A 56,309-nucleotide genomic window follows, 5' to 3' on the forward strand; every position below is an offset into this window, starting at 1 on the left:
ATCGTCCCGTCCGTCGACGCCATCCCGCACACCACCAGATCGAAACCGGTCTTCTCGACCGCCTTCGCCAGCACCAGCGACGTCCCCATCACATCCGAACCGTGCAGACCGTCGTCCTCGACATGAACCGCCCTGTCCGCACCCATCGACAACGCCTTGCGCAACGCGTCCCGCGCATCCTCCGGACCCACCGTCACCACGGTGACCTCCGCGTCGTCCGCCGACTCCGCGATCTGCAACGCCTGCTCGACCGCGTACTCGTCCAGCTCCGACAACAGCCCGTCGACATCCTCACGGTCCAACGTCAGGTCATCGGCGAAATGCCGGTCACCGGTCGCGTCGGGCACGTACTTCACACAGACAACGATCCTCAAGCTCACGCCGGCTCTCCTACTGCATCGTCTTTTCCGGGGCTGCCTTGTTGCACGCAGCATAGGCGCCTGATGGGGCGTTTTCCGGTCGGGGCGACCGACGCTCCGACCGTCATATTACTCGCCAGTACACCCATCCGCCGCGCAATGAGCAAGCGCTTTGCACTGTGATCTGGCCAACGCCGGGCGCCCAGTCGCCCCAAGGAAAAACTCAGTCGCGCAGCGCTGTGAAACCGCCCTGGTGGTAGACCAGCGGACGGCCGCCGCCGACCGGATCGCCGGTGATCGCCTGAGCGATCACGATCCGGTGGTCCCCTGCCGGAACCCGGGCCACGACCCGGCAGACCAGCCATGCGAGCACACCGTCGAGCAGGGGGACGCCTTCGGGCCCGCTGCGCCATTCGGTGGAGGGACCGAAGCGGTCGGCCCCGCTGCGCGCGAAGGTGGCGGCCAGGTCCCGCTGGTGCTCGCCAAGTATGTGGACGCCGATGTGCTCGGTCCGGGCGATCACGGGCCAGCTGGAGGAGGAGGTGCCCACGCCGAAGGAGATGAGCGGCGGATCGGCGGCGACGGAGTTGAGCGAGGTGGCGGTGAAGCCGGCCGGCCGCTCGCCGGCGGCGGTGATCACGGCGACGCCCGCCGCGTGCTGCCGGAAGACGGAGCGGAGGAGGTCGGGGGTGGCCGTGCGGGGATTGCCGATCTCGGGTGATGCCGTCATGGAGATGTCCTTCTGCGCGTCGGATGTGCGGGGCCGTGGATGCTCAGGCACCCGGACAGCGCGCACTCGCGTTGCGGGCGAGGTCGACGTGGACCCGGCCGTAGAGAAGGAGTTCTGGCGGCATAGCGTCAGACTGACGATGGGTGGTGGGTGCAGTCAAGACCGTCCCATCAGGTGGGAGAAGCATCACGGTCCGTCATATGGCGCGGCCCAGTGCGGCGACGACGTCCGCGGTACGGGGCTGTCCGGCCGCCCGGCGGACGATCCGGCCGGTGGCGTCGAGGACGAGGACGGTGGGGGTGCGGCTGATGTCCAGGACGCGGACGAGAGTGAGATGCGCCTCGGCGTCGATCTCGATGTGCGCGACGCCGTCGACCATGCCGGCCACCTCCGCGAGGGTGCGGCGGGTGGCCCTGCAGGGCTGGCAGAACGCGCTGGAGAACTGGACGAGGGTGGCCTTCTCCCCCAGCTCGGCGCCCAGTTGGGCCGCGGTGAGCCGTTCCGCCTGCTTCTGCCCGTCCACCTTCGGCCTCCTGTCGGATCTCTGCTCAAGGGGTCAGCACCCGCGGGCCGCCGGACATTCCCTGCTGCGCCACGTGACGAGAATCTCCCGCCCCGGGCCCTCCGAGACTGGCCAGCGCGTCGCGCATACGGCACGATCGGCCCAATGCCGCAAACCTACGGCTGCGTAACTTCCGCCGGGAGAACCTCCTCAGGCGCTGAAGAAGGGTCTTCTCCAGATGGCAGAACTCGTCTATCGACCGGTCATCGGCGTCGCTCGTACGTTTTTCAAGGCGCTCGACCTGAAGATCGACACTCAGGGTTCGGAGCACATCCCGAAGACCGGCGGCGCCGTACTGGTCAGCAACCACATCAGTTACCTGGACTTCATCTTCAACGGCTTCGCGGCCCTGCCGCAGAAGCGGCTGGTGCGCTTCATGGCCAAGGAGTCGGTGTTCCGGCACAAGGTCTCGGGGCCGCTGATGCGCGGAATGAAGCACATCCCCGTCGACCGCAAGCAGGGCGAGGACGCGTACGCGCACGCACTGGCCTCGCTACGCTCCGGGGAGATCGTCGGTGTGTTCCCCGAGGCGACGATCTCGGAGTCGTTCACCCTGAAGAGCTTCAAGTCGGGGGCGGCCCGGCTCGCGCAGGAGGCCGGTGTGCCGCTGGTGCCGATGGCGCTGTGGGGGACGCAGCGGCTGTGGACCAAGGGGCGGCCCCGCAACCTCAAGCGCGACCACATCCCGGTGACGATGCGGGTCGGTGAGCCCGTGGAGGCCCCCACCGACCAGTACGCGGGTGCCATCACCCGGCGGCTGCGGGAGCGGGTGCAGGAACTGCTCGAAGCGGCCCAGCGCGCCTATCCGGTGCGCCCCAGGGACGCGAACGACACCTGGTGGGTGCCCGCCCACCTCGGCGGTACGGCTCCGACGGCCGCCGAGGTGCGCGAGCGCGGCTGACGAGGCCGCGCCGGGGCCGGCGGAAACGTCACTCCGGGGTGCGGACCGTGATCCGCGCCCCGGGGCTCAGCTTCTCCAGCCCCTCGACGAGTTCGGTGGCCGCCGCGTCGAGTTCGGCCGCCGTCATCGGTGCCATGCCCTCCAGCAGGAACACCGCGTTCACGGACTGCTCGGTCAGCCGGGTCCGTACGCCCTGGCGCCAGTTCCACCGGCGGCAGGTCACGCCCTCGCCGTCGCACCAGACGACCTCGCCGGGCTCGGGGTGCTCGACGGCCTCGGCTCCGCCCGCGACGGTGGCGAACGGCTCCGCTCCGGTGGCGCGGACCAGGCGCATGGCCCCCGCGATACGGTCGGTGTCCTCCCCGCCGACCGGGATCAGATGGGCGACGCTGACCGCGTTGTAGAGGTCGACGAGCTGGTTGATCCTCGGCAGCCCCGCGTCGGTCAGGGCCCGCTTGGCGAGGGCCTCGGCGGAATTGCGGGTGCGCGAGGGCTTCGCGCCGAACGCCGTGTAGACGTCGCGCCAGGCGGCCAGGTGCGGGTCCTCGTGCGGCGGCCGGTCCCCCAGCCGCCCCTTCAGACGGCGCGCCGCGTCGTCGAGGAGCGCGGCGCTCGCGGCGTCGCTGGGTCCGTTGACCAGGCCCCGCGCCTCGACGGCCAGGGGTGTGAAGCCGGGGGCGAGGGTGCGTACCTCGTCGGAAACGGTGAGCGTCAGGGACATGTCGTACCTCGTCTGGAGACGGTGGTTCAGAGTGCCGTGGGGAGCAGGCGCCAGAGTTCCGCGCGGTCCGCGGCCGTCCGCATGGCGTGCAGCACCTCGGACTGCGGTTCCGAATAGAGTACCGGATAGTCCACTTCATTGGACTCCGCACGGACCGGCCAGGCCAGCCGCTCCCGGTCGAGCGAGAACTGCGCATCCACCCCCGGCGGCACATTGCCCCGCGCGTCCAGGCGGTCCCAGCGGTCCCGGCCGGGGAGCCGCACGGCGATCAGTCCGTGGAGCACGCCGAGCGTGCCGTCGTCGTCGGCGAGGGCCTGGTAGCAGAGGGCCGCGGGGATGCCTTCCGCGCGCAGCAGAGCGGCGAGGGCGTGGGACTTGCCGTGGCAGATGCCGTTGCGGGTGGCGAGGACGTCCGAGGCGCGCCAGGCGACGCGCATGTCTCCGGAGTCGACGGAGTGCGGAATGGTGTCGCGGACGAAGACGAACGCAGCCTCGGCGTATGAATATGCGCCACTCGCCTCGGAGCGCAGCCGGGCGGCGGTTTCACGGACCACCGGATGATCGTGGTCGATGGCCTCATCGACGGCCAGGTATGCACCGATGTCGGGGTTCTGCTGAATCAGCTCCATGCCGGGTGAGCATAGAGAAGCGATCGACCGTGATCAATAGTTTTACGGTCGATCGCAACTCTATGCAGGATGACTCAGGCGGCCATCTCTTCCTTCAGGGCGAGGACGAAGGCGTCCACGTCGTCCTCCGTGGTGTCGAAGGCGCACATCCAGCGCACGTCGCCGGCCTTCTCGTCCCAGAAGTAGAAGCGGAAGCGCTTCTGCAGGCGCTCGCTCACCTCGTGCGGGAGCCGGGCGAACACGGCGTTGGCCTGGACCGGGTGGATGATCTCCACCCCGTCCACGGCACGCACGCCCTCGGCGAGCCGCCGGGCCATGGCGTTGGCGTGCCGGGCGTTGCGCAGCCACAGGTCACCTGCGAGCAGCGCCTCCAGCTGCACGGACACGAAGCGCATCTTGGAGGCGAGCTGCATCGAGAGCTTGCGCAGGTGCTTCATGGCCCGCACGGCGTCCGGGTTCAGCACGACGACGGCCTCGCCGAACAGCGCCCCGTTCTTGGTGCCGCCGAAGGAGAGCACATCGACGCCGACGGTGTTGGTGAAGGTGCGCATCGGCACGTCGAGGGCGGCGGCGGCATTGGCTATGCGGGCGCCGTCGAGGTGGACCGCCATGCCGTGCCCGTGGGCGTGCTCGCAGATGGCGCGGATCTCGGCGGGGGTGTAGACGGTGCCCAGCTCGGTGTTCTGGGTGATCGAGACGACCTGCGGCATGGCGCGGTGCTCGTCGTCCCAGCCGTACGCCTCCCGGTCGATGAGCTCGGGGGTGAGTTTGCCGTCCTCGGTGGGCACCGTGAGCAGCTTGAGCCCGCCGACCCGCTCGGGGGCCCCGCCCTCGTCCACGTTGATATGGGCCGACTCGGCGCAGATGACGGCACCCCAGCGGTCGGTCATCGCCTGGAGCGACACGACGTTGGCGCCCGTTCCGTTGAAGACCGGGAAGGCCTCCGCGGTGGGGCCGAAGTGGCTGTGCATCACACGCTGGAGGTGTGCGGTGTACTCGTCCTCGCCGTAGGCGATCTGGTGACCGCCGTTGGCGAGGGCGAGCGCCGCCAGGATCTCCGGGTGCGTGCCCGCGTAGTTGTCGCTGGCGAAGCCGCGGACCAGCGGGTCGTGATGACGACGCGCGTCGGTCCTTACGGGTGCGGGGTCAGCCACAGGCGCTTTCCGTTCACTTCCGGGGCGGGCCGGTCCCAGACGCCGGCGATGGCATCGGCCAGCTCCCCGACGTCGGTGAAGCCCGCGAACTTCGCATTCGGGCGCTCGGCGCGCATGGCGTCGTGCACCAGTGCCTTGACGACCAGGATCGCAGCCGCGCTGTTCGGACCCTGCTCGCCCCCCTCCTTGCGGAAGGCGTCCGCGAGGGCGAGGGTCCAGGCCTCGGCCGCCGCCTTGGACGCGGCGTACGCGGCGTTTCCCGCGGTGGGGTTGCTCGCGCCGGCCGCGCTGATGAGCACGTACCGCCCGCGGTCGCTGCGTCGCAGACCGTCGTGGAAGGCCAGTGAGGTGCTCTGGACCGTACGGATCAGCAGCTTCTCCAGCAGCGTCCAGTCCGCGAGGTCGGTCTCGCCGAAGCTCGGGCTGCCGCGCCAGCCGCCCACCAGGTGGACCAGGCCGTCGATGCGGCCGAACTCCTTCTCGGTCTTCTCGGCCCATTCCCGGGCCGCGGCGAGGTCGGTCAGGTCGACGGTGTCCCCGGTGACGGTGGCGCCCCCGTGGGCGTACCGTGCCGCGTCCACGGCCTCCGCGAGCCTGGCCGCGTTGGCGTCCGACGCGACGACGACGGCGCCCGCCTCGGCCAGTCGCAGCAGGGCCGCCCGGCCCGCCGGTCCGGCCGCGCCCGCGACCGCCACGACCGCCCCTTCGAGCGCACCGCTCCCGCTGCCCGTGCCGTTTCCGTTCATGGCCACCGCCTCCTCACGACGTGCGCTCACGCGGCCGCCCGCCCGGCGTCCGCGGCGGTGATCCCCTTGGTGGAGGCGATCACGTTCTTCAGTTTCTTGGAGAGCGCCTCATAGAACATGCTCAGGGGAAACTCGTCCGGAAGCACGTCGTCGACGAGCTTGCGGGGAGGCTGGTTGAGGTCCAGGGCGTCGGGGCCCTTGGCCCAGCGGGATCCGGGGTGCGGCGCGAGGTAGGTCGCGACCAGGTCGTACGCGGCGAACCAGTGCACCAGCTTGGGGCGGTCGATACCGTCCCGGTACAGCTGCTCGATCTCGGCGCAGAGCTGGTTGGTGACCTGCGGGGCGCGTTCCCAGTCGATCCTGAGGGTGTTGTCCGTCCAGCGCACGACGTCGTGCTTGTGGAGGTACGCGAAGAGCAGCTGGCCGCCCAGACCGTCGTAGTTGCGCACCCGCTCACCGGTGACCGGGAAGCGGAACATCCGGTCGAAGAGCACGGCGTACTGCACGTCGCGCCCCTGACGGACTCCGTCGGCCTCCAGTTTCACGGCCTCCTTGAAGGCGGTGAGATCGCAGCGCAGCTCCTCCAGGCCGTACATCCAGAACGGCTGGCGCTGCTTGATCATGAAGGGGTCGAAGGGCAGGTCACCGTGGCTGTGGGTGCGGTCGTGGACCATGTCCCAGAGCACGAAGGCCTGCTCGCAGCGCTGCTGGTCGCCGACCATCTCGCGGATGTCCTCGGGCAGGTCCACCCCCAGCAGTTCCACGGCGGCCTCGGTGACACGGCGGAAGCGGGCCGCTTCCCGGTCGCAGAAGATGCCGCCCCAGCTGAAGCGCTCGGGGGCCTCGCGCACCGCGATGGTCTCCGGGAAGAGCACGGCGGAGTTGGTGTCGTAGCCGGAGGTGAAGTCCTCGAAGGTGATCCCGCAGAACAGCGGGTTGTCGTAACGGGTCGCCTCCAGGTCGGCGAGCCACTCGGGCCAGACCATGCGCAGCACGACCGCTTCGAGGTTGCGGTCGGGGTTGCCGTTCTGGGTGTACATCGCGAAGACGACCAGGTGCTGGAGTCCGTCGGCGCGGTCCCTGGCCGGCTGGAAGGCGAGCAGCGAGTCGAGGAAGTCAGGGACGCCGAAGCCCTCGGCACCCCAGCGGCGCAGGTCCCGGACCAGGGCGTGGTGGTAGGCGGCGTCGTGGGGAAGCAGCGGGGACAGCTCCTCGACCGCCGCGGTCACCCGGCGCAGCGCCTCCTCGGCGCGTGCCCGCTCCGGCGCGTCGTCGGCACCGAAGTCGATGGAACCGTCCTTCGACTGCCAGGGGCGGATCTCCTCCACGGCACTCTTGAGCGCGGACCAGGCCGGGTGATCCACCACCCGTTCCGCGGAAGCTATGCCCCCGCCGACACCGTCATGCACAAGAATTTCCGTCATTGCTCTTCCTCCACAGGAGAACCTCGCGTCAAACAACCGTATCCATGTGCGGTTCTCCGAGACAAGTGGGGTCCGGGAAATTATCCTGCGCTGCCCCATGGTCACCGTGATTCTTCCTGCCTTACGCGACCCGGACGGATTCTTCCGTCGGGTGGGAGGCGTCCTCACGGGGTGCCGGGCCGGGATCGCCTACGGTGTGCGGTCATGCCGGGCGCCCCGTGGGGTAGGAGCGGCACGGGCGCAAGCAACGACGGAAGCGAGAGTGTCTTGTCTTTTCTCACCATCGGTCATCGCGGTGTGATGGGGGTCGAGCCGGAGAACACCCTGCGGTCGTTCGTCCGCGCCGAACAGGCCGGGATGGACCTCATCGAGCTGGATCTCCATCTGAGCAAGGACGGCGCGCTCGCCGTCATGCACGACGCGGAGGTGGACCGCACGACCGACGGCACGGGGGCGATCGCCGACAAGACCCTGGCGGAGCTGCGCGAGCTGGACGCCGGGCGGGGCGAGCGGGTGCCGGTGTTCGAGGAGGTGCTCGACGCCGTCCGGTCCCCGATGCAGGCCGAGATCAAGGACGTGGCGGCGGCCCGCACCCTGGCCGAGGTGATGACGCGGCGCGCCCTGGTCGACCGGGTGGAGGTCATCTCGTTCCACGACGAGGCCGTCGCGGAGGTCGCGCGGCTGGTGCCGGGGGTCCGCACCGCGCTGGTGGCCAGCCGGTGGGGCGACGACGTGGTGGACCGGGCCACGGCGGTGGGCGCCACCCGTCTGGTGCTCAACATCCGGCGCATCACGCTGGAGCTGGTCGAGAAGGCGCACGCCCGGGGGCTGACCGTGGTCGGCTGGGTGGTCAACACCCAGGACCATCTGCGGCTGGCCCGCGGGCTCGGCCTGGACGGGGCGACCACCGACTTCCCGGAGATCCGCCGCGCGGGCCGCTTCACCGCGTGAGGACCGTCGCCGGCTCCCCGTGGCCAGGAACCGCCCCCGGCCGGAGCCGGGGGCGGTCGTCGCTCATCCTTCGGTGAGGTCCTTGACCAGCAGCTCGAAGGCGAGGTCGTCGCGCTGCGGGATGCCGAAGCGCTCGTCGCCGTACGGGAAGGGGGTCAGCTTCCCGGTACGGCGGTAGCCGCGGCGCTCGTACCAGGCGATCAGCTCCTCGCGCACCGAGATGACGGTCATCTGCATCGACCGGACGCCCCAGGTCTCCCGGGCGGCGCGCTCCGCCTCGGCGATGATCACCTTGCCGAGTCCCGCGCCCTGCTCGGCGGGGCGCACGGCGAACATGCCGAAGTAGGCGGTGTCCCGGCGGTGTTCGAGCTGGCAGCAGGCGACGAGCGCACCGTCACGCTCCACCATGAGGAGCCGGCTCCCCGGCGCCTCGATCACCCCGCGCACCTCCTCCGGGTCGGTGCGCTGCCCCTCCAGGATGGCCGCCTCGGTGGTCCAGCCGGCCCGGCTGGCGTCGCCCCGGTAGGCGGACTGGACCAGGTCTACGAGAGCCGGCACGTCCGCCTCGGCCGCGTCACGGAAGGTCAGCTGTCCCGGGTCCCTGGTCGGGGCGGTGTCCATGGCGGGTCTCCTCGTCTGTGCCGGGGCGGTGCGGCAGCAGCGTAACTCCCGGGTCCGTACCGGACGCCCCGCGTCCGGGGTGCGGACCGACCCGCCGGACGGCGCCGCCGACCGGTTCACCCCCCACGCGCGCTCCCCCTTCGCTCCTGTGCGCCGCGTACGGGCGTGCGGCCACGGGCAGCTTCTGAGCGGCGGCGACACGGGTCGCCGGGGGGAGGTCGCGCTGTGCACGGACCGGGCATGTCCGGCTGGCTGCTCACGGCGCTGTGCGCGCTGACGGGGGCGTACTGCCTGCTCCGCGCCCGCGGTACGTCCGGGGAGGCGCGCCGCGGGGCGCGGGCGGAGGCGGTGATGGGCTTCGGCATGGCGGCGATGGCCCTGCCCACCGCGGTCCTCGCCCCGCCCGCGTGGGGATGGTCGGTGTACGCCGCGCTCTTCGGCGTCGCCGCGCTGCGGGCCCTCTGGTACGCCCGGCGGGGCCGCCACCATCTGCACCATCTGGTCGGCTCGTCGGCGATGGTCTACATGTCCCTCGTGATGGCACGGTCGGGCGGGGCGGGCCACGGCGCCCACGCCTCGCACGCGATGGCGGCCGCCGGGGGTGTGCCGCTGCTGACCGGGCTGCTCCTCGTCTACTACGCGGGGTACGTGCTGCGCGCCGGGACCCGGCTCATACCCGTGGGTGTCGCCCCGGCACCGGGCGGCGCGGCGGCGTCGGGCTGGGGGGCCCGGCCGGAGCTGGCGCTGGCGTGCCGACTGACGATGGCGCTGGCGATGTTCGCCATGCTGCTCACCCTGTGAGACACCGGGCAGGGTGAAACCGTGGCGTACGTCACTTGGCGAGCACAGCCATACCCGTGCGGACCGCGGCGCTCATAGGCTGACGCCATGGTGGTCTCCGTCGTTCTGCTGCTGCTCGGTGTGCTCGCCGCCGTGGTGACACCCCGGTTGATGGCGCGGGCCGAATGGCCGGAACGCGAGCCCGTGGTGGCGCTGTGGGTGTGGCAGTGCGTGGTGGCGGGGGTGCTGCTGTCGTTCGCGCTGTCGATGACGTTCAGCGCGGCGGCCGCCTGGCAGGCCGTGCGCGGCCATGTGTTCGCCCCGGCCCCGCACGCGGTGGTGGAGGCCTACGCGCTGGGATCGTACGGACCGTGGTCCGCCGTGATGGCCGTGCTGCTGGGGCTCGGCGGGGTGTGGACGGCCGCGATGCTCACCCGCGAGATCCGGCGCGCCCGGCAGGAACGGCGCCGCCGCCGCGACGAACTGTTGGTGCGTTCCCCGCTGCTGCCCGGCGAGGAGCCCGGCAGCAGCCGGCTCGTCGTGCTGGAGGGCGAGCGCCCCGACGCCTGGTGGCTGCCGGGCGCCGCTCCGCAGCTGGTCGTCACGACCGCCGCGCTGGGGCGGTTGAAGGGCCGTCAGCTCGACGCGGTCCTCGCCCACGAGCAGGGGCACGCCAACGCGCGCCACGACTGGCTGCTCAACTGCTCGGGGGCACTGGCCTCCGGCTTCCCGCAGATCCCGGTCTTCGCGGCGTTCCGCGGCGAGATGCACCGGCTCGTCGAACTCGCCGCCGACGACACGGCGTCCCGGCGTTTCGGGCGGCTGACGACCGCCCTGGCCCTGGTCGAACTGAACGAGGACCGGGGGGTGTTCGGGCCCTGCCCGCCGCCCGGTACGCAGATGCCGGAGCGGGTCAGCCGGCTGCTGGCACCGGCCGGGCGGCTGACGGCGGGCCGGCGGCTGGGGCTGACCGCGGCGGCGACGCTGCTGCCCGCGATTCCGCTGCTGGTGGCGTTCGTGCCCGCGCTCGGGACCCTGAACTAGCGGAGCGCTCCGAAGGGGTTCCGTCCCGGCGCGGAACGGTGAAGTCGGCGCGCGGGGATGGCTTCGGCCGGTGACGGTCGGCGAAGATCCCCTCATGTCCTCCCTGCTCCGCTCCCCCGCACCCTCCGTCCGCACCCGTGCCGCCGCGCCGCTGCTGCGGGCCGGGGCGGTGTGCGCGTTCCTCGCCCTGGCCGTGCTGGTGCCGGTGGCCGCGCGCTGGTCCCCGTTGATGCGCCTGGACCGGGACATCGCGCAGGCCCTGCACCGGCGGGCGGTCGTGGAGCCGGGGTTCGTCCGGGTCAACCGGGTGCTGACGGACTGGGTGTGGGACCCGTGGACGATGCGGGCCCTGATCGCGGTGGTGGCCGTGGTCCTGTGGTGGCGCGGTGCCCGGCTGCTCGCGGTCTGGGTCGCGGTGACGGCGGTGGTGGCCAATGTGCTCCAGCAGGCCCTGAAGGCCGCGGTCGGCCGGCCTCGTCCGCACTGGCCCGACCCGGTGGACTCGGCGCACTACGCGGCGTTCCCGTCCGGACACGCGATGACGGCGACGGTGAGCTGCGGACTCCTGGTGTGGCTGGTGCACCGCTCGGGCGCCGGGCGCGGGGTCCGGTGGACGGTTCTGGGTCTGGCGGTCCTCTCGGTGCTCGGGGTCGGTCTCACCCGGCTCTATCTGGGAGTGCACTGGCCCTCCGACGTGCTGGGCGGCTGGCTGCTCGGCGCCGCCCTGGCGGCCCTGGCAGCGGGCGCGTACGAACGGCGGGAATCGCGCCACCCCACGGGTTCCGGCTGAACGGGCGCCCTTGCCCGGTTTCACGGCCTCCGCGAGGATCGGGGCCATGGCGATCAAGGGTGTGCTCTTCGACTTCTCCGGGACGCTGTTCCGGATCGAGTCCGTCCGGGCGTGGCTCACCGGGGCCCTGGCGGAGCGGGAGGTGGAGCTGGGGGCGGCGGAGTTCGAGCGGTGTGCCCGGGAGCTGGAGGCCGCGGGCGCGCTGCCGGGCGGCCCGTCCCCCCGGCGGGTGCCCGAGCGGCTGGCGGAGGCATGGGCGCTGCGCGACGAGAGTGCGGCGCGGCACCGGGAGGCGTACATCGGACTGGCCCGCCAGGTGGAGCTGCCCGATCCGGGGCTGTACGACACGCTCTACGAACGGCACCGGCTGCCGGGCGCCTGGCTGCCCTACCCGGACGCGGCGGAGGTGCTGGCCGCCCTGAGCGACGAGGGGGTCGCCGTGGGTGTCGTGAGCAATATCGGCTGGGACCTGAGGCCGGTGTTCCGGGCCCACGGGCTCGACCGCTGGGTCGACGCGTATGTGCTGTCCTTCGAGTACGGCATCCAGAAGCCGGACGCACGGCTTTTCCGCACGGCCTGCACACTTCTGGGACAGGATCCGGCCGATGTGGTGATGGTGGGGGACGACCGTGTGGCGGACGGCGGGGCGGCCGCACTGGGGTGCGAGGTGCGGTTCGTGGACCATCTGCCGGTGGACGAGCGGCCGGACGGGCTGCGGGAGCTCGAACTGACCCGCCGGGTTGCCTGAGACACATGTGAGAGATGTCCCTGACGCCCAATGGGTCCGATAGTCACATCAGGGCCTTAGCCTGGGAGGTATGTCCCCGACTCCGTGCCCGTCCTCCTCCGTGCGCTCCGCAGCCGACGTGAATGACGACATTCGCGAGCTGTGGCAGCGCTCGGGCGGGCAGCTGTCGCCGGAGGACGAGGAGGAGTACCAGCGGCTGCTGGTCGAATGGGCCGCCGCCACCGGCGGCAGCGCCCGGTCGGCCGCCTGAGCACCCTCTCCCCTCGGGAACCCTCCCCCGACACCCCCGTGTCCGCGCGGTCACGACGCGCGGTCCCGCCCGGTGACACACCGGACGGGACCCTTTGCTGCGAGGACGCCGCGGCCGGGACGGCCGGCCGCGGGGTCAGCGGTCGAAGTAGTCCGGCTGGGTCTGGACGTTCAGCTCGTCCGTCCGCACCCGCTTGGCCGGGTCGGTCCGCCGGTCGTCGATCCTCAGGACGTCGAGCCCCTTCTCGATGTCGTTGGAGTAGATGTAGCCGTTGTAGTAGTACGCCGACCAGGGGCCGGCCGTGGAAACCTCGTCCAGGGTGACGGGGCCGCGCTCGAAGTATCCGATCTCCCTGGGCTTCGAGGAGTCGGTGAAGTCCCACACGGAGACCCCGCCCTGGTACCAGGCCTGGACCATCAGGTCGCGGCCCTTGACCGGAATGATCGAGCCGTTGTGCGCGACACAGACCTCGGTGTCGGCCTGCGGGCGGTCGATCTTGAAGTAGCTGCGGAAGACCAGTTTGCGGTGGTCGCCGCGGCCGACGATGTCGTAGATGCCGTCGGCACCGCGCTTCGGGCCGATCTCCTCGTTGCAGGTGGCCGCTCCGCCGCCGCCGAGTTCGTCGGTGAAGACGACCTTGTCCGCGCGCTGGTTGAAGGTGGCGGAGTGCCAGAACGCGAAGTTCACGTTGTCCTGGACCCGGTCGATGATCTTCGGGTGCTCCGGGTCCTTGATGGAGAACAGCAGCCCGTCACCCATGCACGCCCCCGCGGCCAGGTCCTTGGACGGCAGCACGGTGATGTCGTGGCAGCCCGTCGTCTTGGACACACCCGGGTTCTCGGGGGCGCCCGGGTTCCCGCCGTCCGGGAAGAGGACCGGGAAGTTGACGACGCGCGCCTGTTCGGGCGCCTTGCGCGGCACCTTGATGACGGAGATCCCGTCGTGCGGCGGCTGGCAGTCGGGGAACGTCGCGCTCGGCGAGTACGAGGACACGTACACGTACACGTCGTTCCGCTCGGGCACGAGCGTGTGGGTGTGCGAACCGCACGCGGTCTCGACGGCGGCGACGTACTTCGGGTTGCGCTTGTCGCTGATGTCGAAGACCTTCATGCCCTCCCAGGAGGACTTCTCCGTGGCGGGCTGGGTGGTGCTGCTGCACGAGTCGTCGCTGCGCGAGGAGTCCGTGGAGAGGAAGAGCAGGTTGCCGGAGACGGAGATGTCGTTCTGCGATCCGGGGCACAGCACCTGGGCCACGGTGCGGGGCGCCTTCGGGTTGCTGATGTCGAAGATCCGGAAGCCGTCGTAGTTCCCGGCGAAGGCGTACTTCCCCTGGAAGGCGAGGTCGGTGTTGAGGCTGCGGAGCGCGTCCTTGGGCACGTTGGCGACGTGGGTGACGTTGGCGCTGTGGACGATCTCGTCCACCCCCGGCACCTCACCGCTGCTGATCGCGGCGGCCGCCTCGGCCCGGCCGCTCGTGGAGAGTTCGGTTCTCTGCGCGGGCACGTCCCCGGGGTCGGGTGTCGCGGCCGCGGGTCCGGCCATCAGCACGGTGGCGAGCAGTCCGGCGGCGGCAGCCGCCACGCCCAGACGTCTGCGCCGCACCGGGGTGGTGTGCAACGAGGTCACTGCGTCCTCCCATGGTTCGGTAGGTAGTTGACCGGTTCACGGACTCCGGCAGTATGGTCCTTGCCATGCCCATACCAACAGATGGCAACAAGAACGTCACGAAAGTTTTTGATCGACGCTGTGCGTAGACGTGCTAGGACAGAGCGCAACCGCCCAACCCTCAATGGAGGTCGCTTTGTTGCTACGTCGCCGCACCCTCCGTCCGCGCGGACGCGTCCTCGCCGCGGCCGTCGCCGCCCTGCTCCTCTCGGCCGGCTGCGACGCGAACGGCGGTGACGAAGGGCCCGACACCCGTACCCACGAGGCCGGTTCGGTCGTGGCGCCGGGCAGGCCGGGCGAGCCCGCGCGAACCCTCTCGCCCTCCCAGGCCGCGAAGGAGGCCTCGGTCGACTCCCCCAACGCGGCCGACGTCACCTACGTGCGGCGCATGATCCAGCACCACACCCAGGCCCTGGAGCTGACCGCGCTCGTCCCCTCCCGCGCCCGCTCGTCCTCCGTCAAACGCCTCGCCGAACGCATCACCGCCGCCCAGCGACCGGAGATCGGCGCCATGCAGGGCTGGCTCTCCCGCCACGGCAAGGACGAGAAGGCCGCCGGCCACCAGGACCACACGGCGATGCCCGGCATGGCCACCCCCGCCCAGCTGAAAGACCTCCGCGCGGCAAAGGGAACGGCCTTCGACCGGCTCTTCCTCGACCTGATGATCACGCACCACCGGGGCGCCGTCACCATGGCCACCGAAGTGCTCTCCCAGGGCAACAACGTGCAGGTCGAGGAAATGGCCGACGACGTGATCGCCCAGCAGACCAGCGAGATCGAACGGATGCGCGCTCTGTCCCCGTGAGGGGCCCTGCCGACGGCCGGTCGGCCCGCCGGGCCGCGCGCGGGCACCTGCCGTGCCGGCTCGGCGCCGATCGCGCAGCCGTCGCAGCCGATCGGCGGAGCGGAGCGGCGCAGGTGCCGAAACCGGATGGCCTACAGCCTCATGCCCGGTCATCCTGGGCTGATGGGAGACAGAGCCAACGTCATCGTGGTTCGCGAGAACGGGAAATATGAGTTGTACCGGACCGGCTGGGCGGTCGGGATCGACCTCGACCTGCTGGAAGGGCCGACGCCGGTTCTCGCCGTGCTTCCCGGACTCCGCCGAGACGGCTGGTGGTTGGACGACAGCATGGCTCAGGGCGGGATACTGCTCGACCTCGGCCGGAAGGTGCTCCTGTTCTTCGCCTGGGAAGGGCCCAGCACTGAGCTCCGCCACCGTGCGGCCGTGTTCGAGCTGATCCGAGCAGCGTGGCCCGGTTGGGAGGTCCGCTGGCTGTACGACGGATCGCCCGAACTGCGTGAGTACGTCGGACTGGACCCGGAGTACGTCCGCTGCCGCGATTCGGCACCCTCTGTGGCCCCGCTCCTGGCCCCCGACGACGAGGACTTGGCCGGGCCCGACCCGGGCGGTGTGGTGATCACGGTCAGCACCGGTCGCTGCCACGTCGCTTCGGACGCCTTCGACCACCCTGTCCGCGAGGGCGCCGCCCTTGTCGACCGCCTGGCAGACGCCCCTGGGCACGGAGTCTGCCGCCTGCACGTCAACGCCGGCATCCACCTCGACCCGGAACGCCGCCGCCTGGGCTGGTGGTCCCTCTACTCCTCGCCACAGGCTTATCAGGTACCAGAGTTGTGGCGGGACTGGACGGTGGAGTTCTGGCAGGACGACTGGGAACGGCACGCCAGAGCCAGCGACTGCTTCACTCCGGCGGCGTTCGATGCCGGAGAGGAAGCCCGAACTGCGGTGCTCGTCGAGGCCGGGGAGCGCCGGGCCGTTCGGGCCCGCAACCGCGCGCAGGTCGCCCTGCTACGGACCACACCGCCTCGACACCAGGTGGGACGACCGGAACCGGTTTGATCATGGACGACTGGCCCACATCACACGTTCAAGCCCACGTGGTGACACTGAATGCGTGATGTCGGTCCACCGTGTGAGATCAGGGGTGGTCTGGTTCCGGCTCCGACTCGGTCCATGAACACGCTGCTACGTCGAACCCGAGGTCTGCGATCGCCACACCTGACGGGTCAGCGTCCTCGGTCGTAGATCGCCCGCAGCCACGGTTCCCCGACGGCGGGCATCCGCGCCAGCGTGTACCGGAACGCCTGTCTGGACGGCTGGAACGGGTACCAAGGGTGCGGCGGCAGCGGGTCGTCCCGCTCCACGCCTGCCGGCAGCCCGCCGACCACCGGCAGCCGGGTCCGTTGCGGCGGGAAGGCGAGCTCGGCCCAGAGCGCGGCATCCATCGGTACCGGCACCGCCCCGGCACGCGGCTGCCACATGCCTCCGGTCTGCGGATGGACCGGCACCAGCACCAGGTCGGTGGCCGGCTCGCCCAACCCCGGTCCCGCCAGGTCCAACCGCTTCGCACCTTCCCCGGCGGGCAGCAGCGCGCCGAGTGCCGGGCCGAGGAGGTCGGCTGCCGGCCCGGGCACCACCTCGACCGGCGCACCACCGGATGCCACCACCACATGGGCGAGAGCCACGCCCGCCGGGATGTCCCGGTACACGCTGAGTCGGTGCCACAACGCGCCGGTGGTCAACAGCTCCGCCCAGTCCATGACCGGCCGCTCCGGCGGGCCGGGCAGCAGCACTACCGCCTGCGGGAGGAGCCGGACGACCTGCCAGCATCCGCAGTCGTCCATCCTCGTTCCAACCGGCAGATCACAGCCCAGGCAGGCAAGGTTTGGCCCGTCCCTCCCGTCGATGCCCCTGCAGTAGCCCCCTGCCCGCTCAAGGATCAGCCTCGACCCTCGCATGTCGCCGGGCGCGAGGAGAACGGTGTCCGACGGACCGTCGGACAGCGCGCCGAACGGCGCGAAGTGCCCCCGATCCGCCGCCTCGCCTGCCTCGACCTCGTCCCACTGCTGCCACGGCGGCCCGTACGGTGCGGGGTCGACGGCGTAGGATCCGGCCTCCAGCAGGGGAGGGTGCAGCGTCTCCCAGTGAGCGTCGGCCAGGTGGATCGGCAACGCCACCTCCGACACCGCCGCCGTCAGGACCGCACCGCAGCCCGCACACCCGAACACCGCCAAACTGTCCCCTCCCGCCGTCGAAGCACCAGCATCCCACCAGGCAGTCGGACCGGGGAGCAAAGGCTTTTCGGGCGACGCCAACACCCCCGGCAGAGTCTCCCGCGCTGGGTGGAGGTGGCGCTGGAAGCAAGGGCCGATCTGATGCAGTCCCGAACGGTCGCCACACGCAACGACAAGCGCGGCTACGTCTCCTGGCTACCGCGGCCGCCGTCGCCATCCGGCTTCGTACATGAGCTCCTACGCGACCCAGCAGTAGACGCTCCGGTCCTGGCACCGCGCCTGGAGCAGCACTCTGCCCAGAGCGCCGCCCAGGTGCGAGGCTGGAGGAACCCTCGGGAGTGAGGTGTGTCGTGCTTCGTGTCGCCGTTGTCGGCTCCGGCCCCAGTGGGATCTATGCCGCGCAGGCCCTGGTGGCCCAGGATCTGGTTCCGGGGGTGCGGGTCGACGTGCTGGACCGGCTGCCGTGTCCGTACGGGCTCGTGCGGTACGGCGTGGCGCCCGATCACGAGAGGATCAAGTCGCTTCAGCGGGGTCTGCGGTCGGTGCTGGAGCACGAGCGGGTGACCTTCGTCGGGAACGTGCCGGTGGGCGCGGGCGGGGTGGAGCCGGGGCGGCTGGCCGGGTTGTATCACGCGGTGGTGTACTGCGTGGGGGCCGCGGCGGACCGGTCGCTGGGGATTCCCGGCGAGGAGCTGCCGGGCAGCCGTTCGGCCACGGAGTTCGTCTCCTGGTACAGCGCCCATCCGGATACGGCGACGGGGCGTTTCGGGCTGCGGGCCCGTACGGTCGTGGTGATCGGGATGGGCAATGTGGCGGTGGACGTGGCCCGGATCCTGGCCCGGGGTGCGGAGGAGCTGCGGCCCACGGACGTGCCGCAGTCCGCGCTGGGTGTGCTGGCGGGCAGCCGGGTGCGGCAGGTGGTCATGGTCGGGCGGCGCGGGCCCTCGCAGGCCCGGTTCACCACGAAGGAGCTGCGGGAGCTGGGGGCGCTGCCCGGAGCGCGTGTGGTCGTCGAGCCGGCGGAGCTGGCCCGGGATCCCTGGTACGCCGGTCCGGCACCGGATGCTCCGTCGCCGCCCGCGGTGGTGCGGCGGAATCTGGACGTTCTGCGCGGCTGGGCCGCGGCGGGTCCGGTCGACGGGGACGTCTCGGGGCGCCGGATCGCGTTGCGGTTCTTCCTGCGCCCGGTCGAGTTGCTGGAGCGCGGTGGCCGGGTGGCCGGGGTGCGGTTCGCCCGGACCGGGCCCGACGGCGAGGGCGGAATCCGGGACACGGGGGCGTACGAGGACATCGCCGCGGAGCTGGTCCTGCGGGCGGTCGGCTACCGGGGCGTGCCGCTTCCCGGGTTGCCCTTCGATCCGGTGCACGGGACCGTGCCGCACCGGGCCGGGCGGGTGCTCAGGGACGGCGTGCCGTCACCCGGGGAGTACGTCGCGGGGTGGATCAAGCGGGGGCCGACCGGGGTCATCGGGTCGAACCGGTCCTGCGCGAAGGAAACCGTCGCCTCGCTGATCGAGGACGCGCCGCTGCTCGCGCACCGCCCGGCCGCCCCCGACCCCCTGGCGGTGCTGCGGTCCTGGGGGCTGCGTCCCGTGGAGTGGGACGGCTGGCAGTCCATCGAGCGCGCGGAGGCGGCCCTCGGGCGTTCGCTCGGCAGGGGGCCGGTGAAGATCCCGGACTGGCCGGGGCTGATGGGCGCCGCCCGGGGCGACGGGGGGTAACCCGCGCCGGACAGCCCGCGCCCGGCGACGCCTCGGGAGGCCGGGCGGACCGGCCCGCCCGGCGCCCGGCCGCAGGTGGCGGTTCAGCCCTCGGCGAGGCGGGCCGCCTGGCGGTCGGCGGCTTCGAGGATGCGGTCCAGCAGGCCCGGGAAGAGGGCGTCCAGGTCATCGCGCCGCAGGCCGTTCATCTTGGCCGTGCCGCGGTAGATCTGCTGGACGATGCCGCTCTCGCGGAGCACCCGGAAGTGGTGCGTGGTGGTGGACTTGGTCACCGGCAGGTCGAACCGGGAGCAGGTCAGTTCGCTCTCGGCGGCGGCCAGTTCACGGACGATGCGCAGGCGCACCGGGTCCGCGAGGGCGTGCAGGACCGGTTCCAGCCTGATCTCGTGCCGTGCGGGGTGGGCCAGCGCGCGGGCGCCGGCCACCGGGTCGGTGGCGCTGGCAGGGGTCACGTCTCGCTCCGCATCGTCGCTCGGTCCGGCCCTCCATAGTACGAGGTGCGTCGTAGGAGAACGAAGGGGCGCCGTATAGGACAGGAACTGTCCTGAAGCCTGCCTACTGTGGTTCTGCGGCCGGGCACCCGCCCCGGTCCCCAGGAGGCGCGGACCCATGACCGACACGGTGGAGCAGGCACTTCCCTTCGCGCGGCCGACCGCGCTGGAGGCCTGGTTGGAGGAGCACCACGAGAGCCGGGACGGGCTCTGGCTGAAGATCGCCAAGCGGGGGTCCGGGGTGGCGTCCGTGACCGCGTCGGAGGTGATCGACACGGCGCTCTGCTTCGGCTGGATCGACGGGCAGCGCAAGTCCCTGGACGCCGTCTACTACCTCCAGCGGATCTCTCCCCGGCGGCGCCGCAGCCCGTGGTCGCTGATCAACGTGGAGAAGGTCGCGACGCTGACGGAGGAGGGCCGGATGCGTGCCGCGGGGCTCGCCGAGGTGGAGGCGGCCCGTGCGGACGGGCGGTGGGCCGCCGCGTACCCCTCGCAGAGCCGGGCCACCGTGCCGGACGACCTCACGGCCGCGCTCGCGGCGAACGAGGCGGCGCGCACCTTCTTCGAGGGGCTGAGCAGGTCGGACCGCTATCTGGTGCTGCTGCGACTGATGACGGCGACGACGCCCGAGGTCCGGGCGGCGCGTCTGACGAAGGCCGTGGCCACGCTGGCGGCGGGCCGGAAGGTCCGCTGAGGTCCGGTCAGCCGCGCACCGGGCCGGAAGGTCCGCTGAGTCCCGGTCAGCCGCGCAGCAGTTCGGGGTCCTTGGCGAGCGAGGCCAGCCGGTCCGCCGGGTCGGCGATCAGCCGCCGGGTCGTCAGATCGAGGATGCCCGCCACGCCGGTGATCTCGGCGGCGACCGTGCCGTCCTCCTTGAGGATCTGCTGCGCGACCGTGAAGGTCTTGCCCTGCCCGTAGTCGAAGCGGCAGGACACCCGGACCCGTTCGCCGCCGCGCAGTTCGCGGCGGAACTTCACGGTGACTTCGAGCGCGACGGGTCCCACGCCGTCGGCCAGCAGCTTCTCCTGGGGGAGCCCGGCCGCCCGTAGCAGTTCCCAGCGTGCGTGCTCGGCGTACTGGAGGTAGACGGCCTGGTTGAGGTGGCCCTGCGTATCGAGTTCGTAGCCCCGTACGGTCACATCCACGAAGAAGGTCATGAACGGCGCAACAGCGCCCCCGCTTCCGGCATTCCCGCAGGCCGGGTCGCGCGGATCACCTCTCGGCGGGGTGCGCGAGCAGTCGGTCGACCAAGGCGTCGGTGTAGTCCGGCGCCAGGGGGACGACACCGAACAGCACCCGGAGATAGAGCGGTGCGAGCACGCCGTCCAGCACGTCCAGGACGTCGGGGGCGTCCTCCCCCCGGGCGCGGGCCCGCTCCAGCATGCCGTCGACCTGGGCCGAGCGGACGGCCAGGAACCGGTCACGGGCGGACACGCCGTCGGGGCCCGCGGCAAGGGCGGTGACCACGGTGCGCAGCAGGGCCAGTCCGTCCGGTCCGGTGACGTCCTGGGCGGCCTTGGCGGCGAAGGCGCGCAGATCACCGCTGAGGCTTCCGGTGTCGGGCACGGGCGAGTGCGCGGTGAGCCGGCTGACGACCACGTCCATGAGCAGCGCCTCCAGTGTGCCCCACCGGCGGTAGACGCTGCTGTCGGCGACCTCGGCGCGCGCCGCGACATCGGCGACCGAGAAGGCGCCGTGGCCGCGTTCGGCGATCAGCTCCGTGGCGGCACGGTGGACCGCTTCGCGGACCCGGGCGCTGCGGCCACCGGGGCGGCGGGCGGGCGGCGGGGGCGGCGGGGCGACGGTGGCGGGGTCCTGGTTCACACCGTGAAGACTAACGCAGTAATTTCTTGCGTTAGCGGGGAGGGTGCGTCTACGGTCCTGCTCCCAGCCGTACATGAACCGGTCCGCCCTTGCGTGAGGAGCACCCGATGCCGCCGATCCCCTCCGTCGACCGCCCCGCGCCGCCGGATCCGGGGCGCGGTACCCGCCCCGAGGTGACGGAACGCATCGAGAGGGCGCTGGCCATGACGGGCGCGGTGGTCGCGGTGGTCGACGAAGCCGCCTGGTCGTCGCCGACGCCCTGCGCGGGCTGGGACGCGCGCACGACGCTGAACCATCTCGTCGGCGGCATGCGGATCTTCGCCGCCGAGCTGACCGGCACCGACCCCGGCGGCGCCCACCACGACGACTGGCTGGGCACCGATCCGGCGGGCGCCTACGCCCGTGCGGCGGAGGCCGACCGCGCGGCCTGGCGGCGGGCCGCCGGGAGCGAGGAGGCGCTGGCCTCCACCACGGTGCGCCTCGGGTTCGGCACGGTTCCGGGCCCCCTGGCGGCGTTGATCCACCTCACCGAGGTCCTGGTGCACGGCCTCGATCTGGCGTGGGCCGTCGGCCGTACCGACCGGGTCGACGAGGAACTGTGCGAGGACCTGCTGTCCCGGGCGCGACGGACGGGCATGGACCCGTTCCGCCGGCCCGGCATGTTCGGTCCCGAGCGCCCGGCCCCGGCGGACGCCCCGGCCCGGGTGCGGCTGGCCGCGTATCTGGGCCGGCCGGTCGCGGCCGGGGGCTGACCCCGGTCCGCCCGACGGGGACGGCCGGGACGGCAGGCACGGCAGGCACGGCAGGCACGGCAGGCACGGGGTTGGGTCCGCGCGGGGTGCGGTCCGCACCGGACCGCACGTCCGCACCCGGACCGCACGTCCGGACCCGGGCCGCCGGACGTGCGGCAGGGACCGGGCGCCCGGCCGGCCGGAACCGTGCGGGGACGTCGTGGCCTGTCAGTCCCCCGGCGCGTCCCCGCCCCGTCCCAGGTGCGGGAAGCGCAGTTCCGTACGGCTGGTGAAGATCTCGTCCGGGCGCAGCACCGTGGTGGGCTGGTCCGGCCGGTTGGGCGAGTCGGGCAGGTGCTGGGTCTCCAGGCAGACGGCACCGTGCCGGGTGTGGCTGCCGCCGCCGGGCGCGGTCAGGGTGCCGTCGAGCTGGTTGGCGGTGTAGACCTGGATGCCCGGTTCGGTGGTCCACACCTCCATGGTGCGGGCGGCGTCCGGGGCGGTGAGCCGGGCCGCCCGGCGCAGCGCGCCCGGGGTGGCGGGGGCGTCGAGGACCCAGCAGTGGTCGAACCCACCGGCCCGGCGGACCTGGGCGTGGGGGTCGGCGACGCGTTCGGCGAGGAGCTGCGGGGCCGTGAGGTCGAAGGGGGTGCCGGCGACCGGGACGGCGGGTCCCTCCGGGATGCCCTCCCCGTCGACCGGGAGGTAGTGCCCGGCGTCGACCTGGAGCGTGTGCCCGAGGATGTCGCCCCGGTCGGTGAGGTCGAAGTACGCGTGGTTGGTGAGGTTGACGACCGTGGCGCGGTCCGTGGTCGCGGTGTAGTCGAGGGCGAGGGTGCCCGCCGTGTCGAGGGTGTACGTCACCGTCACGTCGAGCGCGCCGGGGAAGCCCATGTCGTCGGCGGGGCTGTGCAGGGTGAGCCGGAGGACGGCGGACTTGTCGTCGGCCTCGCCCTCGGCATGCCAGACGCGGGTGTGGAAGCCCTCGGGGCCGCCGTGGAGGGCGTGGCCCCGGTCGGTGGGCGGCACCTGGTGGGCCGTTCCGTCGAGGGTGAAGCGGCCGTGGGCGATGCGGTTGGCGAAACGGCCGATGAGGGCGCCGAAGAAGGGGTTCTCGCCGGTGTAGGCGTCGAGCGACTCCAGGGACCGGACGACCGAGGCGGGTCTGCCCTGGGTGTCCGGCACAGTGAGACGGTGCAGGATGCCGCCGTAGGTGAGGATCTCGGCCCGGACTCCGGTGCCGGAGTCGAGCGTCCAGACGTCGACGTCCACGCGCCCGTGGGCGCCGAACGGTGTGCGTGTCGCGGTGGGGCGAGGCATCAGTTTCCTTGGGACGGGCGGGGCAGCCGGGCGGGGCCGGGCCGGGCCCCGCCGCAGAACGGCGGGGCGCTCCCCGGTGACGCGCGCCCGGCCCCCGCGTGGGGGCGGATCCGGCGTCGCGCGCCAGGGCGTGTCCGGAAGGTGGCACCGTCCGCCCGTGGCACAGGCGGGGCTTTCCGGACATGCCCTAGGCGCCGGCGGGTGGCCGGGGAACGGTGGACTCGCGGACCACCAGGCGGTATCCGGGGCGGGGCCGCCGTGGTTCGGGCACGGGCTCGCCGGAGAGGCGTTCGACGAGGCTGTCGACGGCGAGCCGGGCGATGGCCTCCTTGTCGGGGGCGACCGTGGTGAGAGTGGTGACGCCGTAGAGGCTCTCCTCGATGTCGTCGAACCCGACGACGGCCACGTCATCGGGGACGCGCAGCCCTCGTTCGGACAGGGTCCGCATGGCGCCGATGGCGATGAGGTCGTTGTACGCGAACACGGCGTCGGGCCGCTCGCCTCGGTCCAGGAGCGCGGCCATGGCCACGGCACCGTCCTCGCGGCCGTAGCCGTCGGTGACGACGACGAGCGACTCGTCGGCCCCGATGCCCGAGGCGGCGAGCTCCTCGCGCCAGCCGCGCAGCCGCAGATGGGCCGGCTGGCGTTCGCGGCCGGTGCGGGAGCCGAGGAAGGCGATCCTGCGGTGGCCGAGGCCGATGAGGTGGGCGACGGCGTCGCGGGCGGCGGCCACGTTGTCGATGGCGATGTGGTCGTACGGGGCCTCGTACTCGCGCTCGCCGAGCAGGACCAGGGGCGCGGTCTCGGTGCGCGCCATCAGGTCCTCGGTCTCCAGGTGGATCGGGCTCATGATGAGCCCGTCGATGACGTGGGACCGGAACCCCTGGCTGACGAGGAGTTCCTTCTCGCGCAGTCCGCCGGTGTGGTCGACCAGCACGGTGTAGTCGTGGCGGGCGGCGGCGTCGACGACGGCGCCGGCCAGTTCGGCGAAGTAGGGGTTGCCGAACTCGGGGACGGCCAGGGCGATGATGCCCGTGCGGCCCTTGCGCAGATGGCGTGCGGTGAGGTTCGGCCGGTAGCCCAGCTCGTCGATGGCCTGCTGGACCCTCGCCCGCATCTTCGGTGTGACGTGCTGGTAGTTGTTCACCACGTTCGACACGGTCTTGATGGACACGCCCGCCCGTTGCGCAACGTCCTTGAGGCTGACGCCCACGGCACTCCCTGGATCGATTCGTCGCGCGGTGAGGCGCGGGGGGACCGGCTCCGCCGGTTCTGCTCCGGAGGTGCCGGGGCGCGTGGGCCCCGGCACCGGGTTCAGGTGGTTCTGCGGCTGCGCGACAGATAGCGCTGGGCCACGACGACAACGATAAGGAACCCGCCGCTGACGACCGACTGGTACGAGGAGTTCAGCGAGCCGATCTGGTTGATCAGGTTCTGGATGACCTGGAGGAGCAGGACGCCCCAGAGTGTGCCGCTGATGGAGCCGGCACCGCCGATGAGGAGGGTGCCGCCGATGACGACGGCGGAGATCGCGTCGAGTTCCATGCCCACGCCGACGATGGTGACGCCGGAGGAGAGCCGGGCCGCGTTGAGGGCGCCGGCGAGTCCGGCCAGCAGTCCGCTGAACGTGTAGACGAGCATCTTCGTACGGGCGACGGGCAGGCCCATCAGGGTCGCGGCGTCACTGCTGCCGCCGACGGCGAAGATCGACTGCCCGAACGAGGTGCGCTGGAGGAGGAGTCCGCCGAGGCCGAACAGCGCGAGGGCGATGAAGATCGGGTAGCCGAAGCCCCGGATGGCGCCCTGGCCGAGTTCCGCGAAGGCCGAGTCCTTGGGCACCAGGTAGGTGGTGGCGCCCTCGTCCGTGATCGCGAGGAGCAGCCCGCGCGCCCCGAGGAGGGTGGCGAGCGTGACGATGAACGGGGCCATTCCGGCGCGGGCCACGAGGAAGCCGTTGAGCAGGCCGATCGCGCCGCACACCACGAGTGGGACCAACAGGGCGGGCAGGATGCCCCATTGGGAGGCCCAGGCGGCGAGCACCCCGCCCAGGGCGAAGACGGACCCCACGGACAGGTCGATGCCGCCGGTGATGATGACCATGGTCATCCCGAGTGCGACAACGGCCAGGAACGATGCCTGGACGGTCACCCCGCGGGCGTTGTCCAGGGTGGAGAACGTCGTCGGGTAGATGCAGGACGCGACGATCACGACGGTCAGGAGGACGACCAGGACGCCCTGCCGTTGCAGGAGTTCGGCGATCAGCCGGCCGGTCGTGCGCGACGGTCCTGCACCGGGCACCGGTGCGGAGGCGGCGGGCGTCTTGCGCGGGGCCGGGGCGGGGGCCACCGGGGCGGGTGAGGTTTCGTTCATCGGGACCGACGCTCCCGGGCGACGTAGACGGCGGCGATGATGATGGCCGCCTGGGCGATCTGTGCGGTGGAGTCGGGCAGGTCGTGCTTGATGAGGGTGGCCCGCAGCAGCTGCATCAGCAGGGCGCCGGCGACGGTGCCGAGGACCCGGATGGAGCCGCCGTTGAGCGGAGTGCCGCCCACCACGACCGCCGTGATGGCGGAGAGTTCCATGAGGGTGCCGAGCGAGGACGGGTCGCTGGCGGTGAGCCGGGCCGTGGCCAGGACTCCGGCGAGGGCGGCGAGCACCCCGCAGAGCACGTACACCCCGATGAGCACCCGCCGCACGGGCAGTCCGGCCAGGGCGGCCGCGGGGCGGTTGCCGCCGATGGCGACGACCTGGCGGCCGAAGGTGGTCCGGGTGACGAGGAAGGCGACGGCGACGGCGAGGATTCCGGCGATCAGGACGACCAGCGGGATGCCGAGGAAGGAGCCGGTGCCCAGGGACAGCAGGTCCGGGTTGACGATCTGCTTGAGCTGGCTGTCCGCCATGACCAGGGCGAGGCCCCGGCCGCCGACGAACAGGGCGAGTGTGGCGACGATCGGCTGGAGCCCGACGAGGGAGACCAGGGTGCCGTTGACCGCTCCGACGAGGGCGCCGGCGAGCAGCGCCATGACGAGTGCGGGGACCAGCCCGTAGCCGAGGTAGAGCGGCAGCAGCGCGGCGGCCACGGCCATGGTCGAGCCCACGGAGAGGTCGACGCCCTCGGTGCCGATGACGAGCGCCATGCCGAGGGCGACGATGACGATCGGGGCGACCTGGACGAGCTGGGTGCGCATGTTGTCCACCGTCATGAAGTGCTCGGTGAACAGGGCGTTGAAGACGAGGACGACCGCGACGGCGAGGTAGACGCCGTACTCCTGGTACCAGGCGGGGTCGCGCAGCCGGGCGAACGGCCGGGCTGCCGGGGTGGTGACTGCGGCCTGGGTCATCGGGGGTCCTCCTTGGCGGCCGGCGCCTTGTCCGCGGCAGCCGGTGAGTGGTCGGCGAGCACTTCGAGCAGATGGCTCTCCGCCACCTCGTCGCCCGCCAGTTCGCCCGCGACCGCTCCGCCGCGCAGGACGACGATCCGGTCGGCGCCCTCGATCAGTTCCTCGATGTCGGAGGAGATGAGCAGGACGGCCAGGCCCTCGCGGGCGAGGTCGTCGATGAGGCTCTGGACCTCGGCCTTGGCTCCGACGTCGATGCCCCGGGTGGGTTCGTCCAGGAGCAGGACCTTCGGTTCCAGGCAGAGCCAGCGCGCCAGCAGCACCTTCTGCTGGTTGCCGCCGGAGAGCTCGCCGACCTTCTGCTCGGGGCTCGCCGCCTTGATCCGCAGTCGCTTCATGAAGATGTCGACGACGCGGTCCTGTTTGGCCCGGGAGACGATGCCGGCGCGGGAGAGCCGTGGCATCGCGGCCAGCACGATGTTCTCGCGGACCGAGAGGCCGGGCACGATGCCCTCGGCCTTGCGGTCCTCGGGCAGCAGGCTGATGCCGGCCCGGATGGCACCGGCCGAGGTGAGGCGGCGCAGGGTGCGGCCGGCGATGCTCACCTCGCCGGAGTCCAGGGAGAGTGCTCCGGCGATGGCCTTCGCGGTCTCGCTGCGCCCGGAGCCGAGGAGTCCGCCGAGGCCCATGACCTCGCCCGCGTACAGGTCGAGGGAGATGTCGTGCAACTGGTGGTCGCGGGAGAGGCCGGTGGCGGTGAGGACGGGGGTGCGCGCGGCCTCGTGGCCCTCGGAGCCGAAGCTGGTGAGTCCTTCGCGGCGCACCTCGGCCATGTCGCGGCCGAGCATCATCGAGACCAGCTGCATCCGGTCGAGGTCGGCGAGGTCGCCGGTGTGGATGTGCTTGCCGTCGCGCAGGACGGTGACCCGGTCGCAGATCCGGTAGAGCTCGTCCATGCGGTGGCTGACGTAGAGGACGGCGATGCCGCGTCCGCGCAGGTCCTCGATGACCCGGAAGAGGGTCTCGACCTCGCGCGGTTCCAGCGAGGACGTGGGCTCGTCCATGATGACGACCTGGGCGTTCACGGAGACCGCGCGGGCCATGGCGACCATCTGCTGGGTGCCGATGCCCAGGGTGTGCAGCGGGCGCTTCGGGTCGACGCGGACGCCGAAGCCGTCGAGCAGTTCGCCCGCCTCGCGGTACATCCGCGGGAAGTCGATCAGGCCGAAGCGGTTCTTGGGTTCACGGCCGAGGAAGATGTTGCGCGCCACGCTCATCAGCGGGACGAGGTTCACCTCCTGGTAGATCGTGGAGATCCCGGCCTCCTGCGCCTCGAACGGCCGGGCGAAGACGACCTGTCGGCCGGCCAGCCGCAGCTCGCCCTCGTCGGGGCGGTAGACGCCGGTCAGCACCTTGATGAGGGTGGACTTCCCGGCTCCGTTCTCGCCCACCAGGGCGTGGGTCTCGCCGGCGCGCAGGGAGAAGGAGACTCCGTCGAGGGCGACGACGCCCGGGAACCGCTTGCTGACCGAGCGGGCCTCCAGGACGGCGGGTGCCGCGCCGGGCCCGTCCGCGAGGGCCGTTCCGGTGGCGCTGCTCTCCTTCACGTCGGCGGCCGGCTCCGGCGGCTGCGGTACTGCTTCGGGTGGTGCCATGGCTGGTCTTGGCCTTCCGCTCTTCCAAGGATGGGGGCCCGGTGGCCGCCGTGACGGGGAGCGCCACGGCGGCGGTGAACCGACGGAGCCGGTACGGGCAGATGGGGCCGGCCGGGATCAGAAAGCGTTGCCGACCGTGGACTTGGCGTTGGACTCGTCGTACGAGCGGTCGCTGATGATGACGTTCTCGGGGATCTCGTCGCCGCCGTAGAACTTCTGGGCGGTCGCGAAGGCCAGCGGGCCGAAGCGCGGGTTGGACTCGATGACGGCGTTGTACTCGCCGTTGACGATGGCCTGGACGGCGTTGCGGGTGCCGTCGACGGAGACGATCTTGATGTCCTTGCCGGGCTTCTTGCCGGCGGCCTTCACCGCGGTGACGGCGCCGAGGCCCATCTCGTCGTTCTCCGCGTAGATGGCGGTGATGCCGGGCTTGGACTGGATCAGCTGCTCGGTGACCTGCTGGCCCTTGTCGCGGGCGAACTCACCGGTCTGCTGGGCGACGATCTCCATGTCTGGGGCCTTGGCCTTGAGCTGGTCCACGAAGCCCTTGGTGCGGTCGGTGGTGACGTTGTTGCCCGACGAACCGAGCAGGATGGCGACCTTGCCCTTGCCGCCGGTCGCCTTGATCATCGCGTCGGCGGCGCGCTTGCCCTGCTCCACGAAGTCGGAGCCCAGGAAGGCCACGTAGTCCTTGCAGGCGGTGGCGTTGAGCTTGCGGTCGACGGTGAGGACCGGGACCTTCTTGGCGGCGGCGGCCTTGAGGGCCGGCTCCAGGCCGTCCGAGTTCAGCGGGGCGACGATGAGGAACTGGGCGCCCTGGGCGAGCATGTCCTGGATGTCGCTGATCTGCTTGGACAGCTGCGACTGGGCGTTGGTGGTGAGCAGCTTCTTGACGCCGATCTTCTTCGCCTCGTCCTTGATGGACTGGGTCTCGGCGATACGGAAGGGGTTGGCCTCCTTCTCCGACTGGGAGAAGCCGACCACCGCGTTCTTCAGGTCGAGCTTCGGCGCGCCGTAGCTCTGCAGCGAGCAGCCCGAACCGGACGAGGACTCGGGGGTCTCGGCCGCCTGTGCTGCCTGGCTGCTGTCACTGCTCGCGTTGTTGTCCGAGCCCTCCGACTTGGAGCAGCCGGAGGCGGCCAGCGTGGCGGTGGCGGCGAGGAGGCAGGCCACGGCGAGGGTACGGGTTCGGCGCTGGATCATCATGCGCGGGAGCTCCTTGGCGGGATGACGGCACGCCGATGTGCGTGCGGTCGGGCATGGCTGGACGGTGCGTCGACTGCCGCGGGGGTGCGGAGTCGAGCGACGGCATTCCTCACGGCCCCTGTACGACCACAGAGCCCCCACCTGGGAGAACTGTGGCCCTGAGAGCCTTCGCGGCCTCTCGGCGGCTCGGTTTACAACGTTATATATGCGCCGCGGCGCGGGCGGCAAGACTGGCGTCGCCCCGTTTCCAAAATGAGTCGGAGTCCTCCGGGGCGACCTCCGGACAACTGCCGCCGCACCCCTGGACAGCCGCCCGGAGCCGTGCTGTCATACCGCAGGCACCCATCTTTCCAACGTTGAAAGACAACGCTGTCACGCGCCGCCCCTTAGGCGACGGCGCGCCTCACCGTGCGCGCGTCCGGACCTCACCGGATGGACACCGCGTCGGCCGCACTCCGCCCGTGCCGCACCCCGTACCGGCCGGCCCCGCACCTCCGGCCGAGAGCAGGAGCCCCTCCATGCCCCTGAACCGCAGACAGCTCATGGCCGGCGCGATGGCCACGGCCGCCGCCACGGCCGTGTCCTCCGGCCGCTGGGCCGCCACCGCGACCGCGGCCGAGCACCGGGCGCGCCCCGCGCACGGCGGCCACTACTCCCCCAACGCCGCGCCCCTGCATCCCACCGCCTTCCTGAAGCTGCCGCCCGGCCGGGTCACCGCGCGCGGCTGGCTCGCCGGACAGCTGAAGCTCCAGCTCGACGGCTTGTGCGGCCGGTACGAGGAGTTCTCGCACTTCCTGGACTTCTCGGCCACCGGCTGGGTCCGCCCCGATCTCGGCGGCTGGGAGGAGGTCCCGTACTGGCTGCGCGGCTACACCGATCTGGCGATCGTCACGGGCGACGCGAAGGCGCTGGCGTCGGTGCGCCGGTGGTTCGACGCGATCCTGGCCACCCAGCAGTCCGACGGCTTCTTCGGCCCGAAGGCGCTGCGCACCTCGCTGAACGGCGGCCCCGACTTCTGGCCCTTCCTGCCCCTGGTGCAGGCCCTGCGCTCCTGGCAGGAGTACTCCGGCGACACCCGGATCATCCCCTTCCTGAGCAGGTTCTTCCGCTACATGAACGCCCAGGGCCCCGGGGCCTTCAACACCAGCTGGATCGCCCTGCGCTGGGGCGACGGCCTGGACAGCGTCTTCTGGCTGTACAACCGCACCGGGGACGCCTTCCTCCTCGACCTCGCCGACACGATCCACACGTACGGGGCCGACTGGGGCGACAACCTGGTCAACCCGCACAACGTGAACATCGCCCAGGGCTTCCGCGAGCCCGCCCAGTACGCGCTGCGCAGCGGCTCGGCCCAGGACACCCGGAACACGTACGGAACGTACGGGAGGGCCATGGACCAGTACGGCCAGTTCCCCGGCGGCGGCTTCGCCGGCGACGAGAACGCCCGCCCGGGGCACGGCGATCCCCGACAGGGCTTCGAGACCTGCGGGATCGTCGAGTTCATGGCCAGCCACCAGCTGCTGACCCGGATCACGGGAGACCCGCTGTGGGCCGACCGCTGCGAGGAGCTGGCGTTCAACTCGCTGCCCGCCTCCCTCGACCCCTCGGGGAAGGCGGTCCACTACATCACCAGCGCCAACAGCGTCGATCTGGACAACGTGCCCAAGCGGGACCGGCAGTTCCAGAACGGCTTCGCCATGCAGGCGTTCCTGCCGGGTGTCGACCAGTACCGCTGCTGCCCGCACAACTACGGCATGGGCTGGCCCTACTTCACCGAGGAGCTGTGGCTCGCCACCCCGGACGGGGGTCTGGCCGCCGCGATGTACGCCGCCTGCGAGGTGACCGCGAAGGTCGCGGACGGCACCGAGGTCACCTTCACGGAGCAGACGGACTACCCGTTCACGGACACGGTCACGCTGACCCTGAGGACCCCGAAGCGGCTGGCCTTCCCGCTGGTGCTGCGCGTTCCGGCCTGGTGCGAGGCCCCGGAGATCACAGTGAACGGGCGGCGTGTGGACGCCCCGGCCGGACCCGCCTTCACCCGGATCGACCGCACGTGGGCGGACGGGGACCGGGTCGTCCTGCGCTTCCCGCAGCGCACCACCGTCCGCACCTGGGACCGCAACCGCGGCTCCGTCAGCGTGGACCGCGGCCCGCTCACGTACGCGCTGCGCATCGGCGAGTCGTACGAGCGCATCGGCGGCACCGAGCAGTTCCCCGAGTACGCGGTCCACGCGACCGGGCCGTGGAACTACGGGCTCGTGCTGGACGCGGACAAGCCCGCCGCATCCCTGCGCCACCACAGGAGCCGGCCGGTGCGGGACGCCAACCCGTTCACGCTCGACGGCACCCCGCTGACCCTCACCGTCAAGGCCCGCCGCATCCCGGAGTGGACGGCCGACGACGAGCACGTCGTCGCCCCGCTCCAGGACTCCCCGGCCCGCAGCACCGAGCCGGTGGAGGAGGTGACGCTCGTCCCGATGGGGGCGGCCCGGCTGCGCATCACCTCGTTCCCGACCACGGACCCGGACGCGGAGCCGTGGCTCGCGGACCGCTGGTACCGCATCCGAAACCGCCACTCCGGCAAGGTCCTGGGCGTCGACGTCATGTCCACCGCCAACAGCGCGCACGTGGTGCAGTTCGGGGACACGGGCACCGACGACCACGACTGGAGGTTCGTGGCGGAGGGCGACGGCTGGTACCGCATCCGCAACCATCACTCCGGCAAGGTGCTCGGCGTTGACAACATGTCCCTGGACAACAGCGCGCACGTCGTCCAGTTCGACGACAACGGCACCGACGACCACCTCTGGCAACTCGTCCCGGACGGCGGCGGCTGGTACCGCATCCGGAACCGGCACTCCGGCAAGGTCCTCGGCGTCGACTCCATGTCCACGGCGGACAGCGCCCATGTCGTCCAGTTCGACGACAACGGCACCGGCGACCACCTCTGGCAGCTCGTCTGATTCCCGGCGCTTCGCGCCCACCCCCCAGGCCGCCCCCGCTCCCGGGGGCCGAATCGAATCAAGGAGACGAACCCGTGAGCCGCTTACGTATGCCCGGCCGCAGGCCGTGGTGGAGACGGACGATCGCGACGGCCGGCCTGCTGGCGCTGGTGTCCTCGGCGCTGGTGGGCGTGGGCACGACGCCCGCCACCGCCGCGTCCTGGTCGCCGAAGGCCCCGCCGATGACGACACCCTGGACCGGTCAGGTCCCGGTCGATCAGCCGCTGCCCGAGTACCCGCGCCCGCAGCTGACCCGGCCCGACTGGGCCAACCTCAACGGCATCTGGGACTTCGCGGTGACCGGCCGGGACGCCGGGCAGCCGTCGTCGTGGCCGGAGCAGATCCGGGTGCCGTTCGTCGCCGAGTCCGCGCTCTCGGGCATCCAGCGCAGGATCACCGAGAACGACAAGCTCTGGTACAAGCGCACGTTCACCGTGCCGTCGAACTGGAACGGCCGCCGGACCGTGCTCCACTTCGGCGCGTCCGACTGGCAGACCACGGTCTGGGTGAACGGCACCCAGGTGGGCGCGCACAAGGGCGGCTACGACGCGTTCTCGTACGACATCACGCCGCAGCTCAACGGCGGTACGAACACGATCATGGTGTCCGTCTACGACCCGACGCAGACCGGTGGCCAGGCCGTCGGCAAGCAGCGGATCAACGACGTGCAGCCGCACAGCGGGGGCGGGATCTTCTACACCGCCGCCTCCGGCATCTGGCAGACGGTCTGGCTGGAACCGGTCGCCGCCGCGCACATCACCCGGCTGGACATGACGCCGAACCTGGGCGACAGCACCCTGCGGGTGAAGGTGCAGGCCGACTCGGCGTCCGGGCGTACGGCCCGGGTCACCGTGTCCAGCGGCGGCACCGTGGTCGGCTCGGCCACCGGTACGGTCGGCTCCACGGTCTCCGTACCGGTGCCGAACACACATCTGTGGACTCCGGACGACCCGTTCCTCTACGACGTCAGGGCGGAACTCCTCGACGGTTCGGCGGTGACGGACTCGGTCGGCAGCTACACCGGGATGCGCTCGATCGCGATCGCGAAGGTCGACAACGTCCTGCGGCCGGTCCTGAACGGCAAGTTCGTCTTCCAGACAGGCACCCTGGACCAGGGCTACTGGCCGGACGGCATCTACACCGCGCCGACCGACGCCGCGCTGAAGTCGGACCTCCAGGCCCACAAGGACCTCGGGTTCAACATGGTCCGCAAGCACATCAAGGTGGAGCCGCAGCGCTGGTTCTACTGGGCGGACAAGCTGGGTCTCCTGGTCTGGCAGGACATGCCGGCCATGGACACCGGAAAGTCCCCGGACTCGGCGGCCCGCACCCAGTGGGAGGCCGAGTTCCACGCGATCATCGACCAACACCGCAGCTCGCCGTCGCTGGTGATGTGGGTCGACCAGAACGAGGGCTGGGGGCAGTACGACCAGGCCAGGATCGCCAACGAGGTCAAGGCGTACGACCCGACCCGGCTGGTCGACAACATGAGCGGGGTCAACTGCTGCGGCTCGGTGGACGGCGGCAACGGAGACGTGGTCGACAACCACATCTACGTCGGCCCCGGCAACACCGCCCCCACCGCGACCCGGGCGGCCGTCCTCGGCGAGTTCGGCGGCCTCGGCTACAAGGTCCCGGGGCACGAGTGGTTCCCCGGTGGCGGCTTCAGTTACGAGGACCAGCCGAGCACGTCCGCGCTGAACGACCGGTTCACCGGGCTGATCGACGGCATCCGGGTCGGCGGGCTTCCTGCGGGCCTGTCCGCCTCGGTCTACACCGAGATCACCGATGTGGAGAACGAGGCGAACGGGCTGCTCACCTACGACCGCCAGGTCGTCAAGGTGGACACGGCGCGGGTACGGGCGGCGAACCAGGCCCTGATCAACGCCTCCAAGAACCCGGCCCCGCCGGTGACCCTGCCCACCGGGGGCTACAAGTCCCTGCGGGTCACCACGCCCGGCTACACCAACAAGTATCTGCGTCACCAGGACTCGCTGGCCTTCACGGAGGTGGTCGACGGCACCAGCAGCGCGCTGCTGAAGAACGACGCCACCTGGAAGATCGTGCCGGGCCTGGCGAACGGCACCTGCTACTCGTTCGAGTCGCGCAACTACCCGGGCGAGTATCTGCGCCACCGGGACTTCCGGGTCCGCCGCGACGCGAACGACGGCTCCGCGCTCTACAAGGCCGACGCCACCTGGTGCGCGGTCGCCGGCTCCGGCGGTGTGCGGCTGACGAGCGCGAACCTGCCGGGCAGCTATCTGCGGCACATCAGGTCGGAGGTGTGGCTGGCCACCCCGGGCGGCGGACACGACTGGGACAACCCGGCCACGTTCACCGAGGACACCACCTGGGCGGTGGAGGCGCCCTGGGCGCCCTGAGGTGAGACGAGTACCGGGGCCGGCGGCCCGGCCGCCGGCCCCGGTTCCGTCATGCGTCGCCCATGACCAGGCCCTCGATGGTGTGCTTCTGCACGATCGGCGCGAGACGGTCGACCACCGGGCAGCTCAGGTGCGCCCGGACCCGCTCGGGCAGCGACTCCCAGAAGCCACGGGTGACCGCCATGTCGTGGTGGCCGTCGTTCCCCGCGCCCGGGGCGTCCACCCCGAGCACCAGGACCGGGCGCGGGTCCTGCGACCGGTTGGCCGTACCCCGGTGGATGGTCAGGGCCGAGCGGGCCGAGATGTCGCCCCGCTGCGGGTACTTGCGCTCGGCCAGGGCCTCGTAGCGCGGGTAGTCCTCGCGGCGCGGGAACATCGCGTGCCCGAAGCGGGCGTCGTCGTCCCACTGGGTGCCGGGCGCGATCTCGAAGGGCCCCATGTCCTCGCGCGTGTCGACGGCGGTGAGGTTGAAGGCGAGCGAGGTGAGCCGGCGGTCGAGGCGGGTCTCCTCCGGCATCGGGAAGTCCCGGTGCCAGGGCTGGTTCACCGCACCGGCCAACGGCACGTCGAAGCCCAGCTCCACGATCCGGTAACCGGGGCCGAGGACCGCCTCGCTCACCGCGCGCACCCAGGGGTGGTCGACCAGGTCCACGAAGCCCCGCAGCTGCTCGGGGTGGATCTCCACGTAGTACCGGTGCGGACCGCGGCCGACCGCGCCGCCCTCCCGGCCGCGCGCCTCGGCGAAGGCGGCGTCGATGTCCTCGCGCATCCGGTCCGCCCACTCCGGGGCGAAGGCCCCGCGGCACGCGGTGATCCCCGGGCCGTACAGATCGCGCACCGCCTCGTCGGCGGACGGGAACGGGGCGGTGGTGGTGACGGCCTCATGCATGGTGGGGGTCCTCTCTCCGATCGGTGCCCCCTCATATTGCAACGTTGCAAGCAACGTGGCAAGAGAGTGCGCGGACGAACCTCGCGCCACCTGTTACGGTCATGCGCACGGGGCGCGGGCCCTCCGCCCCCGGCAGAGAGCGGGAGCACCGGACGTGGCAGCGAGACTCAAGGACGTCGCCGCGCGCGCGGGCGTGTCCGTCAGGACCGTCTCCAATGTGGTGAGCAACGCGGCCGCCGTCGCCCCGGCGACCCGGGCCCGGGTCCTCGCCGCGGTGGAGGAGCTGGGCTACCGCCCCAATCTCGCCGCCCGCAACCTCCGTCAGGGCCGCACGGGCCTCATCGGCGTGGCCGTCCCCGAGATCCACTCCCCCTATTTCGGGGCGCTCACGGGTCTTCTCATCGACGCGGCCCAGGAACGCGGCTGGACGGTGCTCCTGGAGCGCACAGCAGGCCGGGCGGACCTGGAGCGACGACTGCTGGAGGGCTCCGAGGGCCATCAGGTGGACGGGATGATCATCAGTCCTTGGTCGACTCCCCCGGCCGAACTCGCCTCGCTGGCGGGCGGGCTGCCGCTCGTGGTCCTCGGCGAGCTGGATCCGCACGGGACCATCGACCACGTGGCGGTGGACAACGTGGCCGCGGCCCGGGACGCGGCCCGCCATCTGGTGGCGGCCGGACGCCGGCGGGTGGCCGTGATCGGGCTCCAGTCCGCACTGGGGCACGGCACGGCCGAGCTGCGGGCCGAGGGCTTCCGGCAGGGGCTCGCGGAGGCGGGGCTGAGTCCGGTCGCCGAGGTGGAGGTGGCGGACCTGCACCGCGCGGAGGGGGCACGGGCGCTGCGCGAGCTGCTGCTCCTGCCGGGGCGTCCGGACGCGGTGTTCTGCTTCAGCGACGAACTGGCCCTGGGGGCGCTGCGGGCCTGCGGCGAACGGGGGGTGCGGGTGCCGGAGGACCTGGCGCTGGCGGGCTTCGACGACATCGAGGACGGACGGTTCTCGACCCCCGCGCTGACCACGGTCTCCCCCGACCTGACGCAGATCGCCGAGCGGGCGGTGCAGTGCTTGAGCGAGCGCGTCCTGGGGCGGCTCTCCGGGCTGGCGGCGCGCCGGATCGTGGTCCCGCACCGGCTGCTGGTCCGGGAGAGCAGCGGGGTGTAGGCGCGCCGGGCAGCCGGAAGCTCCCGGCGGTGCGGGCCTGTGCCACGCACCGCCGGGAGCGGTCCTGGGGGGGCGGGGTGCCGCACGTGGAGTGCGGCACCCCGGGTGTTATGCCTTGCCGCCGTCGTACAGGGCGGTCACCTCCTGGTCGGTGAGCGCCTTGTCGAACACCTGGACCTGGTCCACGGAGCCGTTCCAGAAGTCGGTGTTGTTCCCCGACCACTTGGCGCGTCCCACGGACAGGGGGCCGCTGCTGACGTCGGCCGATCCGGCCGGGGCGGTGGAGACGAGCGCGCCGTCCACGTACAGCTTGATCTCGTCGCCGCTGCGGACGCCGACCAGGTGGTACCACCGGCCGGGCTCGGGCGTCATCTCCGCGCGGGCCCGGTGGGCGCCGGGGGTGGAGAAGGCGAACGCGCCCTGGCCGTACTGGAGGTAGAAGGGGTTCTCCTGGCGCCGGCCGTCCTGGCTGACGACGGTGGCGTAGTTGCCGGGAAGCGCGTCCAGCGAGGCCCAAGCGGAGACGGTGTAGTCGCCGGTGGTGTCGACGACCGGGCCGTCGGTCTCGGCGTACTGGCCCTCGCCGTTGAACTTCAGGGCCGAGCCGTGGACGCCGGTGGTCCAGGAGGTGCCCTCGGAGAGGGTGAGGTCCTTGTGGTTCGGTCCGGCGTCGGCGGCCCGGGTGCCCTTGTTCTCGTCGAGCGACCAGGAGCCGCCGCCCTTGACCGGGGTGCGGGAGCCGGCGGCGGCGCCGGCGGCGATGACCTCGCGGTTGATCTTCCGGACCTGGGCGGCGTCGACCTTGATCTCGCGGCGGTCGTACGTCCAGAGGCCGTTGAGCTCGTTCTCCAGGTCGGTCACCTGGGTGTAGATGGAGCCGGAGAGTTCGGCGCCGGCCGCCTCCAGGTAGTACTTACGGGTGTTCTCGACGTACTTGGCGGTGAGCGCGGCCTTGTCGGCGACGCCGCTGTAGATCACGGTCGGGGCACCGGGCCACATGTGGCCGGGCATCCGCAGGGTGAAGCCGCCGTGCTCGCCGTCCATCGCGGCCCGGTTCGCGTCCGGGAAGGCCGGGTCGGTGTTGTTGTAGTCGTGGTGGTCGATGATGTCGCCCTTGCCCGAGTCACCCTTGGAGTTGCAGCAGTTGACACCGCTGTGGGCGTTGACGATGCGGGAGGGGTCGGCGGCCTGGACCTTCTCGGTGATCCTGCCGGTCTCGGTGCGGTCCCATTCGCCCCAGCCTTCGTTGAAGACGATCCAGGAGCCGATCGAGGGGTAGTTGTGCAGCTGCTCCATCATCTCGGCGCCCTGGTCGACGAAGGCCTGGTGGCCCTTGTCGTCGGTGAGGTTGCCGGAGACGAAGTCCTGCCAGACGAACAGACCGAGCCGGTCGGCGTGGTAGTACCAGCGGGCGGGCTCGACCTTGATGTGCTTGCGCACGGAGTTGAAGCCGAGGTCCTTCTGCGCCTTCAGGTCGAAGACGAGCGCGTCGTCGCTGGGCGCGGTGTTCAGGCCGTCCGGGTAGAAGCCCTGGTCGAGCTGGGCGAGCGAGAAGAACGGCTTCCCATTGAGGACGATCTTCCGGTAGCCGCCGACGTCGGCGATGCCGACGGAGCGCATACCGAAGTAGCTGCCGACGGTGTCCTTGGACCGGCCGTCCTTGAGGGTGACCTCCAGGTCGTACAGGTACGGGTCGTCCGGGGTCCACAGGTGCTGCTTGGCGACGGGCAGGCTCAGATCGCTGTTGGCCGGGCCGGTGACCGTGCCGACGACCTTGCCCTTCTTGTCGCGGGCGACGGCGGTGATCCGGGCGGACGCGGAGGCGTCCTCGGAGTTCACCTTCAGGGCGAGGCGGCCCGTGCCGATGTCCGGGGTCGTGGTCAGGGAGTCGATGGCCGCCGGGGCGACGGGCTCCATCCAGACGGTCTGCCAGATGCCGGAGGACGCGGTGTAGAAGATGCCGCCGGGGTTGGCGGACTGCTTGCCGGTGGGCTGGTCGGGTCCGGTGGTGTCGGTGACCGCGACAACGATTTCCTGCGGGCCGCTGCCCTTGACCGCGTCGGTGATGTCGGCGCTGAAGGCGGTGTAGCCGCCGGTGTGCTGGGCGACCCGCGTGCCGTTGACCCAGACCGTCGCCTCGTAGTCGACGGCGCCGAAGTTGAGCTTCAGCCGGTTGCCCTTGTCGGCCTTGACGGCCCAGTTCTTCGGGACGGTGACGAGCTTGCGGTAGAACATGTGGTCTTCGTGGCGTTCGAGACCGGAGAGCTGCGATTCGACGGGGTACGGCACGGTGATGCGCTCGTCGAGCTTCTTGCCGAAGACCGGCTTCTCGCCCGCCTCGGCACCGGCGAACTCCCACGGGCCGTTGAGGTTCTTCCACTTGTCGCGCACCTGCTGCGGCCGGGGGTACTCGGGCAGCGGGTGGTTGCGGTCGACCTTGTCGCCCCACTTGGTGGTGAGACGGTGCGTCGACTTGTTGGTGGCCGTGCGGTTGATCGCGGGGACGGTCTCGCCGCCCGCCTTCAGGCCGGCCTCGCCGTCGTACGCGATCTTGACGCGCTGGTCCTTGAGGACCGCCGCGCCCAGCTTGACGACGAGCTCCCTGCCGCCGCGGGCCCGGGTGACGGACGTGACCGGCATCGGGGTGGTGTCGGCCTCGACGGTGAGGTGGTCCTTCAGGGACCCGTAGTCGCTGACCTCGTCGTCGAAGACGGCGTGCAGTTCCGTGCCGTTGTCCGCGACGCTCAGCCCGACGGGGTAGACCTCGAAGTCGGCGGGCGGGGTGAAGGCGGACTCCGGGACGAACTGCTTGGCCAGCTTCGGGCTGGACCAGCGCAGGAACATGTTCGCGCCGCCGGTGTCCTGGAACATCTCCAGCTTGAACGCGTGCGGCTCGCCGGCCTTGAGCGCTATCGGCTCGCTGGTCTGCTCGTTGTCCCAGTCCGGCTGCCAGTGGTCGATGACGGCCTTGCCGTCGATGAACAGGCGGAAGCCGTTGTCGCCGCTGGCGGAGAAGGTGTAGTCGCCGTCCTCGGGGGCGGTGAGGAAGCCGGTCCAGCGGGCAGTGGTGTTCTCGGTCCGGCCGGTGGTCGACTGGAACGTTCCCGTGAGGCCGGGGAAGTTGATGTTCGGTTCGAGGGCGACCCCGCCGAGCTGCGCGAAGTCCCGCGCGCCCGGCGCGGACATGCTGTAGTACTCGCCCTTCAGACCATGGACGGTGGTGGCCGGGTCGGACGCGGCGAACGCGGCCGGGACAGCACCGACCGGGGTGGCCGCGGCGGCGGGAACCAGGGTCGCACCGACGGGTATGAGGAGGGCGGCGGCACACGCCACGGTCCTCAGAACCGCACGGGAACAGGGCATTTGTCGTCTCAAGGCGTCGTCCTGTCGAGAGAGCCGTAGTGCCTCGATCCTGTGAGGCACAGCACATGATCGAACATTGAGTCACAGCACCAAACGCAAAACAACAGTCGTGCACGAAGAATTTTCAACGATAGAAAAATTTGCTCGAAGGAAAACGCCCCGGGAACGCACGGACCCCCGCCGCCCTCCCCTCGGGGGAGGCGCGACGGGGGCCGGCGCCGGACGGTGCGCTCAGATCGCGTAGTCGTACTGCTCGGGGGCGCGGCCCCGGACGTTCAGCCCGGCTGCCGCGTGCCAGGCCCAGGACGGGTTGCGCAGCAGTTCGCGGCCGAGGAGGACGGCGTCGGCGCGGCCCTCGGCGAGGATCTTCTCGGCCTGCTGGGGGTCGGTGATGAGACCGACGGCGGCGACCGGGAGCGAGGTCTCGCGCTTCACGCGCTCGGCGAAGGGCACCTGGTACCCGGGGCCGGTCGCGATGCGGGCGCGGGGGGCGTTGCCGCCGGTGGAGACGTCGAGCAGGTCGACGCCGTGGGCGCGCAGCTCCTCCGCGAAGCGCACCGTCTCGTCGGCGGTCCAGCCCTCCCGCGCGTCGTCGGCGTTCTCGCTGAGCCAGTCCGTGGCGGAGATGCGGAAGAAGACCGGCAGGTCGTCCGGCCACACCTCGCGCACGGCGTCCACGACCTGGAGTGCGAAGCGGGTGCGGTTCTCGTAGCTGCCGCCGTAGGCGTCGGTGCGGTGGTTGCTGTGCGGCGAGAGGAACTGGCCGACGAGGTAGCCGTGGGCGCCGTGCACCTCGACGACCTGGAAGCCCGCGGCGAGCGCGCGGCGCGCGGCCTCGCGGAAGTCGTCCACGACCCGCTGGATCTCCTCGACGGTCAGCTCGTGCGGGACGTGGTGACCCTCGTCGAAGGGCAGCGGACTCGGGGCGACCGGCGTCCAGCCGTGGGCCTCGGGGCCGACCGGGCTGCCGCCCGCCCAGGGCACGTCCACGGACGCCTTGCGGCCGGCGTGCCCGAGCTGGATGCCGACGACGGCGCCCTGGGCCCTGACGAAGTCGGTGATCCGGCGGAACGCGGCGGCCTGGGTGTCGTTCCAGAGGCCGAGGTCGTTCGGGCTGATCCGCCCCTCGGGGCTGACCGCCGTCGCCTCGGCGAGGATCAGACCGGTGCCGCCGGTGGCGCGGGCGGCGAGGTGGGTGAAGTGCCAGTCGGTCGGGACGCCCGCGTCGGGGCCCTGGGGCGCGGCGCTGTACTGGCACATGGGTGCCATCCACACCCGGTTGGGCACGACGAGCGACCGCAGGGTGAACGGCTCGAACAGGGCACTCACGACAGACTCCGCATCGACGGGCCGGAAAGGATCGCTAGTACGATACATCCCGTACTACGACGCCCGTCAAATTACGAAGTCTCTCGTACTAAGCGGCAGGCGCGGCAGCCCGCCGCGGCCCTGCCCCCGTTCCGCGGCTTTCCTCAGGTCAGCGGGTACGAGGTCCGCCCCGAGGCCTCGTCGATCTCGTCATGCGCCTTGGTCAGCAGCTTCATCGCCAGCTCGTTGAGGGCGCGGGCGCCCGCGATCTCCTCGCCCACCCGGGGCTGGCGGGCGTCGGCGGGGTGGCGGCTGGCGTAGCCGTGGGCCCGTACCTCGGTCCCGTCCGACAGCCTGACGAGCGCGGCCGCACGGGTGCGCTGGGTGTCCTCCTCGAATTCGAGCTCGATGTGCCATCCGACAGCCGTCTGGGTCATGGCGCTCACCTCCGGGAGCTACCTCTCCAGGGTGCGCCCGCTCCCCCGGCGTCGCACGGCGGCCCGGGGTCAGACGGCGAGCTCCGGCCCCCTGCGGCGCAGGGTGATCATGGCGTCGGCATCGTACGACTGGTTCCAGCCGCGGCCCGCGCCGGATTTCCAGCCGATGTGGACGGTGGCCCCGTCGGTCCGGACGGACTCCACCGTCATCACGCGCTCGCCGTCGCGCACATCGCCCCGGCGCAGCCCGTCCGCGCGGACGGTGACCGGGTCGGCCGTGCGTGCCGACGCCGCGTAGTCGGCCGCGGCGCCGAGTGCGGCGGCCAGCTCCCGGGCCCGGTCCGGTGAGCAGACGAGCGAGAACGCCCCGGACGCCGTCACGGCCCGGATCCGCACCTCGGTGCCCATGGGGGTGATCTCCAGGTCCCCGGCCACCGTGTCGTGGCCGTTCCCGCTCGTCATCGCTCTGTTCTCCTCCGCGCCCGGTCCCCCGGGCTTCAGCGCAGCCGGAGGCTCTCCGGCGGGCCCAGACAGCTGGGCTTGAGGCCGCCGGTGTCGATCACCAGGTTCTGCAGCACCACCGTCGGATCGACCATCCAGAATTTCAGCACATGCGCGCCGGCCTCGCCGATGTGGTGCACGGTGCTGGTGATGTTGACGTTGTCGGAGGTGTTGCGCGCCCACTGCGGGTTCATCGTGCCGTCGTCGGCCCCGGTGGTCCGCGTGACGTTCACCGACCGCGGGGCGTCGTCGTCGAAGGAGACGGCGTAGGTCAGCCCGTCGGTCGGCAGCGGGTTGTTGCGGGGCGAGAGGTACGCGTGCACGGTGACCGGCCCGGTGGTGAACAGGGTGACCCGGTACTCCAGCCTCGGCCCCCGGCCACCGGGCACCTGGCGGGCAGCGGTGACGGGGAAGGGTTCCATGCCCGCGCCGGTCCGGCCGATGCCGGGGATGCGCTGCCAGGTGATGCCCCGGCCGCCGACGGCCCGGGTGACGTGGTCGGCCTCGATGGAGACGTAGCCGTTGGCCTCCACGAAGCCCTCCGGCCGCGCTCCGGAGAGGGCCGGCCGGTCGACGACCGCCGTCACGACGACCTCGCGGCCGGCCGGCCCGGTCACCGTGACCGGGACCTCGGTGGTCCCCCTCGGGGCGCGGTCCCAGTCGACGCGCAGGGTGATCCGGTCCTGGTCGGTGACCCGGCCCCGGACCCGGTCCGCCCGCAGCCAGGGCGCTCCGGTGCGCACCCGGTAGTCGAACGGGGCCCGGCCCCGGTTGAACACCTCGATGTACTGGGCGGGCTGGCTCTGGTACGGGCTGAAGACCGGCAGCACGGGACGGCCCCGCTCCTTCGGCCACCAGTGCGCGGAACCGTCCACGGCCACGCCCATCTCGGCGGCGGCGGGCAGGTCGATGCGCCGGACCGCGGGGAAGAGCACGTCCTTGATCGCGACGTTGTCGATCTCGGGCTGCTGCCAGGGGGCGTTGGGTCCGTAGCGGGCGACGTCGCCGTAGTCGATGTGCGGCTGGGTCTGGAATCCCTTCCATTTGCCGCCCGCGACACGGGTGTTGAAGCGGTCGGCCAGGGCCAGGTCGTCGGCGAGCCCGGCCTCGGCGGCGGCCGCGAGGGCGTTGGTGCGGGCCCGGCCCTGTCCGGCGTAGTGCAGGTTGGTGAACTCGGCCTCGCGCAGCGCGTACAGATTGGCGGTCGCCGCCACCTCGTAGCCGACCAGTTCGTACCAGGCGTCCTGGGCGGAGGCCGGCAGGCCGCGCCCGACGCGCTCGGCCTCGGCGCCGAGGAGCCGCCACTCCTCGGTGACGCGCTCCAGTTCGCGGTAGTCGACGAGGCTGAACGGGCTCGCCTCGTCGTCGTACACGACCGCGGAGGAGTCCTGGGCGGGGTCCTTGGCCGGGTCCAGGGTGATTTTCCGGTTGAGCAGTTCGGGCTTGCGCCGCGACTGGAGCCGCGCGTACGTGTTCAGTACGGCGGCGATCTCGGCGGCCTTCCTCTCGCCGAAGTTCTGCCGGGCGTAGCCCTGCTCCCACTCCGGCAGCCGGTCCAGGGTCCAGCGGCCGGGGTTCCAGGCGTAGTCCAGGAAGAACTGGGTGGGCAGTTCGTTGCCCTTGAGGTCACCGACGTTGGTGACCCACAGACCGCGGTTGCCGTAGGCGGCGCACTGGTGGAGCTGGTCCCAGAGATTGGGCAGGGAGGCGGTGTCGACCCACTTGTAGTTGCGTCCGACGCCCACGTAGTCGAAGTGGTAGTAGAGCCCGTAGCCACCCGCGCGGGCGGCCTCGCGGGGGTCGGGGAGCTTGCGGATGTTGGCCCAGTTGTCGTCGGTGAGGACGACCGTGACATCGTCCGGGACCCGCAGTCCCCGGTCCCAGTAGCGCTGGACCTCCTTGTAGAGCGTCCAGACCTGGGGAATCGTGGTGATGTCCCGGCCGGACACCTCGGCGAGGATCTGCCGCTGGGTGGCGATGATCTCGGTCATCAGCTCGATGCCGTCGCCGTCGGGGAGGCTGACGTCGCCGTTGCCGCGCATGCCGAGGGTGACGACGCCTTCGAAGTCCTCGTCGCGCATCCGCCGGATGCCCTCGGCCCAGTAGGCCTTGATCGCCTCGGCGTTGCGGCGGAAGGACCATTCGCCGGTGCCGCCGTAGGGGTCGTGGCCGGGGGTGGTGACGTTGCCGTCGCCGTCCCGTACGGCGGCGACGGCGTGCCGGTTCCACTCCTCGATGCCGCGCATCATCGGGGCCTCGTGCGAGGTGCCCATGACGACGCCGTACGCCTTGGCGGTGGCGTGGTTGAGCGGGTCGTCCTCGGCGAAGGCGCGTCCCCAGACCGCAGGCCAGAGGTAGTTGGCCTTCAGGCGCAGCATCACCTCGAAGACCTTGGCGTAGAAGCCGGCGTTGAAGCCGCCCTCGAAGCCGGGGGCCTTGCCGGGGCCGAAGTAGCCGGGGGCCCAGGTGCCGAGCGCCGGGTTCTCGTCGTTGATGAAGAAGCCGCGGTACTTCACGGCGGGGGTGCCCTGGGTGTGCCGGCCGGGCCGTACGTGGACGCGGTCCCGGCGTTCGGGTTTCACGTCGTCCCACCAGTACCAGGGCGAGACGCCGATGCCGCGCGAGACGTCGTACGCACCGAAGACCGTGCCGCGCTGGTCGCTGCCCACGATCACGAAGGCCCGGTCCACCCCGGGCATCGGCCGCTCGACGACGGTCTGGAGGCTGGTCTCCCAGGCGCCCCGCAGACCGGAGACGTCGAGTACGCCCCGGGTGACCAGGTCGTCGATCAGGGGACTGCGGCCCAGGGTGCCGATGACGGTGATCTCGCGGGCCCCGGCCACCGGGGTGTGCGACAGGACGGGGCGGATGCCGGTGACCCGTTCGATGTCGTCGCGCAGATCCCCCGCGACCCGGACCACACCGGGCCAGTCGCGGTCGCTGACCAGGAGCGGGGCGGCGCGCCCGTCCCCGGCCAGCGGGAAGGTGCCCTTCCCGGGGGTGAAGGTGATGTACGCGCCCGGGTCGGTCGGCTCCGCGGCCGGTCCGTGCCCGGCGGCCGAGGCCTCTGCGGTGAGCCCGGCGAGGGAGCCGAGCGGGGTGGCGGCCAGGGCGGTGAGTCCCAGGCCGAGGCCGAGCGCCGCTCTGCGGCTGGTGGTGCGCGGGACGCTGTCGTCGTTCATGCGGATGCCTCCCTCACTTCCGGCCGGCGGCGAGCTTCAGGTCCTCGGTGAGGGCCTGGTACGCGGGCTTGGGCCCGTAGTTCTCGTCGAGGAGGTTGGCGGCGCCCTCGCCCTCGAAGGTCTCGGGGACCCAGGAGTAGCGGTCGGTGAAGCCCCACACGGTGAAGTCGGTGCAGTGCCGCGTGAGCAGGCAGCCGCGCAGCAGCACGTCGTACCCCTCGGCCTGGGCCTCCTGGTCGGTGCTGTCCACGGGCATCGGGACCCGGACGTCGGCCTCGGTGATCGCGGTCTCCAGGCCGAGGTCGTCGAACCGCTTCATGTTGGCGGCGATGTCGTGCGGGGCGTTGTACTGGACGGAGAGGTGGCCCTGGATGCCGACGCCGTCGACGGGGACGCCCTGGGCGCGCAGCTCGGTGACCAGGTCGTAGAGGGCGGTGCTCTTGGCGTTGACGCCCTCGATGTTGTAGTCGTTGATGTACAGCTTGGCCCTGGGGTCGGCCCGGTGGGCCCAGCGGAAGGCGTCGGCGATGTAGCCGGGTCCGAGGGTGCGCAGCCAGATGCTGTCGCGCAGGGTGCCGTCGTCGTTGAAGGCCTCGTTGACGACGTCCCACTGCCAGATCCGGCCCTTGAAGTGGCTCGCCTGGTCGGTGATGTGCTTGCGCAGCAGGGCGCGGAGTTCGTCGGCGGTGAAGTCGCCGTCGGTGAGCCAGCCGGGCAGCTGGTTGTGCCAGAGCAGGGTGTGGCCGCGCACCAGCTGGCCGTTGCTCCGGGCGAAGTCGACGAGCGCGTCGGCGGCGCTCCAGTCGTAGGTGCCGCGCCGGGGCTCCACGACCTCCCACTTCATGACGTTCTCGGGGGTGACGGAGGTGAACTCGCCCGCCGCACGGGCCCGGTAGGGCGCGTCGGCGGCCAGGGCGTCCATGTCCACGGCCGTGCCGATGCGCAGTCCGGCCCGCTGGCCGAGGCCTCCGAGGGTGTCCGCGGCGGGCGGCTTCGGCTTGCCCCGGGCGGCGGTGTGCTCGGGTGCGGCCGAGGCGTTGAGCGTGAAGGAGGAGACGAGCAGGGCCGCGGCGGCGGTGCCGACCAGACCCGCCCGGATTGTCTTGCGCATGACACATCCCTTTCGCTGGACACGCCGTCCCGGACCCTGGGTACCGGGATCGACGCACGTTCGATGAAGGTGTTCCGAAAGTTTCGTGGACCTCCCCGCATCCGGCGGACGAGCAGGCAGGGCGGGGAGGTCCACGAAGGGGTGGTGCGCGGGGGCCGGTGCGCGACCGGTCAGGGTGCGGCGGGCTCCGCGACGGGGACCGGCTCGACCGAGACCCCGCAGACCAGGCGGCGCCGGTGGTCGACGACCCGTTCCGGGCCGGTCAGCCGCAGCCGTACGGTCCGGCGGACCGCGTCCGCGTCGCTGGACGGAGCGAACCTCAGCTCCAGATCCCCCGGTTCGACGACCTTTCGACCGCCGGTCCCGGTGAAGGACGCCAGGTCCGCGTGGAAGCGGAAGCGGACCCGGGCGGCGGCGCCCGCGGCGAGCGGGACCCGGGCGTAGCCGATCAGCCGTGCCTGCGGGCGGGTGGTCTGGGCGACCGGGTCGTGGAGGTAGAGCTGGACCACCTCGGCCCCCTCGCGGTCCCCGGAGTTGCGGACCGTGATCTCCACGTCCGCGGAGCCGTCGGTGGGCAGTTCGGCCGGTTCCGGATCGCCGCCCTCCCAGTCGAAGGCGGTGTACGACAGACCGTGGCCGAAGGGGTAGAGCGGCGTCGGGTCGAGGCTGCTGACCCCGCTCGCCAGCCCCAGCGGCGGCTGCAGATACGTCCACGGCTGGCCCCCGGCCCCGCGCGGCACGCCCACCGGCAGCCGGCCCGAGGGGTTGACCCGGCCGGACAGCACCCCGGCCAGCGCCGGACCGCCCTCCTCGCCGGGGAAGAAGGCCTGGACGACGGCGGCGGCCCGGCCGGCCCACGGCCCGAGCCCGTAGGGGCGGCCGGTCAGCATCACCAGCACCACGGGCGTGCCGGTGGCCAGCAGGGCGTCGAGCAGTTCGCCCTGCACCCCGGGCAGCGCGAGGTCGGCCGCGTCGCAGCCCTCGCCGGAGGTGCCCCGGCCGAAGAGGCCAGCCCGGTCGCCGAGCACGGCCACGCAGACGTCGGCGTCCCCGGCGAGCCGGACCGCCTCCGGGAACCCGGAGGTGTCGGTGCCGTCCACCGCGCAGCCCTCGGCGAAGCCGACGCCCGCGTCCGGGAACTCCGCGCGGACGGCCTCCAGCACGGTCGGCACATCGATCCCCATCGTGCTCTCCGGGTGCGAGACGCCGACGTGGCTGGGGAAGGAGTAGCAGCCGAGCATGGCCAGCGCGTCGTCCGCGCGCGGCCCGACGACGGCGATCCGTCCGGGGGCGCGCAGCGGCAGCGTGCCTCCGGGGTTGGCGAGCAGCACACAGGCCTGTTCGGCGAGTTCGCGGGCGAGCGCCCGGTTCTCCGGCGGGTCCAGGTCGACCCGTTCGCGGGCCTGCCCGGGGTCGGTGTCCTTCAGGGCGGCGGGCAGCGGCGACCAGTCGGGGTCCAGCAGGCCCAGCTCGCACTTCTGGAGCAGGACGCGGCGCAGCGCCCGGTCGACCAGTTCCTCGTCGACGGCGCCCTCGCGGACGGCGGTGACCAGGACGTCGCCGTAGCTGCGGACCGTGGGCAGTTCGACGTCCACCCCCGCGGTCAGGGCGAGCCGGGCGGCCCCGGCGCGGTCGGCGGCGACCTTGTGCAGGGTCTCCAGGAAGCCGATGCCGAAGTAGTCGGCGACGACGGTCCCGGTGAACCCCCAGGTGTCCCGGAGCAGGCCGGTCAGCAGCTCCGGGTCGGCGGCGGCGGGCACTCCGTCGATCTCCGCGTAGGAGTGCATGACCGAGCGCGCCCCGCCCTCCAGCAGCGCCATCTCGAAGGGCGGCAGGATCACGTCCGCCATCTCGCGGGCCCCGGCGCGGACCGGCGAGAGGTTGCGGGCGCCGGCGGAGGCCGCGTATCCGGCGAAGTGCTTGAGCGTGGCGACGATGCCGGCGGACTCCAGTCCGCGGACGTAGGCGGTGCCGAGGGTGGCGACGAGATAGGGGTCCTCGCCGATGGTCTCCTCGACCCGGCCCCAGCGCAGGTCGCGGACGACGTCCAGGACGGGGGCGAGGCCCTGGTGGATGCCGACGGCGCGCATGTCCTCGCCGATCCGGCGGGCCATCTCGGCGACCAGCTCCGGGTTCCAGGCGGCGCCCCACGACAGGGGCACGGGGTAGGCGGTGGCGCCCCAGGCGGTGAAGCCCGCCAGGCACTCCTCGTGGGCGAGCGCCGGGATGCCGAAGCGGCCGGCTCCGGCGATGCGGCTCTGGGCGCGGGCCAGGGCGAGGGCGCCGAGGCCGGGGTCGACGGGGGCGGTGCCGAAGGGGCGGGTGAGCTGGCCGAGGCCCCGGGTGGTCAGTGCGTCCCAGTCGACGGGGTCGACCATGTCGTTCTGGTGGGGGGCGACCCCGTCGCCGTCGGCGTCGGCGCCCACCCAGATGCCGTACAACTGGGCGGCCTTCTCCTCCAGGGTCATCCGGGGGATCAGATCGGCCACCCGCTCCTCGGGGGTGCGGGACGGGTCGCGCCACGGGCCGTCGACGGACGGGTCCGGCGTGGAGCGGGCATGCGGGACAGCGGGGATTGCCATGGGGGCAGGGGTTCCTCTCATGAGTACGGTGGTGCGGGGCGGCGTGGATCTCTACTTGCCGCCCACCCCCATCAGTCCGTTGACCAGCGCCTTGCGCGCCACGAGGTACACGGCGAAGATCGGCACGACCGAGAGCACGATCGCGGCCAGCACGGCGGGGATGTTCACCCCGAACTGGGACATGAAGTTGAACAGGCCGAGGGTCAGGACCCGGTTCTCCTCCGACTGCGTCAGGATCAGCGGGAACAGGAAGCCGTTCCACGCCTGGAGCGCCGTGTAGATGGCCACGGTGCTGATGCCGCCCTTGGACATCGGGACGGCCAGCTGCCACAGCATCCGCAGCGGCGACGCGCCGTCCAGGGCCATGGCCTCGTACATCTCCTCGGAGACGTCACGCATGGTGCCGCTGAGGATCAGGACGGCGACCGGCATCGCGAAGGCGGCGGTCGGCAGGATGATCGCGGGCAGGCTGTCGTACAGGCCCAGCTTGGTGATGAGCAGGTAGAGCGGCACGATCACGGCCTGCGCCGGAATGGCGACGCCGAGCAGGAAGGTGCGGAAGGCGAGCCCGGAGAGGCGGCTGCGGGTCCGTACCGCGACATAGGCCACGGGGACCGCGAGCACCAGCACGATCGCGACGGTGGACACGGCGACGATGGCCGTGTTGACGAGCATCGAGGAGAAGCCGCTGTCCAGCACCGTGCGGTAGTTGTCGAGCGTCGGGTCGGTCGGCAGCGCCAGCGGATCGCCGTTCAGCGCCTGGTCCTGGTGCATCAGGGAGGCGGAGAGCAGCGTGTAGAGCGGTACGGCCACGATCACGAGCCAGACCAGGGAACCGAGGCCGGCCAGGGGGTTGCCCCAGCGACGGCGGCGCGCGGCGGTCGCGGCCCGGCCGCGGGTCACGGGCGACGCGAGGCGCGGCGCGGGGCGGGTGTCGGTCGACATCTCGTCACATACCTTCCCGGGTGGACCGCATGTTCCCGAAGCCGCTGAAGCGGACCAGGATCAGCGACAGGGCGGTGGCCACCACGACCAGGGCGGTGGCGATCGCCGCGGCGTAGCCGAGGTCGTAGGTCTGGAATCCGGTCCGGTACATCAGGTACGGCAGCACGGTGGTGTCCGTGCCGGGCCCGCCCTTGGTCATGATCAGCACGGTGTCGAAGTAGGTCAGCGAACCGACGATCATCAGGACCGAGGAGGTCGTGATGGTGTGGCGGAGCTGCGGCAGCGTGATGTGGAAGAACTGCCTGAGCATGCCGGCGCCGTCGATCTCCGCCGCCTGGTAGAGCACCTGCGGGATCTGCCGGGTTCCGCCCTGGTAGATCAGGGTGTGGAACGGCATGAACTGCCAGCCGCCGACGAAGGCCACGGTGAGCAGCGCCCCGTTGGACGAGCCCATGATGTTCGGGTCGACGCCGATCCACGGTCCGATGGTGTTGATCACACCGAAGTTGGGGTCGAGCAGCGCGTGGAAGAGCATCGCGATGGCCGTGGTGGACAGCAGCAGCGGGATGAAGAAGACCGCGGAGAGCACGGCCCGGCTGCGCTGCCTGCCCGCCGCCCAGACACCGAGCAGCAGGGCCACCGGGGTCTGGAAGGCCCAGCTGATCGTGGTGAGCAGCAGGCTGAGCCAGGCGGCCTGGCGGAACTCCGGATCCTTGAACAACCGGGTCCAGTTGTCCGCGCCGGCGAGGGTCGGGGAGTTCAGCCCGTCCCAGTGGCAGAAGGAGAGATAGGCGGCGATCGCCAGCGGGACGATCGCGAAGAGGGCGAAGAAGAGGATGCCGGGCAGGGCCCAGGCGACCGAAGGGCGGCCGACGCTGCCGGCGGCCGCCCTTCCTCCTCCGCGCACCTTCCTGTACGTGGAGAGCTGGGACATCGTCAGTTGACGGCCTTCATCGCGGCGACGAACTGCTCGGGCGTGGACTTGCCGGCGAACAGCTTGCTGATCTCGGTGAGCAGCGGGGTGGCGATCTTCGACTCCAGGGCCTGGTCCCAGGAGAGCGTGAAGTCGGGCGCCTTCTGGACCATCGTGTACTGGTCGTTGGCGAACTGCGGGTTCGGCGAGGTGTTCAGCATCGACGCGGCGTTGGACGTGGTGGGGACGTCTCCGTTGTCGACGAGCGCCTTGCTGTAGGACTCGGCGGCCATGGCCTTCAGGAAGGCGATGGCGGCGTCCTTGTGCTTGGTGCGGGCGTTGACGGACCAGTAGTTGGTGGGGTTGCCGACCACGTTCGCCGGGTTGCCGACGCCTCCGGCGACCGTCGGGAAGGCGGTCCAGCCGAGGTCCTTCTCGGCGAACTTCGGCGCCTTGCCGAGCTGCGTCGAGTACTCCCACGAACCCATCAGGTGCATGGCGGCCTTGCCCTTGTTGAGCAGGGTGGGGGCACCGCCGTTGCCGTAGTCGACGGAGTTGAAGTTCTTGCCGAAGGCGCCGTCGTCGACGAGCTGCTCGACCGTCTGCGCCGTCTTGAGCACGGCCGGGTCGCCCCACGCCGAGCTGTCGCCGTTCTGGATCTTCCGGAAGACGTCGGGGCCGCCGATCCGGTCGAGGAGGTACTCCATCCACATCAGCTCGGGCCACTTGTCGGAGCCGCCGAGGGCGAACGGCGTGATGCCCTTGGCCTTGAAGGCGGTGATGGCCTTCTGCAGGTCCTCCCAGGTCTTGGGGACCTGGACGTTGTTCTCGGCGAAGAGGGTCTTGTTGTAGAAGAGCATCACGGGCTGCATGCCGCGCATCGGGATGCCGTAGGTCTTCCCGTCGAGACCGCCGGCGGCGACGATGGACGGGAGGAATCCGTTCTTGAGCGTGGCGTCGTTCTTGATCGTGGACGTGAGGTCGACCAGCTGGTTCGCGTCGACGTACGGCTTGATGGAGCCGCCGCCCCAGTTGAAGAAGATGTCGGGCGCGCTCGGGGAGCCCATGGCGCTGCGGAGCTTGTTGACGTACTCGGTGCCGGGGACGGAGACGAGCTTGACCTTGACGTCGGAGGTCTTGTTGAACTCCTTCACCGCCGCCTGCTGAACCTTGACGGCGTCGTCGCCGTAGACGTACGCGGTGAGGGTGCCGCCGCCTCCGCTCCCGCCGTCGGAGCCGCAGCCCGCGAGGAGACCGGCCATGACCATGGCGGCACCGGCCGCGGTCCATCTCGCCGTACGTGAACCATGAGTGAAAATGCCCGACCGCATGACCGCACCTCTGTCGAATGTTTCGGTACCACTTCCGAATGTTGCCGGAACCGTACGGTCGCGTTTCGGGCGCGTCAAGAGGGTGGGAGCAGGCAATTGGCCGGACCGCACCGGGACGTTGCCCCGGCGCCGAGGGAAGCTACGATCCCTTCATGAGCCCCGCAAACGTCCAGTCACATCAGGAGAACGCGCCGGCCGGCGATGCGTCGGAAGGCACTGCCACCCTGGCGGAAATCGCCCGAGCGGCCGGAGTCTCGGCTCCGACAGTTTCGAAGGTGCTGAACGGGCGCGCGGATGTCGCCCCGGGCACACGCACCAAGGTGGAGGAGCTGCTCCTGCGCCACGGCTACCGCCGCAGACGCGGCTCCGCCACCCAGTCGCAACTGATCGACCTGGTCTTCCACGAGCTGGACAGCGCGTGGGCCATGGAGGTCGTGCGCGGGGTGGAGAACGTCGCGCGCGAGGAGGGCCTGAGCCTGGTGCTCTCGGAGAGCGCCGGCCGGCTCACCCCCGGCCAGACCTGGGTGGACGGGGTGCTGGCCCGCCGCCCCGTCGGGGTGATCCTGGTGCTCTCGGACCTCACGGCCGCCCAGCGCGCCCAGCTGACCAGCCGCTCCATCCCGTACGCGGTGGTGGACCCGGCCGGCGACCCCGGCGACGACGTCCCCTCGGTCGGGACGACGAACTGGCAGGGCGGGCTCGCCGCCACCCGCCATCTCACCGGCCTGGGCCACCGCCGCATCGGCGTGATCAGCGGGCCCTCGCGCATGATGTGCAGCCGGGCCCGGGTGGACGGCTACCGCGCGGCGATGGAGACCGCGGGACTGCCGATCGACCCCGAGCTGTTCCGCGAGGGCGAGTTCCAGCACGAGGCGGGGTACACGGCGGGGCTGGAGCTGCTGCGCCTGCCCGACCGGCCGACGGCGGTCTTCGCGGGCAACGACCTCCAGGCACTCGGGGTGTACGAGGCCGCCCGCGAGCTGGGCCTGCGCATCCCCGAGGACCTGAGTGTCGTCGGCTTCGACGACCTCCCACTCACCCGCTGGATCGGCCCGCCGCTCACCACGGTGCGCCAGCCGCTGATCGAGATGGCCGAGACGGCGGCCCGTCTGGTCCTCGACCTGGGCAGGGGCAGGCAGCCGGCGACGACCCGCGTCGACCTGGCCACCAATCTGGTGACCCGCAGCAGCACGGCCGCCCCCGGGGGCCGGTCGTGAGCGCGTCGAAGTCCCCGGTCCTGCGGACCGGCCGGCTGCTCCTGGAGCCGTACGTCCCCGCCGACGAGGAGGATTTCGTCGCGCTGTTCCGGGATCCCCGGGTGGGGCGCCGGCTGGGCGACGGCCGGTCCACGGAGGCCGAGGACCGGGCCCTCTTCGCCCGCATCTTCTCCAAGGTCTACGCGCTCGACCTGTTCGGCGTCTGGATCGTGCGCCACGAAGGGCGCGCCGTCGGCCACGCGGAGATCAAACCGTCCCCCGAGCCGGAGGTGGACGGCCACGAGATCGTCTACGCCCTGACGCCCTCGGTCTGGGGCAAGGGGCTGGGGACGGAGATCGCCGAGGCCCTGGTCGCCCACGGTTTCACCGCGCTGGGCCTGTCCGAGGTCCACGCCACGGTGGCCGCGGACAACGCGGCCTCCCTCGCCCTGCTGGACCGCATCGGTTTCCGGCACGTGGACGACCTCGCCGAGGAGGACGGATCCACGACGCGGCTGCTCACCCGGGCCGCCGGGGCCCCGCGCTCCTGAGAGCGGGGCCCGTGCGGTCGGTCGCCGGGCGGACGACGGGAGCGGTCGGACAGGCCCTGGGGGCGCGGACCGAGGAAGGCGCGGTGCCCGGTGCCGTCCTGCGGGGCGTTGTCAGTGCCGGGGTGCAGACTGGCCCGTATCCGGCACAACGGCGTTTCGGGAGGTTCGGTCATGACAAGTGTTCTGCTCGCCGTCGGCACCCGCAAGGGGCTCTTCATCGGCCGCAGGCGCGGTGGCACGTGGGAGTTCGACGGTCCGCATTTCAACGCCCAGGCGATCTACTCGATCGGCATCGACACCCGCGGGGACGTCCCCCGGCTGCTGGTGGGCGGCGACAGCGCGCACTGGGGCCCGTCCGTGTTCCACTCCGACGACCTGGGCGCGAGCTGGGTCGAGCCGCAGAAACCGGCGGTGAAGTTCCCGGAGTTCACCGGGACCTCCCTGGAGCGGGTCTGGCAGTTGCATCCGGCGGGCCCGGAGGCGCCCGACGTGGTGTACGCGGGCACGGAGCCGGCCGCGCTGTTCCGGTCCGCGGACCGGGGCGAGTCCTTCGAGCTGGTGCGGCCGCTCTGGGAGCATCCGACGCGTGACCGGTGGGTGCCCGGCGGGGGCGGCGAGGGGCTGCACACGGTCCTGACGGACGAGCGGGACCCGCGCGCGGTGACGGTCGCCGTCTCGACGGCCGGGGTGTTCCGGACCGCCGACGGCGGTGAGAGCTGGGAGCCCGCCAACAAGGGGGTCTCGGCGGTGTTCCTGCCCGATCCGGACCCCGAGTTCGGCCAGTGCGTGCACAAGGTGAGCCGGGACGCGGTCGACCCCGACCGGCTCTATCTCCAGAACCACTGGGGCGTGTTCCGCAGCGACGACGCCGGGAGCCACTGGACGGACATCGGCGCGGGACTGCCCTCCGACTTCGGCTTCGCCGTCGCCGCGCACCCGCACCGGGCGAACACGGCCTACCTCTTCCCGATCAACGCCGACGCCGACCGGGTCCCGGCCGAGCACCGCTGCCGGGTCTTCCGGACGACCGACGCCGGTGAGAGCTGGGAGCCGCTGTCGAACGGCCTGCCCGAGGGAGCCCACTACGGCACGGTGCTGCGCGACGCCCTCTGCACGGACGACGCGGATCCGGCCGGGATCTACTTCGGCAACCGCAACGGCGAGGTGTACGCGAGTGCGGACGACGGGGACACCTGGCACCAGCTCGCCTCGCATCTGCCCGATGTGCTGTGCGTCCGGGCGGCGGCCGTGGAGGGCTGAGCCGGGGAGCGGCCCGGGACCCTGCCCCGGGCCGGCCGACGGGGCTCGTGAGTCAGGGCAGGCGCCAGTCCACGGGCTGCGCGCCCTGCCGTTCCAGCAGCTCGTTGGCCCGGCTGAAGGGACGCGACCCGAAGAAGCCCCGGTCGGCCGACCTCGGCGAGGGGTGGGCCGACTCGATCGCCGGGTAGTCGCCCAGCGACGGCCGCAGGTTCTGGGCGTCGCGGCCCCAGAGGATGGAGACCAGCGGGGTGCCACGGGCAACGAGCGCACGGATGGCCTGCTCGGTGACCGCCTCCCAGCCCTTCCCTCGGTGGGCGCCCGCGCGACGGGGCGCGGTCGTCAGCGCCCTGTTCAGCAGCAGCACGCCCTGGCGCGTCCATGGCGTCAGATCGCCGTTGGACGGACGGGGCAGCCCGAGGTCGGTGTGGAGTTCGCGGAAGATGTTCTCCAGGCTGTCCGGGATCCGGCGGACCTCGGGGGCGACCGCGAAGCTCAGTCCGATCGCCATGCCCGGAGTGGGGTAGGGATCCTGACCGACGATCAGCACGCGTACGTCGTCGAACGGCTGCTGGAAAGCGCGCAGGACGTTGGCTCCGGAGGGCAGGTAGGTGCGGCCCGCCGCGACCTCCGCGCGCAGGAAGTTGCCCATCTCGGCGACGCGTCCCGCCACGGGCTCCAGCGCCTTGGCCCAGCCGGGCTCCACCACTTCGTTCAAAGGTCGTGCTGTCACGGTGATCACCCTACCGGCGTAACGGGCGTCCGCCACCCGCCGGTCCCGGTCCGCCGGCCCCGGAGCGC

General features: G+C 71.6%; 50 protein-coding genes. 18 read left to right on the forward strand and 32 right to left on the reverse strand.

Translation table 11 applies throughout. From position 1 onward, the window contains the following. From ACFVDM_RS12145 to ACFVDM_RS12155, 3 genes are all read right to left on the reverse strand, one after another. Positions 1–380: electron transfer flavoprotein subunit beta/FixA family protein (locus ACFVDM_RS12145; protein ID WP_383636835.1), on the reverse strand; the 380-nt coding region annotated here is incomplete at its 3' end. A gap of 202 nt (positions 381–582) precedes the next feature. Further along, the gene (locus ACFVDM_RS12150) at positions 583–1,089 is read right to left on the reverse strand and encodes a flavin reductase family protein (protein ID WP_383636838.1); all 507 of its coding nucleotides are present in this window, start codon (positions 1,087–1,089) and stop codon (positions 583–585) included. Between the two features lie 196 nt (positions 1,090–1,285). Then, a complete protein-coding gene (locus ACFVDM_RS12155) occupies positions 1,286–1,612 on the reverse strand; it encodes a TlpA family protein disulfide reductase (protein ID WP_383636841.1) in 327 nt (108 codons plus the stop codon). 217 nt (positions 1,613–1,829) lie between these two features. On the opposite strand from ACFVDM_RS12155, the gene ACFVDM_RS12160 reads away from it, so the two are divergent. Beyond that, a complete protein-coding gene (locus ACFVDM_RS12160) occupies positions 1,830–2,552 on the forward strand; it encodes a lysophospholipid acyltransferase family protein (protein ID WP_383636844.1) in 723 nt (240 codons plus the stop codon). Between the two features lie 28 nt (positions 2,553–2,580). Here ACFVDM_RS12160 and ACFVDM_RS12165 read toward each other — a convergent pair whose 3' ends face one another. The 5 genes from ACFVDM_RS12165 to ACFVDM_RS12185 form a co-directional block, all read right to left on the reverse strand. Beyond that, positions 2,581–3,273 carry a B3/4 domain-containing protein gene (locus tag ACFVDM_RS12165; RefSeq protein ID WP_383636847.1) on the reverse strand — a complete coding sequence of 231 codons (693 nt, stop codon included), beginning with the start codon at positions 3,271–3,273 and terminating at the stop codon, positions 2,581–2,583. Between the two features lie 26 nt (positions 3,274–3,299). Then, positions 3,300–3,902, reverse strand: coding sequence for a transglutaminase family protein (locus tag ACFVDM_RS12170; RefSeq protein WP_383636850.1), 603 nt, complete (start codon positions 3,900–3,902; stop codon positions 3,300–3,302). Between the two features lie 74 nt (positions 3,903–3,976). Further along, a complete protein-coding gene (locus tag ACFVDM_RS12175) occupies positions 3,977–5,056 on the reverse strand; it encodes a threonine aldolase family protein (protein ID WP_383636853.1) in 1,080 nt (359 codons plus the stop codon). Next, complete coding sequence (locus tag ACFVDM_RS12180) at positions 5,035–5,802, reverse strand: SDR family NAD(P)-dependent oxidoreductase (protein ID WP_383636856.1); 768 nt, start codon at positions 5,800–5,802, stop codon at positions 5,035–5,037. The genes ACFVDM_RS12175 and ACFVDM_RS12180 overlap by 22 nt, the downstream gene beginning before the upstream one ends. 26 nt (positions 5,803–5,828) lie before the next feature. Then, positions 5,829–7,226 carry a DUF6421 family protein gene (locus ACFVDM_RS12185; RefSeq protein WP_383636859.1) on the reverse strand — a complete coding sequence of 466 codons (1,398 nt, stop codon included), beginning with the start codon at positions 7,224–7,226 and terminating at the stop codon, positions 5,829–5,831. Between the two features lie 267 nt (positions 7,227–7,493). Here ACFVDM_RS12185 and ACFVDM_RS12190 point away from each other — a divergent pair, with 267 nt between their 5' ends. Then, positions 7,494–8,177 carry a glycerophosphodiester phosphodiesterase gene (locus ACFVDM_RS12190; RefSeq protein ID WP_383636861.1) on the forward strand — a complete coding sequence of 228 codons (684 nt, stop codon included), beginning with the start codon at positions 7,494–7,496 and terminating at the stop codon, positions 8,175–8,177. Positions 8,178–8,240: 63 nt separating this feature from the next. Here the strand turns inward: ACFVDM_RS12190 and ACFVDM_RS12195 are convergent, their stop codons facing one another. After that, positions 8,241–8,798, reverse strand: coding sequence for a GNAT family N-acetyltransferase (locus tag ACFVDM_RS12195; protein WP_383636864.1), 558 nt, complete (start codon positions 8,796–8,798; stop codon positions 8,241–8,243). 225 nt (positions 8,799–9,023) lie between these two features. On the opposite strand from ACFVDM_RS12195, the gene ACFVDM_RS12200 reads away from it, so the two are divergent. From ACFVDM_RS12200 to ACFVDM_RS12220, 5 genes are all read left to right on the forward strand, one after another. Next, positions 9,024–9,599: a DUF5134 domain-containing protein gene (locus ACFVDM_RS12200; RefSeq protein ID WP_383636867.1), complete on the forward strand. Its 576-nt coding sequence runs from the start codon at positions 9,024–9,026 to the stop codon at positions 9,597–9,599. An 87-nt stretch (positions 9,600–9,686) separates the two neighbouring features. After that, entirely contained in the window at positions 9,687–10,622 is a 936-nt protein-coding gene (locus tag ACFVDM_RS12205; protein ID WP_383636870.1) for a M56 family metallopeptidase, read from the forward strand. Between the two features lie 94 nt (positions 10,623–10,716). Further along, positions 10,717–11,412 (forward strand): phosphatase PAP2 family protein, encoded by a 696-nt coding sequence (locus ACFVDM_RS12210; protein WP_383636873.1) that lies wholly within the window; start codon positions 10,717–10,719, stop codon positions 11,410–11,412. A gap of 46 nt (positions 11,413–11,458) precedes the next feature. Continuing rightward, positions 11,459–12,160, forward strand: coding sequence for an HAD family hydrolase (locus ACFVDM_RS12215; protein ID WP_383636875.1), 702 nt, complete (start codon positions 11,459–11,461; stop codon positions 12,158–12,160). A 70-nt stretch (positions 12,161–12,230) separates the two neighbouring features. Next, on the forward strand, positions 12,231–12,410 hold the full coding sequence (locus tag ACFVDM_RS12220; protein ID WP_383636878.1) for a hypothetical protein: 180 nt from the start codon (positions 12,231–12,233) through the stop codon (positions 12,408–12,410). A gap of 135 nt (positions 12,411–12,545) precedes the next feature. On the opposite strand, the gene ACFVDM_RS12225 is transcribed toward ACFVDM_RS12220, so the two are convergent. Then, positions 12,546–14,036, reverse strand: coding sequence for an LVIVD repeat-containing protein (locus ACFVDM_RS12225; RefSeq protein ID WP_383636881.1), 1,491 nt, complete (start codon positions 14,034–14,036; stop codon positions 12,546–12,548). A 175-nt stretch (positions 14,037–14,211) separates the two neighbouring features. On the opposite strand from ACFVDM_RS12225, the gene ACFVDM_RS12230 reads away from it, so the two are divergent. Both ACFVDM_RS12230 and ACFVDM_RS12235 read left to right on the forward strand, forming a co-directional pair. Further along, positions 14,212–14,880, forward strand: coding sequence for a DUF305 domain-containing protein (locus ACFVDM_RS12230; RefSeq protein ID WP_383636884.1), 669 nt, complete (start codon positions 14,212–14,214; stop codon positions 14,878–14,880). Positions 14,881–15,006: 126 nt separating this feature from the next. Continuing rightward, positions 15,007–15,936, forward strand: a complete 930-nt coding sequence (locus tag ACFVDM_RS12235) for a hypothetical protein (protein ID WP_383636887.1) — start codon at positions 15,007–15,009, stop codon at positions 15,934–15,936. A 167-nt stretch (positions 15,937–16,103) separates the two neighbouring features. On the opposite strand, the gene ACFVDM_RS12240 is transcribed toward ACFVDM_RS12235, so the two are convergent. Further along, positions 16,104–17,111, reverse strand: a complete 1,008-nt coding sequence (locus ACFVDM_RS12240; protein WP_383636889.1) for a hypothetical protein — start codon at positions 17,109–17,111, stop codon at positions 16,104–16,106. 350 nt (positions 17,112–17,461) lie between these two features. On the opposite strand from ACFVDM_RS12240, the gene ACFVDM_RS12245 reads away from it, so the two are divergent. Then, positions 17,462–18,832: an FAD-dependent oxidoreductase gene (locus tag ACFVDM_RS12245; protein WP_383636892.1), complete on the forward strand. Its 1,371-nt coding sequence runs from the start codon at positions 17,462–17,464 to the stop codon at positions 18,830–18,832. An 83-nt stretch (positions 18,833–18,915) separates the two neighbouring features. On the opposite strand, the gene ACFVDM_RS12250 is transcribed toward ACFVDM_RS12245, so the two are convergent. Beyond that, entirely contained in the window at positions 18,916–19,284 is a 369-nt protein-coding gene (locus ACFVDM_RS12250; protein ID WP_383636894.1) for an ArsR/SmtB family transcription factor, read from the reverse strand. Between the two features lie 157 nt (positions 19,285–19,441). Here ACFVDM_RS12250 and ACFVDM_RS12255 point away from each other — a divergent pair, with 157 nt between their 5' ends. Beyond that, complete coding sequence (locus tag ACFVDM_RS12255; RefSeq protein ID WP_383636897.1) at positions 19,442–20,017, forward strand: YdeI family protein; 576 nt, start codon at positions 19,442–19,444, stop codon at positions 20,015–20,017. Positions 20,018–20,063: 46 nt separating this feature from the next. Here the strand turns inward: ACFVDM_RS12255 and ACFVDM_RS12260 are convergent, their stop codons facing one another. Continuing rightward, on the reverse strand, positions 20,064–20,480 hold the full coding sequence (locus ACFVDM_RS12260) for an acyl-CoA thioesterase (RefSeq protein ID WP_383636900.1): 417 nt from the start codon (positions 20,478–20,480) through the stop codon (positions 20,064–20,066). 55 nt (positions 20,481–20,535) lie between these two features. After that, on the reverse strand, positions 20,536–21,147 hold the full coding sequence (locus ACFVDM_RS12265; RefSeq protein ID WP_383636903.1) for a TetR/AcrR family transcriptional regulator: 612 nt from the start codon (positions 21,145–21,147) through the stop codon (positions 20,536–20,538). Between the two features lie 107 nt (positions 21,148–21,254). Between ACFVDM_RS12265 and ACFVDM_RS12270 the strand changes: the two genes are divergently transcribed. Next, positions 21,255–21,899, forward strand: a complete 645-nt coding sequence (locus ACFVDM_RS12270; RefSeq protein WP_383636906.1) for a TIGR03086 family metal-binding protein — start codon at positions 21,255–21,257, stop codon at positions 21,897–21,899. Positions 21,900–22,106: 207 nt separating this feature from the next. On the opposite strand, the gene ACFVDM_RS12275 is transcribed toward ACFVDM_RS12270, so the two are convergent. From ACFVDM_RS12275 to ACFVDM_RS12300, 6 genes are all read right to left on the reverse strand, one after another. After that, complete coding sequence (locus ACFVDM_RS12275) at positions 22,107–23,198, reverse strand: aldose epimerase family protein (protein ID WP_383636909.1); 1,092 nt, start codon at positions 23,196–23,198, stop codon at positions 22,107–22,109. A gap of 187 nt (positions 23,199–23,385) precedes the next feature. Continuing rightward, positions 23,386–24,411: a LacI family DNA-binding transcriptional regulator gene (locus ACFVDM_RS12280; protein WP_383636912.1), complete on the reverse strand. Its 1,026-nt coding sequence runs from the start codon at positions 24,409–24,411 to the stop codon at positions 23,386–23,388. Between the two features lie 101 nt (positions 24,412–24,512). Next, positions 24,513–25,568, reverse strand: coding sequence for an ABC transporter permease (locus tag ACFVDM_RS12285; protein ID WP_383636915.1), 1,056 nt, complete (start codon positions 25,566–25,568; stop codon positions 24,513–24,515). Then, positions 25,565–26,539 (reverse strand): ABC transporter permease, encoded by a 975-nt coding sequence (locus tag ACFVDM_RS12290; RefSeq protein WP_383636917.1) that lies wholly within the window; start codon positions 26,537–26,539, stop codon positions 25,565–25,567. Before ACFVDM_RS12290 ends, ACFVDM_RS12285 begins: the two co-directional genes overlap by 4 nt. Continuing rightward, positions 26,536–28,191, reverse strand: coding sequence for a sugar ABC transporter ATP-binding protein (locus ACFVDM_RS12295; protein ID WP_383636920.1), 1,656 nt, complete (start codon positions 28,189–28,191; stop codon positions 26,536–26,538). The genes ACFVDM_RS12290 and ACFVDM_RS12295 overlap by 4 nt, the downstream gene beginning before the upstream one ends. Before the next feature lie 117 nt (positions 28,192–28,308). After that, positions 28,309–29,397: an ABC transporter substrate-binding protein gene (locus tag ACFVDM_RS12300; RefSeq protein WP_383636923.1), complete on the reverse strand. Its 1,089-nt coding sequence runs from the start codon at positions 29,395–29,397 to the stop codon at positions 28,309–28,311. A gap of 518 nt (positions 29,398–29,915) precedes the next feature. Here ACFVDM_RS12300 and ACFVDM_RS12305 point away from each other — a divergent pair. Further along, positions 29,916–32,363, forward strand: coding sequence for an RICIN domain-containing protein (locus tag ACFVDM_RS12305; protein WP_383636925.1), 2,448 nt, complete (start codon positions 29,916–29,918; stop codon positions 32,361–32,363). Positions 32,364–32,452: 89 nt separating this feature from the next. Continuing rightward, the gene (locus tag ACFVDM_RS12310) at positions 32,453–34,783 is read left to right on the forward strand and encodes an AbfB domain-containing protein (protein ID WP_383637994.1); all 2,331 of its coding nucleotides are present in this window, start codon (positions 32,453–32,455) and stop codon (positions 34,781–34,783) included. A gap of 49 nt (positions 34,784–34,832) precedes the next feature. Here the strand turns inward: ACFVDM_RS12310 and ACFVDM_RS12315 are convergent, their stop codons facing one another. Further along, positions 34,833–35,672, reverse strand: coding sequence for a phytanoyl-CoA dioxygenase family protein (locus ACFVDM_RS12315; RefSeq protein WP_383636928.1), 840 nt, complete (start codon positions 35,670–35,672; stop codon positions 34,833–34,835). Between the two features lie 154 nt (positions 35,673–35,826). Between ACFVDM_RS12315 and ACFVDM_RS12320 the strand changes: the two genes are divergently transcribed. Then, the gene (locus tag ACFVDM_RS12320; RefSeq protein ID WP_383636931.1) at positions 35,827–36,831 is read left to right on the forward strand and encodes a LacI family DNA-binding transcriptional regulator; all 1,005 of its coding nucleotides are present in this window, start codon (positions 35,827–35,829) and stop codon (positions 36,829–36,831) included. 108 nt (positions 36,832–36,939) lie between these two features. Here the strand turns inward: ACFVDM_RS12320 and ACFVDM_RS12325 are convergent, their stop codons facing one another. The 10 genes from ACFVDM_RS12325 to ACFVDM_RS12370 all read right to left on the reverse strand — a co-directional run bounded on the left by ACFVDM_RS12325 (position 36,940) and on the right by ACFVDM_RS12370 (position 52,441). Then, the gene (locus ACFVDM_RS12325; protein ID WP_383636934.1) at positions 36,940–40,194 is read right to left on the reverse strand and encodes a LamG-like jellyroll fold domain-containing protein; all 3,255 of its coding nucleotides are present in this window, start codon (positions 40,192–40,194) and stop codon (positions 36,940–36,942) included. Positions 40,195–40,425: 231 nt separating this feature from the next. Beyond that, positions 40,426–41,523 carry an NADH:flavin oxidoreductase/NADH oxidase gene (locus tag ACFVDM_RS12330; protein WP_383636937.1) on the reverse strand — a complete coding sequence of 366 codons (1,098 nt, stop codon included), beginning with the start codon at positions 41,521–41,523 and terminating at the stop codon, positions 40,426–40,428. A gap of 143 nt (positions 41,524–41,666) precedes the next feature. Further along, complete coding sequence (locus ACFVDM_RS12335; protein WP_383636940.1) at positions 41,667–41,939, reverse strand: DUF1876 domain-containing protein; 273 nt, start codon at positions 41,937–41,939, stop codon at positions 41,667–41,669. Positions 41,940–42,008: 69 nt separating this feature from the next. Then, on the reverse strand, positions 42,009–42,401 hold the full coding sequence (locus ACFVDM_RS12340; protein ID WP_383636943.1) for a hypothetical protein: 393 nt from the start codon (positions 42,399–42,401) through the stop codon (positions 42,009–42,011). A gap of 35 nt (positions 42,402–42,436) precedes the next feature. Next, positions 42,437–45,622, reverse strand: a complete 3,186-nt coding sequence (locus ACFVDM_RS12345) for a glycosyl hydrolase 115 family protein (RefSeq protein WP_383636946.1) — start codon at positions 45,620–45,622, stop codon at positions 42,437–42,439. 13 nt (positions 45,623–45,635) lie between these two features. Then, positions 45,636–46,733: an endo-1,4-beta-xylanase gene (locus ACFVDM_RS12350; RefSeq protein ID WP_383636949.1), complete on the reverse strand. Its 1,098-nt coding sequence runs from the start codon at positions 46,731–46,733 to the stop codon at positions 45,636–45,638. 170 nt (positions 46,734–46,903) lie between these two features. Further along, positions 46,904–49,315 (reverse strand): glycoside hydrolase family 3 N-terminal domain-containing protein, encoded by a 2,412-nt coding sequence (locus ACFVDM_RS12355; RefSeq protein ID WP_383636952.1) that lies wholly within the window; start codon positions 49,313–49,315, stop codon positions 46,904–46,906. Positions 49,316–49,366: 51 nt separating this feature from the next. Continuing rightward, a complete protein-coding gene (locus ACFVDM_RS12360) occupies positions 49,367–50,260 on the reverse strand; it encodes a carbohydrate ABC transporter permease (protein ID WP_383636955.1) in 894 nt (297 codons plus the stop codon). 4 nt (positions 50,261–50,264) lie between these two features. After that, a complete protein-coding gene (locus ACFVDM_RS12365) occupies positions 50,265–51,194 on the reverse strand; it encodes a carbohydrate ABC transporter permease (protein WP_383636958.1) in 930 nt (309 codons plus the stop codon). Between the two features lie 2 nt (positions 51,195–51,196). Then, entirely contained in the window at positions 51,197–52,441 is a 1,245-nt protein-coding gene (locus ACFVDM_RS12370) for an extracellular solute-binding protein (RefSeq protein ID WP_383637997.1), read from the reverse strand. 215 nt (positions 52,442–52,656) lie between these two features. On the opposite strand from ACFVDM_RS12370, the gene ACFVDM_RS12375 reads away from it, so the two are divergent. The 3 genes from ACFVDM_RS12375 (at position 52,657) to ACFVDM_RS12385 (ending at position 55,511) form a co-directional block, all read left to right on the forward strand. Continuing rightward, complete coding sequence (locus ACFVDM_RS12375) at positions 52,657–53,721, forward strand: LacI family DNA-binding transcriptional regulator (protein WP_383636961.1); 1,065 nt, start codon at positions 52,657–52,659, stop codon at positions 53,719–53,721. Continuing rightward, the gene (locus ACFVDM_RS12380) at positions 53,718–54,251 is read left to right on the forward strand and encodes a GNAT family N-acetyltransferase (RefSeq protein ID WP_383636964.1); all 534 of its coding nucleotides are present in this window, start codon (positions 53,718–53,720) and stop codon (positions 54,249–54,251) included. Before ACFVDM_RS12375 ends, ACFVDM_RS12380 begins: the two co-directional genes overlap by 4 nt. A gap of 171 nt (positions 54,252–54,422) precedes the next feature. Beyond that, complete coding sequence (locus ACFVDM_RS12385) at positions 54,423–55,511, forward strand: WD40/YVTN/BNR-like repeat-containing protein (protein ID WP_383636967.1); 1,089 nt, start codon at positions 54,423–54,425, stop codon at positions 55,509–55,511. 52 nt (positions 55,512–55,563) lie between these two features. On the opposite strand, the gene ACFVDM_RS12390 is transcribed toward ACFVDM_RS12385, so the two are convergent. After that, positions 55,564–56,241, reverse strand: coding sequence for a uracil-DNA glycosylase (locus tag ACFVDM_RS12390; protein ID WP_383636970.1), 678 nt, complete (start codon positions 56,239–56,241; stop codon positions 55,564–55,566). Between the last annotated feature and the right edge of the window lie 68 nt (positions 56,242–56,309).

This window comes from Streptomyces sp. NPDC057682, from assembly GCF_042799575.1.
Lineage (GTDB): Bacteria > Actinomycetota > Actinomycetes > Streptomycetales > Streptomycetaceae > Streptomyces.

Bases quoted from the DNA above. Each gene is read 5' to 3' on its own strand.
- ACFVDM_RS12150 (WP_383636838.1), bottom strand. From the start codon at position 1,089: ATGACGGCATCACCCGAGATCGGCAATCCCCGCACGGCCACCCCCGAC.
- ACFVDM_RS12160 (WP_383636844.1), top strand. From the start codon at position 1,830: ATGGCAGAACTCGTCTATCGACCGGTCATCGGCGTCGCTCGTACGTTT.
- ACFVDM_RS12165 (WP_383636847.1), bottom strand. From the start codon at position 3,273: ATGTCCCTGACGCTCACCGTTTCCGACGAGGTACGCACCCTCGCCCCC.
- ACFVDM_RS12170 (WP_383636850.1), bottom strand. From the start codon at position 3,902: ATGGAGCTGATTCAGCAGAACCCCGACATCGGTGCATACCTGGCCGTC.
- ACFVDM_RS12180 (WP_383636856.1), bottom strand. From the start codon at position 5,802: ATGAACGGAAACGGCACGGGCAGCGGGAGCGGTGCGCTCGAAGGGGCG.
- ACFVDM_RS12185 (WP_383636859.1), bottom strand. From the start codon at position 7,226: ATGACGGAAATTCTTGTGCATGACGGTGTCGGCGGGGGCATAGCTTCC.
- ACFVDM_RS12195 (WP_383636864.1), bottom strand. From the start codon at position 8,798: ATGGACACCGCCCCGACCAGGGACCCGGGACAGCTGACCTTCCGTGAC.
- ACFVDM_RS12205 (WP_383636870.1), top strand. From the start codon at position 9,687: ATGGTGGTCTCCGTCGTTCTGCTGCTGCTCGGTGTGCTCGCCGCCGTG.
- ACFVDM_RS12210 (WP_383636873.1), top strand. From the start codon at position 10,717: ATGTCCTCCCTGCTCCGCTCCCCCGCACCCTCCGTCCGCACCCGTGCC.
- ACFVDM_RS12215 (WP_383636875.1), top strand. From the start codon at position 11,459: ATGGCGATCAAGGGTGTGCTCTTCGACTTCTCCGGGACGCTGTTCCGG.
- ACFVDM_RS12220 (WP_383636878.1), top strand. From the start codon at position 12,231: ATGTCCCCGACTCCGTGCCCGTCCTCCTCCGTGCGCTCCGCAGCCGAC.
- ACFVDM_RS12235 (WP_383636887.1), top strand. From the start codon at position 15,007: ATGGCCTACAGCCTCATGCCCGGTCATCCTGGGCTGATGGGAGACAGA.
- ACFVDM_RS12255 (WP_383636897.1), top strand. From the start codon at position 19,442: ATGACCGACACGGTGGAGCAGGCACTTCCCTTCGCGCGGCCGACCGCG.
- ACFVDM_RS12260 (WP_383636900.1), bottom strand. From the start codon at position 20,480: ATGACCTTCTTCGTGGATGTGACCGTACGGGGCTACGAACTCGATACG.
- ACFVDM_RS12270 (WP_383636906.1), top strand. From the start codon at position 21,255: ATGCCGCCGATCCCCTCCGTCGACCGCCCCGCGCCGCCGGATCCGGGG.
- ACFVDM_RS12275 (WP_383636909.1), bottom strand. From the start codon at position 23,198: ATGCCTCGCCCCACCGCGACACGCACACCGTTCGGCGCCCACGGGCGC.
- ACFVDM_RS12285 (WP_383636915.1), bottom strand. From the start codon at position 25,568: ATGAACGAAACCTCACCCGCCCCGGTGGCCCCCGCCCCGGCCCCGCGC.
- ACFVDM_RS12290 (WP_383636917.1), bottom strand. From the start codon at position 26,539: ATGACCCAGGCCGCAGTCACCACCCCGGCAGCCCGGCCGTTCGCCCGG.
- ACFVDM_RS12295 (WP_383636920.1), bottom strand. From the start codon at position 28,191: ATGGCACCACCCGAAGCAGTACCGCAGCCGCCGGAGCCGGCCGCCGAC.
- ACFVDM_RS12300 (WP_383636923.1), bottom strand. From the start codon at position 29,397: ATGATGATCCAGCGCCGAACCCGTACCCTCGCCGTGGCCTGCCTCCTC.
- ACFVDM_RS12305 (WP_383636925.1), top strand. From the start codon at position 29,916: ATGCCCCTGAACCGCAGACAGCTCATGGCCGGCGCGATGGCCACGGCC.
- ACFVDM_RS12310 (WP_383637994.1), top strand. From the start codon at position 32,453: ATGCCCGGCCGCAGGCCGTGGTGGAGACGGACGATCGCGACGGCCGGC.
- ACFVDM_RS12315 (WP_383636928.1), bottom strand. From the start codon at position 35,672: ATGCATGAGGCCGTCACCACCACCGCCCCGTTCCCGTCCGCCGACGAG.
- ACFVDM_RS12325 (WP_383636934.1), bottom strand. From the start codon at position 40,194: ATGCCCTGTTCCCGTGCGGTTCTGAGGACCGTGGCGTGTGCCGCCGCC.
- ACFVDM_RS12335 (WP_383636940.1), bottom strand. From the start codon at position 41,939: ATGACCCAGACGGCTGTCGGATGGCACATCGAGCTCGAATTCGAGGAG.
- ACFVDM_RS12340 (WP_383636943.1), bottom strand. From the start codon at position 42,401: ATGACGAGCGGGAACGGCCACGACACGGTGGCCGGGGACCTGGAGATC.
- ACFVDM_RS12345 (WP_383636946.1), bottom strand. From the start codon at position 45,622: ATGAACGACGACAGCGTCCCGCGCACCACCAGCCGCAGAGCGGCGCTC.
- ACFVDM_RS12350 (WP_383636949.1), bottom strand. From the start codon at position 46,733: ATGCGCAAGACAATCCGGGCGGGTCTGGTCGGCACCGCCGCCGCGGCC.
- ACFVDM_RS12355 (WP_383636952.1), bottom strand. From the start codon at position 49,315: ATGGCAATCCCCGCTGTCCCGCATGCCCGCTCCACGCCGGACCCGTCC.
- ACFVDM_RS12360 (WP_383636955.1), bottom strand. From the start codon at position 50,260: ATGTCGACCGACACCCGCCCCGCGCCGCGCCTCGCGTCGCCCGTGACC.
- ACFVDM_RS12365 (WP_383636958.1), bottom strand. From the start codon at position 51,194: ATGTCCCAGCTCTCCACGTACAGGAAGGTGCGCGGAGGAGGAAGGGCG.
- ACFVDM_RS12370 (WP_383637997.1), bottom strand. From the start codon at position 52,441: ATGGTCATGGCCGGTCTCCTCGCGGGCTGCGGCTCCGACGGCGGGAGC.
- ACFVDM_RS12375 (WP_383636961.1), top strand. From the start codon at position 52,657: ATGAGCCCCGCAAACGTCCAGTCACATCAGGAGAACGCGCCGGCCGGC.
- ACFVDM_RS12385 (WP_383636967.1), top strand. From the start codon at position 54,423: ATGACAAGTGTTCTGCTCGCCGTCGGCACCCGCAAGGGGCTCTTCATC.